The sequence below is a fragment of the Streptomyces coacervatus genome (assembly GCF_029223485.1).
GTDB classification, from domain to species: domain Bacteria; phylum Actinomycetota; class Actinomycetes; order Streptomycetales; family Streptomycetaceae; genus Streptomyces; species Streptomyces coacervatus.
The window spans coordinates 344923-401687 of sequence record NZ_JARHTP010000008.1 but is presented as its reverse complement, the minus strand read 5'-3'; the positions used below and the strand labels follow the sequence as shown (position 1 = coordinate 401687).

Genomic DNA, 56765 nt, shown 5'->3' with positions numbered 1-56765 from the left:
TCCTGGACTCCAGGAAGCCGTTCGACCTGGTCAGCGAGATCGCCGAGGAGATACCCACCCGGGTCATCTGCTGGATGCTCGGCATCCCTGAGCAGGACCGTGCCTACTTCCGTGACCTCACCCAGCGGTACATGTCGACCCAGTCGACACCCGAGGAGACCAGGTACGTGGTCGAGAGCCTGATCGCCTATCTGGACCGCCTCATCGACGCCAAGCGTGACCGGCCCGAGGACGACATGCTCAGCCGCCTCGTCCACGAGCACCTGCTCCCGGGCGACCTCGACCGCGAGGACCTCAACGCTACCGCGCGGCTGATGCTCGTCGCCGGCCACGAGAGCAGCGTGAGCATGATCAGCATGGGCACCCTGGCTCTTCTTCAAAACCCGGAAAGGTGGGATGCCCTCCGCGCCGACGCGAGTCAGCTGCCCGCCGCAGTCGAGGAGCTTCTGCGGTATCTGACCGTCGTACACCAGACCGCTGTACGCGTGACCGTGGAGGACGTCGAGATAGGCGGGGTGGTGATACCGGCGGGGCAGGGGGTGATCGCCCTGACCTCCTCCGCCGACCGCGACGGGGACTTCTTTGCCGACCCGGACACCATCGACTGGACTCGCGGAAGGCTCCGTCAGCACTTCGCGTTTGGCTACGGACCGCACCACTGTCTGGGGCACCTGCTGGCCAAGGTCGAGCTCCAGGTGGTCTTCGCCGCCCTGCTGCGCAGGATTCCGACCCTGAGCCTAGCCGTGCCCTTCGCTGACCTCGAGTTCAAGGACGACCAGTCGATCACCGGGGTCACCCGACTGCCCGTCACCTGGTGACCGGCTGAGCCCACCGCAAGACCAGCCCTTGCGCTCTGCAAGAGAGAAGAAACTCTGATGCCGGTCATCGCCCGCATGATTCCCTCACCAGTCGCAGTGATCGTTGAACACGGTGCACTGGACCGCCTCCCGGGCATCCTGTCCGACCATCGCATCTCGACGACGGGGCGGGTGGCTGTTGTCGCCAGTGCCGGATCCGGCGGGGTCCTGCGAGCGCGCGTCGCTCCCCTGCTGCCCGACGCGGACTGGTTCACCGTGCCAGACGGCACGTTGGCCTCAGCCGTACGCCTGAGCAGCGAGCTGAAGAGCGGGCGTTACGACGCACTCGTCGCGCTGGGGGGCGGCAAGGTCATAGACGCGGCCAAGTACGCCGCTGGGCGCATCGGTCTGGCGACCGTGGCCTGCGCCACCAACCTCGCACATGACGGCATCTGCTCACCGGTGTCCATCCTCGATGACGAGTCTGGCCGTCAGTCCGTCGGTGTGTCCTGTCCGATCGTCGCCGTCGTCGACCTGGACGTGATCCACGAGGCGCCGGCTCGCTTCGTGGCCTCCGGTGTGGGCGAAGTGCTCTCCAACCTGTCAGCGGTGGCCGACTGGGAGCTTTCGCACGTCCAGACCGGTGAGGAGATTGACGGGCTCGCCACGGCCATGGCCCGCAGCGCGGGGCACGCGATAATTCGGCACGTCGGCAACGTCCATCAGCCTGACTTCGCGGCACAGCTTGCTGAGTCCCTCATCATTTCGGGCATCTCCATGAACATCGCCGGCAGCACGAGGCCGTCCAGCGGTGCGTGCCACGAGATCTCCCATGCCCTCGACATCCTCTACCCTGCCCGTCGCGCCCAGCACGGAGAGCAGGTCGGTCTGGGGGCCGCATTCGCTTCCTATCTCAGGGGAGACAAAGAACTCGCGGGTGAACTCGCGCACACGCTGGTGCGTCACGGGCTACCCGCGACGGCAGCCCAAGCTGGTTTCTCCGCCGAGGAGTTCGCCCAAGCGGCCCACTACGCGCCGAGAACCCGTCCGGGTCGATTCACGATCCTCGAGCACGTCGACCTGAGTGAGGCGGACCTGGGGCTGGCCTACGGCGAGTACCTCGCGCACATCGACGTCTGAACGGTCCTGTCACCAACCCATTCACTCACCAAAGGAGAGCACATCGTGCAGCCCACTTACGTCCTCACCAACTCCGAGCGCGACGAACTGTTCGCCGCGCTTCAGACGGTCACCGAGAACCCGTATACGGATTACGGCGCCTTCTCCAAGGCGGTAACCGTCCTGCGCGAAGGCCCGCTGGTGCCCGCCGCCTTCGTTGACGCCTGTCACACCATCCGGGGCGAGCGGGAGAACGGCGTCTCGGACGCACACGCCCTGCGCAACTGCCCCTTGGACGGGGACATCCCTGTCCTGGACCACAACGACCCTCTCACCGACAAGTACGCGAAGAAGAAGACCTTCATCGGTGAGACGCTGATGGAGCTCTTCGCGCAGCTCACCAGCACCCCCCTGCTTGCCTACGCCTCCCGGTTCAACGGCGACTTCTTCACCGACGTGGTTGCCATCAACCGCTACAGCGGGAAGCAGACGGGCTTCAGCGACGGCGAACTCGTGTACCACAACGACAGGACGGCCCACCGCGTCCGCGCCGATTTCATCACCCTCCTCGGCATGCGCTGCCCGAGCGAGGAACTGGTGTACACGGGATTCATCGAAGGACGGGCTCTGCTGGCGCACCTGAGCGCGGAAGAGCAGCAGGCCCTGCGCAATCCCTGGTTCGTCACTCCGTTCGACGTCTTCTCCAAGGACAACAACAACAGCCTGACCGTCTCGGAGACGCACCCGATCCTGGAGAACGACCACAGCTTCCGCTACCTGGACAGCCACACCACCGTCGCGCCGCACAGCCCGGTGGCGGCGAAGGATGCGCTGCTCGCCCTCAAGAACGCGCTCGCACGCGCGGAGAAGAAGCGACACCGAATTCTCGTCGGTGACCTCTTCTCCTTCGCCAACCAGGACGGCCTACACAACCGCGAGAGGATCGACATACAGGACCCGCTGCGTGCCAAGAGCCGCTGGCTGCTGAAGACGTACGCGTTCCGTAACGAGACCAAGGCCCAGCCCCACGAGGGGACTTGGGTCAATGGAGTCCGCGGCCTCGTCGCCGACTAGAAAGCGCACCGGGACCGGCACTCGCGGACACCTTGCGGAGTGTCCGAACCCGTACCCGTACCCGCGCTGAGCACACACGCGAAGGAAACCTTCATGGGCCAGACCCTTGCCCAAAAAATCTGGGACGCGCACGTGGTGCGGTCCGTCGACGAGCACACCGACATTCTGTATGTCGACATGCAGCTGCTGCACGAGGTCAATACGCCGCAGGCCTTCGATGATCTGCGTGCGGCCGGCCGGACAGTGCGCCGGCCCGAACTCAATTTGGGGACCGAAGACCACAACACCCCCACCGTCGCCATCGACAAGACGATCCAGGACCCGGCGGGCCGGCGGCAGACCACCCTGATGCGCCGCAACTGCGAGCAGTTCGGTATTCCGCTGCACCGGCTCGGCGACTCCAGCCAAGGGATCGTCCACGTGATCGGCCCCGAACTCGGTCTGAGTCGGCCGGGCACGACCGTCGTCTGCTGTGACTCGCACACCACGACCCTGGGTGCGTTCGGCGCGCTGGCGTTCGGCATCGGCACAGCACAGGTCGAGCACGTCCTCGCCACGCAGACGCTCCTGGCACAGCGTCCCGGGAACATGCTTGTGACCATCACCGGCCGGCTTAACCCGGGCGTGACCGCCAAAGACCTCGTCTTGGCCCTCATCGCGCAGATCGGCACGGGCGGCGGGCAGGGGCACATCATCGAGTACCAGGGCGAGGCGCTACGCCACCTGTCCATGGAATCGCGGATGACCTTGTGCAACATGTCCGTCGAGGCGGGATCGAAGGCTGGGCTCATCGCCCCGGACGACGTGACGTTCGACTATCTGGCGGCCTGCCCCAACATGCTGACCGGCGCCGACTGGGATCACGAAGTCGCCTACTGGCGCACTCTGTGCTCCGACGACGACGCGGTCTTCGACCGGCACGTCACCATCGACGCCGGCTCCGTGGCCCCGCAGGTCACGTGGGGCACGAACCCGGCGCAGTGCGTCTCCTTGGACGGGCGCGTTCCCAGTCCCGCGGACTTCCACGACGCGGCCGACCGGATCGCGGCCGAGCGTGCTCTTGCCTACATGGACCTCACCCCCGGCACGGCCATGCGGGACATCTCCGTGGACACCGTATTCATCGGTTCCTGCACCAACGGGCGCATCGAAGACCTACGGTCCGCCGCAGAGGTACTGCGCGACAGGCAGGTCGACACCGGGGTGCACCTGCTCATAGTGCCCGGCTCGGCCCGGGTCCGTGCGCAAGCGGAGTCCGAGGGCCTGGACGAGGTCTTCCGCCGCGCGGGAGCAGACTTCCGGCCGGCAGCTGGCTGTTCGCTGTGCGCCGCGCTCAACGAGGACCGGCTGCGCCCGGGACAGCGTGCCGCTTCCACCAGCAACCGCAACTTCGAGGGACGCCAGGGGAAAGGGTCGCGCACCCATCTCGTGTCACCCGCCGTCGCGGCCGCCACCGCTGTCGCAGGACACCTCGCGCAGCCTGCCGATCTCTGAGCACCAGGAACGCCATGAACCCCTTCATCACGCACACCGGCACCGGCATGCCGTTGCGCCGCAGCAACATCGACACTGACCAGATCATCCCAGCACGCTACGTGCCGTACTTCAGCTGGCACGGCCACACCAACGCGCTCTTCGCTGACTGGCGCGACGATCCCTCCTTCGTCCTCAACCTCCCGCAATACCAGGGTGCGACCGTACTGGTCTCCGGCGCCGACTTCGGCACCGGATCCTCGCGCGAGTCCGCCGTCTGGGCCCTGCAGCGGGCAGGGTTCGCCGCGGTTATAGCCCCGCGATTTGGTGACATCTTCTCCGGCAACGCCCTGATGAGGGGTGTCGTCACGGCAACCGTTCCCGAGGACGTGGTCGAGTTCCTGTGGGAGAGGATCGAGCAGGACCCCTCCACTCCCATCACTGTCGACGTCCAGCGCCTGGAAGTGCGGTGTGCCGACATCACACAGCCCTTCGCTCTCACCCCCGGCGCCCGGCGCCGCCTGCTGTCCGGCCAGGACGCAGTGGCCGAGACCCTCAAGTATGCCGACGACATCAAGGCGTACGAACGTCTCCGGCGTCCCCTGCTTCCGGTGACCCACTCCAGGAGACCACAGTGACCCCGACCGACGTGCAGACACCGGTCGACCGTCGCTCGGTCACGCCGGGAACGGGACTGGCCGGCCATCCCAAGGGGGTGCTCCCTCTCGTCTTCGCGGAGGTGTGGGAGCGATTCAGCTGGAACGGGATGCGCGGCATCCTGGTCCTCTTCCTCGTCTCCTCCGCGCACGGCGGTCTCGGTGTGGCTCCAGCTACTGCCGTGGCGATCTACGGGATCTACAACTCCGTCGCATACATGCTGGCCGTGCCTGGCGGGTGGCTCGGAGGACGGGTGCTTGGCTCACGCCGGGCGGTCCTGCTGGGGGGAACCGTACTTGCTCTGGGGCACTTCTCCATGGCCGTCCCCTCTCTCCCCACCCTCTGTTGCGGCCTGCTCGCGGTAGCGGTCGGTACAGGCTTGATCAAGCCCAACATCGCGGCCATGGTCGGTGAGCTTTACGAGCAGCAAGGCATGGCGCACCGCAAGGACGCCGGCTTCACCACTCTGTACGTCGGAGTGAACATCGGGTCATTTGCCGCTCCGCTCGTGGTCGGCACCGCCGCCGAAAAGGTCAACTGGCACGTCGGGTTCGCTATCGCTGGCATCGGCATGCTCCTCTCCCTGCTCGTCCTAGTGCTCAGCCGGCGGACCCTGTCGAACATCGGCAGGACTCCGGCGCCCATGGACCCGCAGCAACGCAGCACCACGTTCCGGCGTGCGGGCATCTGGATCACGGCCGGAGCCGTCATCCTCGCCACAGACGTCGTGAGCGGAGCGTTCAGCATCGACCACGTCGTCAACGTGATGCCCATCCTCGGTGTCGGAATCCCCGTCCTGTACTTCTTCTCGATCCTCAGGAACGGCGAACTCGCCCGCGAGGACCGGCTGCGCATCAAGGCGTACATCTGGTTTTTCGGCGTCGCGGTTCTGTTCTGGATGATCTACGACCAGTCCGGCTCGCTGCTATCGCTTTTCGCCGACGGGAAGACCGACCGCAACCTCGGTGGCTGGGAGTTCCCGGCCAGCTGGTTCCAGTCCGTCAACCCCGCTCTCGTCATCTTGCTGGGTCCTGCTCTGGCCGCTCTCTGGGTGGCGGCAGCGCGCCGCTCCAGGGAACCGGGCACGGTGCCCAAGTTCAGCCTGGCTCTAGTACTGGTGGGCGCCTCCTTCGGTGTCATGGCGGTCGCCGGCTGGCTCGCGAAGGGAGACGGGGTGACGAAGGTCTCCGTGCTGTGGCTCCTGGCGGTCTACCTGCTGCAGACCATCGGCGAACTGTGCCTCGCGCCCGTCGGGCTCGCGCTGTCCACCGAGCTCGCGCCGGCAGCCTTCGTCAGCCAGCTCCTTGGTCTCTGGTACATGGCCGGGGCGACCGGGCACGCAATCGACGGTTGGGCCACACAGCTCAACGAGCCCATGGGAGACACCGCCTACTACAGCCTGTGGGCACTCGTCGCGCTCGTCACGGGGGTGTCCTTCTTGTTCTGCGCGCGACGTCTGACGGACCTCATGCGCGGCATTCGCTGACGGTACGGCGTCCCATGGTGACCCGCGTCACGCACGCCTCCTGTCGGCAATCCTTTCCTCCCGGCCAGACCGCTCCCTGCGGCAGAAGCGGCCGGCGCAGCCCGGCAACGGAACAACGACGCCTACGAACACCGGCACCCGGCGCGGTACGGCGAACAAGCCGGCCTCTCGTAAGTGGACGTTAAGTCCGATCTTCCTCGGTTCGTGATCGCTCGATCGTGGTACTGATCGCCACGTCGACCACGTGCTGGGCATGTCCATGTTGAGATGCGGGGCATGGAGCGAGTGCCGTACCCCAGCGACTTATCGGATGCGCAGTGGTCGTTGATCGAACCGATGATCACGGCGTGGAAGCAGGACCGGGTGACGCGGTCGGCGACCGGGGATCCCGGGTCCTGCGATCTGCGCGAGGTCGTGAACGCGATCTTCTATCAGAACCGGACGGGCTGCCAGTGGCGCTATCTGCCCCACGACTTCCCGGCCTGGTCGGCGGTGTTCTACTACTTCGGCCTGTGGCGTCAGGACGGGCTCGACCAGCGGATCCAGGAACTCCTGCGCTGCCAGGTGCGGGAGAGAGCCCGGCGATTAGAGGACCCGTCCCTCGTGATCCTCGACACCCAGTCCGTGCGCGCGGCCGCCGGTGTCCCGAAGACCACGACGGGACTGGACGCCAACAAGAAGGTGTCGGGCCGCAAGCGGGGCCTGGCCGTCGACGTTCTGGGACTGATCATCGGTGTCGTGGTGCTGGCCGCATCCGCCCACGACAACACCGCCGGCACCGCCCTGCTCGACCAAGCCGCCGAACGTTGCGGCAACCGTCTAGAGAAGGCTCTGGTGGACCAGGGCTTCAAGGACGAGCTCCTCATCCACGGCGCCCTGCTGGACATCGACGTCGAGGTCGTCCGCCGCAACCCCGAAGACCAGGGCAAAGGCTTCGTCCCACAGCCCAGGCGGTGGATCGTCGAGCAGGTCAACGGCACGCTGATGTTGCACCGCCGCCTGGCCCGCGAGTACGACCACCGCCCCGACACCTCCACCTCGCGCGTCTACTGGGCCTCCATCGCGAACATGGCCCGCCGCCTCACCGCCCCGAGTCCGGCCTGGCACGACACCCTCGGGCTGGCCGCGTGAACGTCATCGAGCTCTTGGCCGACCTCCAGGCCCAGCACGACAAGACGACGGCCCGGGCCGGTGAACTACGCGACCAGATCGAGCACTTGACCGCCGCCCTGACCGAGACCGAAGCGCGACTCGCGGACCTGGCCACCACCCGGAAGGTCGCCGCCGAACTCGCACCGGCTGGAGGCGAACCCGCACCGCCCGAGACGAACGACGAACACCGCTTATCAGGCCATCGTGAACGCCTTCAACCAGCACCCCGACCAGGAGTTCCGAGCCCGTGAGCTGCACGAACTCCTCGGCATGCCCACCGACACCGTCAAGGCTTCCTCGCCCAGCCTGGACGAGACCGCTACCAGAAACGGACTTAACGTCCACTCAGGCAGCGGTGTTGCAGTATCCGCGCGGCTTGCTGCCCAGGCGCGCGGATCACATTCACCACATTGAGCTCGGAGATGAAACTCGCATAGATCCAGGACACGAGTGGCCGGTTAAGCGGCCGCATGTCAGGATCGGACCGTGCCTGTTTTCCTGGACGCTGCCGAGAGTTCGGGGCGCCCTGCCGTGCCGCCTCCCAGGATGCGGCGGGTGGTGTTCGTCGCGGTGCTGAGCTCGGACGGGCGGCTTGCCCTGGTGGCAGACGACCTGTCTGGAGCTCTTCCCCGATGGGTCCTCCCTTCAGGATCCGTCCGAGCCACAGAAACCTACGGTGAGGCGGCAGTGCGCGTACTCCGCGATGTGGTCGGCGCGATGCCGGTGCGCGGGGGCGCTGTTGAAGGATGCCGTTGGGCTCAGGTGCCTGTGCCCGTAGGCCGGAGCCGTCGAGAGGCGCACGTTTTCATCTTTCGTCTCGCTGCGGCTGGTGATCCGCCGGAGCATCTGTCCTGGAGGGGAGCGACACGCTGGACGGGGCCTGAGCAGTGGCAGGAGTTGTGCACACGGTGCGATCTGCCAGATGTGGATGTGCTGTTGACGGGATACCTGGAGGGATGGATCCCGGACGGGCGGATCACGTTGGGGCCTTGAGTCCCGGCACCTCGACACCCGCTGTCACTCTGCCCTGGCGATCGTGGTGGCGGTCTCCTGCAGGGCCGTGGCAACCGCTGGCATGTCCTGTTCACGCAGACGTACGGCGGGTGCGTACACGGAGATCGCGGCGAGCGGTTCCCCGATGCGGTTGCGGATGGCCACGCCGACGCCGTGCAGGTCGTGCGCGCTTTCCTCGAGGTCTGCCGCCCATCCCCGGACCCTGATTTCCTCCAACTCCACCTCAAGCAGCGGCCACTCAGTGATGCTTCCTGCCGCCGTAGCAGGGAGCGCGGCCGGGAGTGTCGCGCGTACATCTGCCGGGTCGCGCAGTGCTAGCAGGGCCTTGCCCGCCGCTGTGACGTGGGCAGGGAGCTCCTGTCCGAGCGGAACGCTGACGCGCAGAACATGCCGGCACTCGACTCCGTCGAGTAGTCGGACGACGGCCGCATCCAGGGAGTACAGGCACACCGTCTCCTGTAGCTTCTCGGAGAGCTCCTCCAGGGGTCTGCGCGCCTGTCGTCGGACGTCCAGCTGGGCGATCGCGGCCAGTCCCATGCGTACTAGCTGCGGCCCGGCTGAGTATCCGCGCTGACCCGGATCGTGGCGCAGGAAACCTGTGCGTTGCAGGGTGACCAGGATGCGGTGTGCGGTGGAACGTGAGATGCCGAGTTCACGGGCAGTTGTGGTAACACCGATTTCCCCCCGGTCATAGGCGAGGACGAGAACATCGAGGGCCTTCGTCACCGAGGCCAGGGCCTCCGTCGCCGACAGATGATTGCCATCCACCATGAAGGAACCGTAGCGCTCAAACGCTCCCGGGGACCGGGAGCTTCGGCAGAATCGACACGTCAGAACTCTGCGGTGGTACGCCTCACGGACCAGGCGCGGCATCACACAGCTCTGGCGAGCCGTTTCTGCGACGAAAAGTCCGAGTCCTGCGACAACTCCGACTGGACTTGCCGCACTTGGGCGCGCTCCTGACCGTTTGTCGGCACCTCACAGGAACTGCGTGCGGGCCACAGTGTGCCGTCCCTACACTGACATCGGCCTTCCTTAGGAGTTCACCATGGCGGGACACCGGACAGACGCATCTGCGCTAGGCAAAGGTGTCTACCTTGGCCTGGCTCTCCATGCCGTGGAGGAACTGATCGCTTCGCTGCGCGGCGAGTTGGCCACGCTGGAAGCGGTGTACGCGATGATGTGCCAGGGCGTCGAATCCACCGCCATCGGTGAGGAGCGGCCGGCCGCTGGCAAGACCCCGGTAACCGCCCAACCCTCCGGGGAGGATCCGCCCGAAGATCCTGCCGCTGACGAGCATCTGTCGGCCGAAGATGCGAACCCGCGCTCTCCTACTCGGGCTCTGGGGCCGCCGCGCAATGGAAGCATGCGCGATGCGATCCTCACGCTCCTGTGTGCCGCCCAGGAGGCGATGTCGATCACCGATATCGCGGGGGCAGTACGCCCCGGAGCGGACGCAACGGTCCGCTCGTCCGTAGGCAAAACGCTCAACCGCATGAAGCAACTTGGCGAGGTGGAAAACGTAGCACCGGGAATGTTCCGGGCCGTGCTGTCAGCCCGGGCTGCTTGAGTCACCGGGCACGGCCGCCAACCGAACAAGCAGGCCTCCCTCGATTAACGGTCGAGGGAGGCCGCCGAAACGCACGATCGGACGCTTCTCCTACCAGGGTTCCGGTCCGTCGTGCACGTTCACCTTAGCGCTGCCACCGGTGGCGCTATGGGGAGTCTGCGCCATTCCGCGCTGAAGCGTGCCCGACTGGCCTCGAATAGGCAATTGAGGATCAGTCATGAACACATTGGGTCGCATTCGATCCGGGCCAGAGCGCCAGGCCCAGGGCGCGCTCCAGGCGGCAGATCGTCAGGACGTCCGGCCAGCTGGCCCCCGCCAGCAGATCACCGATGGTCTGTCTGCCGACGTCACTCTGGGCGGCCAGGGCACGCAGCGACAGTTGCGGCCGCTCACGCAGGGCGGCGGCGAGGCGTCGGGCAATCGTCTGGACCACCGCGGCGGCGGGCTCCCCGGCGATCCGGGCGTCCGGCCACTGGTCCGGATCGACGGCGTAGTTCCGTGGCGACGCCGTGCGCGCTCGGCCTCCAGTCATAAAGATGCGTTCCTCCAGATCGTGATCGACACTGACAGCCATGGCCGGTTAACCGGCCGCATGTCATGGGCCCTGCGGCTGGAGGTCACTGTGTCGAATCGCCTGCTGGCGTACGCGCCGAAGCCGGAGACGGTGCCGCCCACCCAGTGGCGCCGTATCGCGCCGGTCGTCCGCTCGCTGGGCTTTCTGGCCGTGGCGGCTGGGCCCTACGGCCCGGATGTGATCATGACGCCGCTCGCGCGCCTGGTCGCCTGGACCGAGGCCCAGGGCCTCCCGCTGGAGCCCTCGGTGGTCCTTGATCAGAGCACCGTCGAACGGTTCATCCTCGTCGGCTGTCGCGACATGGCCGCCAACAGCCGCCGGACCTGCAGCAGCCAGCTGCGCCGGGCTTCCGAAGCGCTCCTGCTGGATCAGCTCGGGCAGCATCCGCCGATCCGGCTGAAGGCGACCGCGACCCCGGTAGCCACCTACCCGCCGGCGGAGGTCGCTCACTGGCTGATCTGGGCGCAGAGCCTGCCCACCCCGGCCCAGCGGCGCAACGCCTGCCTGCTCTTCTGCCTCGGCGTCGGCTGCGGGCTGGCCGTCGAGGACCTTGTGCACGTTCAAGGGCGGGACATCCAGCCGGGTCCGACCGGGCGGGCGCTGGTCAAGGTGCACGGGCGCCGTCCGCGCACCGTCGTGTGCCGGTACGCCTACGAAGAACTGCTGCTGGCGGAAGCCGGGGACGTCCCGGCCGACGACTACGTGTTCCGGCCGGACTGGCAGAACCGCACCAGCAAGCACATCGCATCGGACTGGCTCGCGAAGTACCCGCGGATCATCGGCCGTTGTGACGGTGCCGTGCTGCAGACCCAGCGGCTGCGCACGACCTGGCTCGTCGATCTGCTGAATGCGGGGCTTCCGCTGCCGGTGATCCTCAAAGCATCGGGGCTCGCGACGCTGCACAGCCTCTCGCGCTACCTCGTCTTCCTCCACGAGGTGTCCGAAGAAGAGGTATTTGAGCTGTTGCGGGGAGCAGCTGCATGAGCAGGAAGAATCCCGAGAACAAACCCTGCCGACGCACCGGCCTCGCCTTACGCCCCGCACCGCAGGCTCCTGGCCGCAAACTCGACGACAGCGTCGTTTACCAGGTCTTCAACCTTGTGCGCAACAGCGGCGCACTGGAACGCCTCCCTTCGAACAGCCACAGGCCGGGCCCGAAGGGCTTCCCCTTCCGTACCGTGTTGATCGGTCTGATCCTGTCTCAGTACATGGGTAAGAGCGCAAACCTCGACGACGCGTGGGAAACGCTCTTTTTCGCGCTCAGGCCCGGAGCCAGAGCTCTGCTCGACGTCCCCGACATCGACCTGGACATCTCCGAGGACGCCACCCACGACCAGATCGACCACATCGCGCACCTGCAATACGCGACGTCGAAGCGTGTCTACCGGTCCTGGACGTCGATGACCAAACGTCTCGACCCGGCACCTCACGACCGCCGCAAACGCCTGACGCTCAGCGAAGCCAAGAAGATCCGGCGCCAGTGGAACTCGCGCGCCAACGCAGATACGGTGCGCAATCTGGAGGCTATCGCCCAGGATTTGATTCTCGCCCCGGTCATGGCCTCCTACCAACGGGGCGACTTCGCGCGCTGGCAAGGCCATATTGCGGTCGACGACACCCCGGTTCCGGTCTGGGGTAAAGAGCCGGACCACAACAGGAACCGGGCCTCGCTTGAGATCACTGCTGGGACGTACGTGAAGGGAGGAGCGCAGAAGCGGCGGGTACAGCCCAATGGCGGAGCAGCAGCCCCCACGAACACCGGCACTCGGCGCGGCACCGCCAACAAGCCCGTGCCTCGCAAGGCCACACCGGCGCAGGAGACTAAGGCCAAGGCGCAGGAGAAGCGTTTGTTTCGCTACGCCATGATGGCGGCCTTCCCCGGCCACGGGCACGGCGACCTCGCCGGCGCCTACCCTGCGGTCTGTCTCGGCATGATCCTCCGCACTCCCGGCACCGAACCAGGCCCGGCTGCCCTGCGTGCCATCCAGCCGGCCTACGACCGGGGCCTGGTGAAGGACCTCTTCTGTGCGGACCGGGGCATCTCCCAGGCCAAGGCCGGCAACCTGCATCTGCAACTGCTCAAGCTCGGCCTCAATGCGGTGAAGCACTACAACGACGACAAGGTCGACCACCAGAAAGACTTCCGAGGCATGAAGCTGGTCGGCGGCGAGTTCTACTGCCCGCTGATGCCCACCCCGCTCGTCACCGCGGGCACCACGTACATCAACAGTCGCACGGACGAGGACCGCGCCCACGCGCTCGACTTGATCCAGTCCCGCAAGAGCTACCAGACCAAGATCAAGGAGTACGGTCCCGCAGGCGATCAACGTCGGCAGTGCCCGGCCCTCGGACCGCACGCCACCGTCACCTGCTACCGCCGCCCCCAACCGCGCCCGTCCACCGTCGTCGACCTCGACGCCCCCACCGTCCGCACCCCGGCCGCCCTCCCCGCCATCCCCAAGCCCAAGCGGGAAACTGGCACCCACCCCGACATCTGCACAGCGAAGAGCATCACCGTCCCCGGCACCGTACATGCCAAGTGGCGGCAGACATACCCCCTGCTCACCCCGCAGTGGCAGGAAGCCTGGTCCGGACTGCGCAGCCAGAACGAAGGCGGCAACGGCAACCTCAAGAAGTCCGCCCTCGACAGCATCGACAACGCCCAACTGCGCCTGCCCCATGGACGCGTAGCGCAGACCCTGCTCAACGCCGTGATCATCTTCGTGGCGAACTTCCGAGCCATCAAACGGTTCCGCCGCGACCAGGGCATCCGGCCCCGCAAGCCTGGCACGCCGAGCACTGCAATCCGATCCGGCCAGCCCCTCGAGCCACCCCAGACGCAACCGAGTGCGACCGACCCGATCGAGCCTCCGCCACGCGAGTGACGCACCCCCGCAACACCCCGCTCCCCGAAAACCCCACATGCCTGTGCCGTGGCCACCAGCCGTCGCACAGGCACGTCCTGTTTCCGCAGGTGAGGGGCGCAGTACCCGGACCGCCACCGCACCAACCCCTCACCCAGCCGACCGTGCAGCCCGAAGGCCCCAGGAACGACGAAAAACCGGCGAGCCACGTGGCTCAACCGGTAATTCGTGAACGTCTCGGGACGATCTCGTGAACGTCCCGCTGGTGTCCGAGGGGGGACTTGAACCCCCACGCCCGATAAAGGGCACTAGCACCTCAAGCTAGCGCGTCTGCCATTCCGCCACCCGGACAAGGTGTCTGTCGAGCGGGGTTTCCCCCGCGGCGACGAAGGAAACATTACCAGGCTTTCGAGGGCTCCCTGGTCACCCCCCGTCCGGCGTGAACGGCGTGTGACGGGCCGGGTCCGGTCTTGGGGAGCGGCCGGGCGAGAGGGAGGATGAGGGGAACCACCAGCAGTGACAGCGGGAGGAAGCAGCGTGAGCGAGACGGACACGGCCAGGGGCGTCACCGGCGAGGACGAGGTCGTGGACCTCTGCCGCGAGCTGATCCAGATCGACACCAGCAACTACGGCGACCACTCGGGTCCGGGGGAGCGGAAGGCGGCCGAGTACGTCGCCGAGAAGCTTGCCGAGGTGGGTCTCGAATCGAAGATCTTCGAGTCGCACCCGGGCCGGGCCTCCACGGTGGCCCGGATCGAGGGCGAGGACCCGTCGCGGCCCGCGCTGCTCATCCACGGCCACCTGGACGTCGTACCGGCCAACGCCGACGACTGGACCCACCACCCCTTCTCGGGCGAGGTCACGGACGGGTGCGTGTGGGGGCGGGGCGCCGTCGATATGAAGGACATGGACGCGATGACCCTGGCGGTCGTCCGCGACCGGCTGCGCAGCGGGCGCAGGCCCCCGCGCGACATCGTCCTCGCCTTCCTCGCCGACGAGGAGGCAGGCGGTACGTACGGCGCCCGGCACCTCGTCGACAAGCACCCAGGCCTCTTCGAAGGAGTCACCGAGGCGATCAGCGAGGTCGGCGGCTTCTCCTTCACGGTCAACGAGCAGCGGCGGCTCTATCTGATCCAGACGGCCGAGAAGGGCATGCACTGGATGAAGCTCACCGTGGCCGGCACCGCCGGGCACGGGTCGATGATCCACCGGGACAACGCCATCACCGAGCTGTCCGAGGCCGTCGCGCGGCTCGGGCGGCACAAGTTCCCGGTACGGGTGACCAAGACCACGCGGGCCTTCCTCGACGAACTCGGCGACGCGCTCGGCACCGAGCTGGACCCGGAGGACATGGAGGGCACGCTCGCCCGGCTCGGCGGCATCGCCAAGCTCATCGGCGCGACCCTGAGCAACACCGCCAACCCCACGCAGCTGGGCGCCGGTTACAAGGTCAACGTCATCCCGGGCGAGGCCACGGCGCACGTCGATGGGCGCTTCCTGCCCGGGTTCGAGGAGGAGTTCCTCGCCGACCTGGACAAGATCCTCGGGCCCAAGGTGAAGCGCGAGGACGTGCACGCCGACAAGGCCGTCGAGACCACCTTCGACGGGGCCCTGGTGGATGCCATGCAGTCCGCGCTGGTGGCCGAGGACCCGGCCGCCAAGGCGATCCCGTACATGCTCTCCGGCGGCACGGACGCCAAGTCCTTCGACGAACTGGGCATCCGCGGCTTCGGCTTCGCACCGCTCAAGCTGCCCCCGGAGCTGGACTTCGCGGGCATGTTCCACGGTGTCGACGAGCGAGTTCCGGTAGACGGCCTGAAGTTCGGCGTGCGCGTGCTCGACCGCTTCATCGACGCGTCGTGACCTTCGTAATCGGCAGCGCGTACGGAACGGGCCCGAGAAGAGTGAATGCGACCATCAGCTCGTAGCTCCATTACTTCCTCCTCGTTACAGGTAATGCGATCAGCAACACGGGATCGCTTTTGCCAACAAGGAGGAATAATGCTCAAGAAGGTCGTAGCCGCTGCGGCTGCCACTGGTGGTCTGGTTCTCGCGGGTGCGGGCCTGGCCGTCGCCGACGCCGGTGCCCAGGGTGCCGCGGTGCACTCGCCGGGTATCGCTTCCGGCAACGTCGTTCAGGTGCCCGTGCACGTCCCCGTGAACGTCTGCGGCAACACGATCTCCGTGATCGGGCTGCTGAACCCCGCCTTCGGCAACACCTGCATCAACAAGTGACGTCGACCCGCTGAGGGTCGTTCACGCCCGTCGGCTCCGGAGCGCGTGCCATGTGCTCCGGAGCCGACCGGCCTTTTCGCGAATTTCCACGCGGGATTTCGCGAGATTCCAGGTCAGGAATGAAGGCAGGGAGAATTCAGCAATGCGACAGGTCACCCGCAAGGGCCTGATGACCGTGGCGGCGGCGACCGGCGTGCTCGCCGCGGCGGGCGGTTACGCCCACGCCGACTCGGGCGCGTACGGCTCCAGTTCGGACTCGCCCGGCGTACTGTCCGGCAACACGGTGCAGGCGCCGGTGCATGTGCCGGTGAACGTCTGCGGCAACACGGTCAACGTCGTCGGAATCCTCAACCCGGCGAGCGGCAACGAGTGCGCCAACAAGGGCGGCGGGCACGGCGGCTCCGGCGGCGGATCCCAGGCCGACGGGCACGCCAGTGACTCGCCCGGTATCGGCTCGGGCAACAACGTCCAGGCGCCGGTCGACGCACCGGTGAACGTCTGCGGCAACAGTGTCGACATCGTCGGCATCGGCAACGCCACCGAGGACAACGAGTGCGCCAACGGCGGCGGTTCGGGCGGCGGGCACACCACGCCTCCCGGGGGCGGCCACGGGACGCCGCCGCCCGGACAGCCAGGGCACCCGGGGCAGCCAGGACACCCGGGGCACCCCGGGCAGCCGGGACACCCCGGCAACCCCGGCACCCCCGGTCACCCGGGCACCCCCGGTCACCCGGGCACCCCCGGTCACCCCGGCACCCCGACCACTCCGCCCGGCGCGGGCGGCAAGACGCCTGGCGGCTCCTCGCACACCAACCACCCGGGCACCCAGACGGTCACCCAGCCCCAGGGCACCGCACAGCTCGCGCACACCGGCAGCGACCTGCCGATCGGCGTCGTGCTCCCGGTGGGCGCGGGGGCGCTGCTGGCGGGCGCGGTGATGTACCGCAAGGCGCGCGCCTCGGCCTGAACCGGCGCATGTCCACATGAAGCACCGCAAACTTCCCCTACGGTGCGCAGAACGGAGCGGGCCCCGTGCTGGCGGGGCCCGCTCCGTTTCCGTCGCCGTCGTCGCCTCAGCTCACCACGTGGCGCGCACCTGGCGGATGATCCGCCGGCGCAACCGCACCCTGCGGCTGCCGTCGCGCAGCAGGCTCAGACGGTCCAACTCCCAGTGTCCGTACTCGGCATGGTCCGTCAGCAGGCGTGTGGCGTCCTTGCGGGAAACCCCGCGCGGTACGTACACGTCGACAAATTCGTATTCCGGCATCGCATCTATTGTGCGGGCTGGGGCCCGGTACGGATAGCGTCTGCACTATGTCTGATGCTGCGCAGCCCACCGCTGCCGAGGTACGAGCCGCCGCCGAGGCGGTCAAGACCGCGCTCGACCGCCACCTGGCCGCGGTCGAACGCAGGTCCGGGGAGGATGACCAGGCCGTCTACGAGGCGTTCAACGAGCTGGCCGCGGCCGCCGAGACGTACGACGAGCTGCTCTACGACCGCTACGACGAGGTCACGCCCTTCGAGATCCCCGGTGCGGAGGACACACTGCCGCCGTACACGGGCCCCGAGGAGCCGAACGCGCTTAGTGTGCTGATCCGCCGCGACTACGCCGTGGCGGAGCCGCATCGGCTGCTGGCGCAGGCGCAGCGGGTGGAGGCGGCGGACTCCGAGGACGGCGCGGGCAACGGCGCGGAGGCCTCCGCGACGGTGCACGGAGCGCTGGGCATCCTGTTCGGCGAGTTCGAACCGGACGAGATCGCCTCGCGGCACAAGGAGTTCGGTCTGGAGGAGGGCGACTCCACGCTCTGGGTGACGGCCACGGACGAACCGGCCGAGCCGGGCGAGTGGCTGGAGGCGCCGTTCGAGCAGATCGATCCGCAGCGGGTGGTCTGCCGTTTCGACGTCAGCGCGGTCTTTGACGATGAGATCGACGACGGGCGTCTGGCCGGGGTGCACGACGACATCGAGGATGACCTCGACACGGATCTGGATGGTGACGAGGACTTGGAGCCACTGGACGCGGACCGCTAGCGCGGGGCTGGACCGCTTTTACGGCGGCGGGGTTCACGGATGATCTCCGTGAACGCCGCCGCCGTTCGGGTGCGTGGTTGGTGCGGTCGGTGTCTGGCTGCGGGTCGTTTGTGGCTGGTCGCGCAGTTCCCCGCGCCCCTAGGGGGGTGCCGTGCCCCCTCGGTCAGCCGGTTGCCGGTAGTTGTGTGCTGAGCAGTGTCGGCAGGCGAGTCGTGCGGGGCTTCGCCTGGACCTCGGCCACGGCTCGGGGGAGGGCCTGGTCCGCGCCGTGGACCACGGACAGGTGGCGGTCCGCCCTGCCGAACGCCGTGTAGACCCAGGGGCGGCTCAGGGACTGCGCCGCGTCGCCCGGCAGCACCACGACCACCGCGGGCCACCGGTTGCCCACTGCCTGGTGCGCGGTGAGCGCCCACCCGTGCCGCACCGACTGCTCCACCTGGTCCTTCGGTACGACGACGGGGGCGCCCGCGCAGGACAGATGCAGCCCGTCGGCGTCGGCCTTCACGACCGTGCCCGGTGTCGTGCGGCCCGGGGCGGGGGAGTAGGCGATCCGGTCGCCGGGGTCGAAGCCGCCGAAGCGGCCGGGGCCGGGGTTGAGGCGTTCCTTCAGTGCCGCGTTGAGCGTGCGTGTGCCCGCCGCGCCGCCGTGGCCCGGCGTGATCACCTGCGTCTGCTCGGCCGGAACACCGATCGCCCGTGGCACCGAGTCGGCGACGAGCTGCACGGTCCGGTGCACGGCCTCGCCCGCGTCCCGCACCGGGACGATCACCACCTCCTTGCCGGGGGCCTCGACCTGGTTGAGCTCCCCGATGCCGATACCGGAAACCAGCTCGCCCAGGGGACCGAGGTCCGGCCGCCGCGAGGCGATACGAGGACAGATCCGCGCCGCCAGCAGATCGGCGAACACCCGCCCGGGCCCGGCCGACCACAGCACCCCCGGGTCACCGGCCAGCACCAGCCGGGCACCGTCGGGCAGCGACTCGACGAGCAGGGCCCCCGTCTCGACGTCCAGTTGGGGCGCGTCGAGCACCACGAGCAGATCCAGGTCCAGGGCCCCGTCCGCGTCCCGTCCGGGCCCCTCGGCACCGGAGAGAAGCCCGGCGACGGTGGCGACGGAGGCGGCGCCGGACTCGGCGTCCGGCGCGGTGCCGCTTGTCCTGCCGCCGCCCGGCACGGATCCGCTCCCAGGGCCGCCCGGCGCAGCCCCGCCCGGCGCCCACAGCCCTGCGAAGCGGTCGCGGCCGGTGGGGCTGTGGGTGGCCGCCCAGGCGCGCAGGCCGAGGGCGGCTGCCGTCCGCAGCAGTGCCGCCGGTTCGGCCAGGGATGCCTCGCCGCCGGTGTGCAGCACCAGGCCGTGGCCCGCGGCCGCGCGCACCAGTTCGGCGGTGGAGTCCTGCGCGGAGGCGGCAGCGCGCTCCCAGGCCTCGGCCGAACCGTCCTCCTTCGGTACCGAGTTGATCAGGCGGGCCAGTCCGTCGGCGAGGCTCTCCTCCGCAAGCGCATACCGCTCCAGGCCGACCAGGATCCGGACCGGACGCTCGGCAGGCTCCTCGCCCTCCTCGGCCGCCTCCGGGGCAGGCGCGGTCGGGTCGAGGGCGTCCTGGAAGACCAGGGCCTCGCCCTCCGCGACGGCGCTCTGCACGGCCGCGTCGGCGTCGGGCACGCCCCGCTGGGCCAGCGCAGCGGTGAGCGCGGGCAGCTCCAGAGCCGTGTGCCCGGCGAGCGCCGCCTGCTCCAGCAGCCACCCCGTCAGCGCCCGGCCCCGCCGCTCGTCGTCCGGACCGCACTCCGCACCGAGCAGCGCCCGCGCGAAGCCGTCGGCCTGCTCGGGCCGCACGCCGCCCACGCGCAACAGCAGCCAGGGATCCGCCTGCAGAACGGCGTCCGCGCCCTCGCCGAGGGCGGCGGCGGCCTGCGCCGCGATCCCGTCCGGTGCGCCGCAGTCGGTCAGTACACGTCGTACCGCCTCGACGGCGTCCGGCGCGGGAGCAGCGGCCGCGGGCGCCGGCTGCGGACGCCGTACCGGCTCGGGGGCGGGGCGGCGAGGAGCGGGTGCGGACTCGCTGAACGCGGTGGCCACGGGCTTCTCGCCGCTCTCCACGGCACGGACGGCGGCCAGCAGATCGGCGGCCTTCCCGCTGAGCTTCGCTCCGCTCGCGATGGGCGCCGCCCGCTCGGCCTTGCGCCGCTCGATCCGCTCCCGCTCCAACCGCTGAGCCGCCAACTCGGCCTCGGCCTCGGACAGTTGGGAAGCAGATTCGTCTTCGCCGCCCGCGGCGGCGGCCGCGGCAGGCACGCCCGCGTCGTCGCCGCTTTCGCCCTCGGCCGTCTGGTCCGCCGACCCGGCGTCGCCGCCTTCTGCTGCCAAGGCCGCCCCAGCGCCGCTCTCGCTCTCCGCGGCATGACCGGCCCCGCCCGCCGTCTGACCGGCGCTGCCCTCCGCTTCGGCCGATGGGGCCGCGAGGTCCGGTTCGCCGCTCTGCTCCGCGGTGCCCGGCATCCCCGGCTCGGCGTTCTCTGCGTCCTCGGTGGGCTCGGGCTCCGTGCTCACAGCGTGCTCCAGTCGTGATCGGGATAGCGGTGCACGGGCGCCGACACGTCGTCGAGCGCCCGGCAGATCTCGTCAGGAAGACTAAGGGCCTCCACTGACAATGCCGCCGTGAGCTGGGACGAGTTGCGTGCGCCGACGATGGGAGCGGCCACGCCGGGCCGGTCGCGGATCCAGGCGAGGGCGACCTGGAGGGGCGTCACCGCGAGCCCGTCCGCCGCGGTCTGCACCGCGTCCACGATGCGGCTCGCCGTGTCGTCGAGGTACGGCTCGACGAAGGGCGCCAGGTGGTCCGAGGCGCCGCGCGAGTCGGGCGGCAGGGCCTCGCCCCGGTACTTGCCCGTCAGGACTCCCCGGCCCAGCGGCGAGGATGGCAGCAGGCCGATGCCCAGGTCCAGCGCGGCCGGCAGCACCTCGCGCTCGACGCCGCGCTGCAGCAGCGAGTACTCCATCTGCGTACTCGCCAGCCGGGTCCGCATCCCGGGGGCCGCCAGCTGCCATGTCGCGGCCTTGGCGAGCTGCCAGCCGCAGAAGTTGGAGATGCCGGCATAGCGCGCACGCCCGCTGCTGACCGCCAGGTCGAGGGCCTGGAGGGTCTCCTCGAGCGGGGTGTACGGGTCGAAGGCGTGGATGTGCCAGACGTCGACGTAGTCCGTGCCGAGGCGGGTCAGCGAGGCGTCCAGCGCGGAGAGCAGGTGCCCGCGCGAGCCGTCCACCCGGCGGTCCGGGTCCGGCACACTGCCCGCCTTGGTCGAGATCACCAGGTCCCGGCGCGGGACCAGGCCTTCTATGAGGCGTCCGAGCAGGTACTCGGCCTCTCCGTCGCCGTACACGTCCGCCGTGTCGATGAGGCTGCCGCCCGCTTCCCAGAACGTTTTCAAGAGGTCCGCGGCGTCGTGCTCGTCGGTGTCCCTGCCCCAGGTGAGCGTGCCGAGTCCGATGCGGGACACACGAAGGCCGGTACGGCCGAGATACCTCTGCTCCATGAACGCCGAGATTACTGGCCTGAACCTTCGGTGTGGGGGCCTGTGGACAACCAGTTTCCGCACGCTAGGGTCTCCCGAACAGGGACGTTACTGATCGGTAAGGGGATCGGCATGCAGCTCGGGATCAACCTCGGCTACTGGGGTGCCGGAATGGACGCGGACAACCTGGAGGTCGCGAAGGAGGCCGACCGACTCGGGTACTCCGTGTGCTGGGCCGCCGAGGCCTACGGGTCGGACGCGGCCACCGTGCTCAGCTGGGTCGCCGCCCAGACCGAGCGCATCGACGTCGGCTCGGCCATCTTCCAGATCCCGGCCCGCCAGCCCGCGATGACCGCGATGACCGCCGCCACCCTCGACTCGCTGTCCGGCGGCCGCTTCCGGCTCGGCCTCGGCGTCTCCGGCCCGCAGGTCTCCGAGGGCTGGTACGGCGTCAAGTTCGACAAACCGCTGGCACGCACGCGTGAGTACGTCGAGATCGTCCGCAAGGCGATGACGCGCGAGCGGCTGTCGTTCGAGGGCGAGCACTGGACGCTGCCGCTGCCCGGCGGCCCGGGCAAGCCGCTCAAGCTGACCGTGCACCCCGAGCGCGAGCACATCCCGCTGTACATCGCCGCGATCGGCCCGAAGAACCTCGAGCAGACCGGTGAGATCGCCGACGGCGCCCTGCTGATCTTCCCCTCCGCCGAGCACCTGGAGGAGACCACGATCAAATACCTGCGCGCCGGGCGCGAGAAGGCAGGCAAGACCCTCGACGGCTTCGACGTCTGCCCGACGCTCCCGCTCTCCGTGGGCGAGGACAAGGACGTGGCCACGCTCGCCGACGCCTTCCGCCCCTACACCGCGCTGTACGTCGGCGGCATGGGCAGCGCCAAGCAGAACTTCTACAACCAGCTCGCCCAGCGCATGGGATTCGAGGCGGCGGCCGCCGAGGTCCAGGAGAAGTACCTGTCCGGCGACAAGCAGGGCGCCGCGGCCGCGATCCCGCACGACCTGATCGACAAGACGGCGCTGCTCGGCTCCGTGGACCGCATCGCGGACCGGATGAAGGAGTACGCGGAGGCCGGAGTCACCACCCTGAGCCTCAACCCGGCCGGCTTCACCCTCGACGAGCGGATCGCCTCGCTCCGCGCGGGCACCGAGGCCCTGGAGCGCGCCGGACTGGCGTAACAAACACACCTGGGCGGGGGAGATTTTCTGCGGCCGTGGTGGGGGCTCGGGGGTCTTCCCCGCCACGGCCGTCACGGGGAACAACGCGCCCGGGCGCGTGCGGTTACGCCTGTGACCTGACCCCTTGGGTCCTCCTTTCGGCGGAGTTGTCCGACACAGCTGTTGCAGCACCTCTGGCGCCGCATTTGACTCGTTCTTTGCGGAGTCCGGCAGAGAGGTGTCCACGATGCTTTCGGCCAAGAGTCTTTTCCAGGAGATCCTCGACGACGACGAGTCGTTCGCCCTGTTCTGCTCCATCGCGGCCAGCGGGGAGTCCCAGGGCGGCTGGGAGAACGGGCGGATCGCCGCGCTCGTCCCCAGGAGCGAACGCGCACTCGCCCCCAAGATCACCCGGCACGGCGCCGACGAGGACAAGCACGGGCGGATCTTCAACGCCCTGATGAAGAAGCGCGGCCTCGAACCCGTCCCGGTACCGTCCGAGACCGACTACACGATGCTCCTGGAGAAGCACGGCATCGGCCTCGCCCACGAGAAGCTCAAGAGCGACGAACCGCTCACCGTGCAGGACATCGTCATCTATCTGTCCCACAGCCGGGTCACCGAGCAGCGCGCCTCCGAGCAGATGGACCTGCTGCGAAGGCACTTCGCCGACCACCCCGACATCGGCCGCGCGGTGCGGATGATCTCGGACGACGAGGACAACCACCTGGCCTACTGCCACGAGGAGTTGCTGCGCTTCGCGTACGCCGGGCACGGCCGGGCCATCCAGCGGACGCTGCGGGAGTGCGCTCTCGCGGAGATCCGGATCTACCGGGACGTCAGCCTCGCCGTCATGGACCACATGGGGCGCATCCTCGGCTGGCCGCGGGCCAAGTCGGCGGTGCTCGCCGCCGGTATTCACGCCGTCTACGCGTACGAGCGGTTCCTGGGCTGGCGGCGGATGGTGAGCCTGAAGACGCCGGAGCGCCGTGACGCACTGGGCGGATCCGCCACGACCGCACCCGAGTTCGCCTGAGCCGGGCAGGGCCTACAGCCAGCCGCGGCGCTTGAAGAGGCGGTACAGCAGCACCTCCAGGGCGGCCATCGCCAGGATCACCGCCGGGTACGACCCGTTCCAGTGCAGCTCGGGCATGTGGTCGAAGTTCATGCCGTAGATCCCCGCGATCATCGTGGGGACCGCCGCCATCGCCGCCCATGCGGAGATCTTCCGCATATCGTCGTTCTGCCGCACGCTCATCTGCGCGAGATGCGCCGAGAGCACGTCCGAGACCAGACGGTCAAGGCCCTCCACCGACTCGTTCACGCGCGTGAGGTGGTCGCTGACGTCACGGAAGAAGGGCTGCGCCTTCTCGTGCACGAAGGGCACCTGGGCGCTGAAGACGCCGCCGCCCGCGAGCCGGGCCAGCGGCTGCGCCAGCGGACCCGTGGACCGGCGGAACTCCAGGATCTGCCGCTTGAAGGCGTAGATCCGGGACGCCGTGTGCCGCGAGCCCCCGGCCGTCGGCGAGAACACCTCCGCCTCCAGCTCCGCCAGGTCCGTGCCCAGCTCGCCCGCCACCTCCACATAGTGGTCGACGACGGCGTCGGCGATCGAGTACAGCACCGCCGTAGGGCCGTGCCGGAGCATCTCGGGCTCCTCCTCCAGCCGGTGTCGCACGGCCGCGAGGGGCGCCTCCTCGCCGTGGCGCACGGTCACCACGAACGAGTCGCCGATGAAGACCATGACCTCGCCGGAGGTGACGATGTCGCTCTTCGCCTCGTACCCGACCGGCTTGAGGACCATGAACAGCGAGTCGTCGTACACCTCCAGCTTGGGCCGCTGATGCGCGTTCAAGGCGTCCTCGACGGCCAGCGGGTGCAGTCCGAACTCCTCCGAGACCCGGTCGAACTCCTTCTCCGTCGGCTCGTACAGTCCGATCCATACGAAGGCGTCACCCCCGCGACGGCACTGCGCCAGCGCGTGCGAGAAGTCCGCGGGCCCCTCCGTCCGTAGCCCGTCGCGGTAGATGGCGCAGTCGACGATCACGGAGCGTATTGTCCCGCCGTCCGCCCGTGGGCGCACCCCGGCGTGCGCCTACCCTTGGCCGCATGCCCACGCTGATCCTGGTCCGGCACGGACGTTCCACCGCCAACACCGAGGGAGTGCTCGCCGGCTGGACGCCCGGTGTCGCTCTCGACGAGCGCGGGGCCGCGCAGGCCGCCGCACTGCCCGGGCGGCTCGCCGGGCTGCCCATCTCCGAGGTCGTCACCAGCCCGCTGCAGCGCTGCCAGGAGACGCTCCAGCCGCTGCTGCAGGCCCGGCCCGCACTGACCGCGCACACCGACGAGCGGATCGGGGAGGCCCACTACGGCGACTGGTCCGGCCGCAAGCTCGCCGAGCTGGGGGACGAGCCGCTGATGGAGGTCGTGCAGGCGCACCCGTCGGCCGCCGCGTTCCCCGGCGGCGAATCGATGCGCGCGATGCAGACCCGCGCCGCCGAAGCCGTACGAGAATGGAACGCGCGCGTGGAGCGCGATCACGGCGCCGACGCCGTCTACCTCATGTGCTCGCACGGCGACATCATCAAGTCGCTCGTCGCGGACGCACTTGGACTTCATCTCGACCTGTTCCAGAGGATTTCCGTTGAACCGTGTTCCATCACCGCGATCCGTTACACACGTCTGAGGCCGTTCCTCGTACGGCTCGGTGACACCGGTGATTTCGCGTCACTGGCGCCGCGCGAGGAACCCCCGGCCGACGACGCCACGGTCGGGGGCGGTGCGGGCGCACCGTGATCGTCGGGCGCAGTAGGGTGAAGCGGTCGCAATAGCGCCGCACCCGTCCGCACCAGCAGTTCGTGCGGCCATCCGGTCCGATGCCGATCCAAGATTCCAGGAGACAGGACGTGTCCCGTCAGGTGTTCCTCTACGACCCCCCGGACCGCTTCGTGGCCGGTACGGTCGGTATGCCCGGACGCCGTACGTTCTTCCTCCAGGCCACCGCGGGCCCCCGCGTGACCAGTGTGGCCCTGGAGAAGACCCAGGTCGCCGCCCTTGCCGAGCGCATGGACGAACTGCTCGACGAGGTCGTACGGCGCAGTGGCGGCAGCGCCGCCGTCCCGGCCGTGGCCTCCACCGAGATCTCCGACTCCGACCCGCTGGACACCCCCGTCGAGGAGGAGTTCCGGGTCGGCACCATGGCCCTTGCCTGGGACGGCGAGGAGCAGCGCATGATCGTCGAGGCGCAGGCCCTCGTGGAGCTCGACGCCGACTCCGAGGAGGATCTCGCCGAGGCCGAGGAACGCCTGCTCCAGGACGAGGAGAACGGGCCCCCGATGCTGCGGGTCCGGCTGACCGGCGCGCAGGCCAGGGCCTTCGCCAAGCGCGCCCTCGACGTCGTCAACGCCGGGCGGCCGCCGTGCCCGCTGTGCAGCCTCCCGCTCGACCCGGAAGGACACGTATGTCCGCGCCAGAACGGATACCGCCGCGGAGCGTGACGACCGACGACCCGCTCGCCGACCTGCTCAGGGACGGCGAGCTCACCGTGCGCGGCCGTATCCGCGAGGCGTCCAACGCGGCGCTGTACTGCACGATCTCCCACGACGGCCGGGAGGCGGCCTGCATCTACAAGCCGGTCGCCGGTGAACGGCCCCTGTGGGACTTCCCCGACGGCAACCTCGCCCAGCGTGAGGTGGCCGCCTACGAGGTCTCCGAGGCGACCGGCTGGGGGCTCGTCCCGCCCACCGTGCTGCGGGAGGGGCCGTACGGCGAGGGAATGGTCCAGCTGTGGATCGAGGTGAGTCCCGAGGCCGAGCTGCTCGCCCTGGTGGACGGTGAGGAGCCGGAGCCGGGCTGGAAGGCGATCGGCTTCGCCGAGGTCGGCGACGGGAAGACGGCGCTGCTGGTGCACGCCGACGACGAGCGGCTGCGTCGGCTCGCCGTGCTCGACGCCGTGATCAACAACGCGGACCGCAAGGGCGGCCACCTGCTGCCGACGGCCGACGGCCGGCTGTACGCGATCGACCACGGGGTGACCTTCAACACCGAGAACAAGCTCAGGACGCTGCTGTGGGGGTGGGCGGGGGAACCGCTGGACCCGGAGGCGGTCGACGTCCTCAAGGCCCTCCAGGAGTCCCTGGCCGCGCAAGGAGCCCTGGCCACGCGGCTGTCCGCCCTGATCACCACCGCCGAACTCGACGCCACGCGCGCGCGTGTCGCCGTACTCCTGGAATCCGGCAAGCACCCGGAGCCGAGCGGGGAGTGGCCGGCCATTCCCTGGCCGCCTGTCTAGCAGCACACTGTGCGGGAGTGCACAAGACCGCCTTACCGGCCATCCGGCCCGGTCCGGTTCGTATACGGAAGTTCCGTCCGGTTAGGCTCATGACATGCATGCCTGGCCCGCTTCCGAGGTCCCCGCCCTGCCTGGTCAGGGCCGCGACCTGAGGATCCACGACACCGCGACCGGTGGTCTGGTCTCTCTCGACCCCGGTCCCGTCGCCCGTATCTACGTCTGCGGCATCACGCCGTACGACGCGACCCACATGGGTCACGCGGCGACCTACAACGCGTTCGACCTCGTTCAGCGCGTGTGGCTCGACACCAAGCGGCAGGTTCAGTACGTCCAGAACGTCACCGACGTGGACGACCCGCTGCTGGAGCGGGCGCACCGTGACGGCATCGACTGGGTCGCCCTCGCCGAGCAGGAGACCGCCCTGTTCCGCGAGGACATGACCGCCCTGCGGATGCTGCCCCCGCAGCACTACATAGGCGCCGTCGAGGCGATACCCGGGATCGTGCCGCTCGTCGAGCGGCTGCGGGACGCGGGCGCCGCCTACGAGCTCGACGGCGACGTCTACTTCTCCGTCGAGTCCGACCCCAACTTCGGCAAGGTCTCGGGTCTGGACGCCGCTGCCATGCGGCTGCTGTCCGCCGAGCGCGGCGGCGACCCGGACCGTCCGGGCAAGAAGAACCCGCTCGACCCGATGCTGTGGATGGCCGCCCGCGAGGGCGAACCCAGCTGGGACGGCGCATCGCTCGGCCCTGGCCGGCCCGGCTGGCACATCGAATGCGTCGCCATCGCCCTCGACCACCTCGGCATGGGCTTCGACGTCCAGGGCGGCGGCTCCGACCTCGCCTTCCCGCACCACGAGATGGGCGCCTCGCACGCCCAGGTGCTGACCGGCGAGTTCCCCATGGCCAAGGCGTACGTGCACGCCGGCATGGTCGCCCTCGACGGCGAGAAGATGTCCAAGTCCAAGGGCAATCTGGTCTTCGTGTCCAAGCTGCGGCGCGACGGGGTGGACCCGGCCGCGATCCGGCTGGCGCTGCTCGCCCACCACTACCGGTCCGACTGGGAGTGGACCGACCAGGTCCTCGAGGACGCCGTGGCCCGCCTCGGGCGCTGGCGCGCCGCCGTGTCCCGCCCCGACGGGCCGCCCGCCGAGGCGCTCGTCGAAGAGCTGCGCGAAGCCCTCGCGAACGACCTGGACGCCCCGGCCGCGCTCGCCGCGGTCGACCGCTGGGCGGTGCAGCAGGACGCCGAGGGCGGTACGGACATCGGCGCACCCGGTGTCGTATCGCGGGCCGTGGACGCTCTGCTGGGCGTGGCCCTGTAGTCACCACCGCACGGGCAAGGGGCGCTTCCTCGATGGAGGAAGCGCCCCTCGTGTCACTTGGCGCGGGTCGGACCCTATGGATCAGACCTGTGGATCAGACCTGTGGATCAGATCCTGCGCACCTGGATGCTGCGCAGGACCTGCGGTGACCCGGAGTCCCAGATGCCGACGACCTGGTGGCCGAACGCGAAGGCCTCCTGGACCTGGTCGTGGGTCTGGGCGTTCGGGTTGGCGAAGATCCTGAACTGGCCCTGGATGCGCAGCGCGATCAGGCTGGGCTGGCCCGGAAGCGGCTGGACGACGTCGATGTAGCCGTCCGCGATGCCGGCCTGCAGCACCTGCGCCTGGACCTGCTGCTGGGCGTGCTGCACGGCGACCTGCTGGATCTGGTGAAGCTGCTGCTGCACCTGCTGCTCGACCTGTTGCTGCTGCCCCATCGGCTGCTGGCCGAGCTGCTGGAGCAGGTGCTGGAAGGGCTGCTGCTGGCCGAGCTGCTGGAGCTGCTCCAGCGAGCCGGCCATACCCATGGGCTGCTGCAGGCCGTACGGCTGCTGGGCGTAGCCCTGCTGCTGCCCGAACGGCTGCTGCTGGTACTGCTGGTAGGGGGATGTGCTCGGGAACTGCTGGCCTTGCTGTTGTCCCAGGTGGCTCATCTGCGGGGTGGTGCTCATGCGGGTGTCACCTTCCCTTGATGGTTGGGATTTGTCAGCCCGTGACGACCAGGCCGACGATTTCGTCGTCCGAGAACCACACTCGGACGTCGGGCCGTCCCCCCGCGAAGGCGGAGTGCACCGCCTGGCGGACCTCAGGGGACGGGCGGTTCAGGTTCCGCCAGGCGCCGGCCACGAACAGCCTGAGCCTGGGCGGAAGTTCACGGGGGTACGGCAGCAGCTCGTCCCAGTACCGTTCGGCCTGGCCCGAGCCGACCGCCTGCGGCAGCAGATGGGTGACCGCCGCCTTGATGTCGGGCCGGTTGCCGATCCGCTGGGAAGCGGGCCGGCCCGGCGCGTCCTGCTGCGGGGAACCCGTGGCCCGCAGCACCGCGCGGGCACTCTCCGGAGACATCGGCTGCTGGGCTGCCGCCTTGAGCATCCCTTGCAGCGCGGCCAGCGCGCCGACCACCACCGGGGAGGCGGAGGAGGTTCCGGAGAACGTGTCCGTGTACCAGGCGATCTCCTCGGGCCCGCCCTGCAGATCGCCGGGCTTGTCCCAGAAGCCGCCGGTGGTCGTGACCTCGCGGCCCCAGCCCTGGGCGTCCAACCGGGCGCCGTAGTTGGAGAAGCCGAGCCTCGACCGGTCCGGGCCGTGGTCGCGGCCGTGCGTGCCGGGCGGCGGTGCGCCCGCGCCGACCACAACGGCACCGGAGGACTGGTTGGAGGGATTGAACGGGTTGCGCCACCACTCGGGGAATTCGTCCGGGCGGCGCTCGTACACCGCGTCGTCCAGCGACTCGGCGCCGTTGCCGGCGGCCTCGACGACCAGGACGCCCTTGGCGGTGGCGTACCGGATGGCCGCATAGTCGTCCGGCCACCACTCGATCGCGACATAGCCGCGCTGGTCGTCGCGGTCGGCGTAGTCGAACCGCGGTCCGGGGCGGTGCAGTTCGATCAGTACGACATCGCCCGGGCCGAGCCGGTCGGCCGCCGCATGGATCGCGGCCGCCGTGCCGATGCCCTGGAAGGACGCGGCCGCGGTCACCGCCTCGGGCACGATGCCGTTGACACCGTACTCGTTGCGGTCGCCGCCGATCACGCCGATCACGGCGGTGCCGTGGTTGCGCCAGGCGAGATCGGTCAGCGGGGTGCCGACCACGACGCCGGCCAGCTTGGCGGCCAGGTCCTCATGGCCCAACTGCCAGGCCCCCTCGACGTCGATGACCGTCACCCCCTGACCCGAACCACCGGGCCGCTGCCATGCCCAGTGGGCGTCTATCCCCTCGGGTGCGGGGCGCAGATAGCCCTGCCGGCTGCTGAAGTCGGGCGTGACGGGCGCGCCTTCCTTCAGCCGGCCGCTCTCCTCCGCCAACGACGCCGGTACGGCGCCGGGTTTGATGTACGCCGTCTCGACGCCCGGCAGCGCGGCGATCCGCGAGCGCAGCTCCTGGGCGCGGCTCTCGCCGCCGCGGACCCGGTAGAACATCGCGAGGTCGGGCACGTTGCCGTCGCCGGGGGCGGCGGACTGCTGCAGTCGTTCCTCGCTGCCGAACAGCGGCTCCAGGGCCAGCTGTTCATCGCTGAGGAACATGTTGAGAGCGGAGACGTCGGCTCCCGCGGCCGAGCGGACGCCCTCGGCCTGGGCGCGCAGCCGGGCCTCGGGACGGGCGACGACGATCAGTTCCCGCTCGGCTCCTCGATAGGTGAATCCCGCTCCGTCGGGCCCCGGCCCGGATGTTCCCGGTCCTTGCGCCGGTTGTCCCTGGTCGCTCATCGGTACCGCTCCCTTCGGTCCGTGCGGGTGCGCCATCGGTGCACAACCAACCACGCGATCGGCGAGGCGTCCACCCCGTCTTCACCAACTCGGTTTGAAAACAAGTTGAATTGGGTAGCGTGTGCAATCCGTCCTGAAACCGATGTCACGTAGCAAACCGGCCAAAGACTGCTGAGTTGTCAGTCATGGGATGGGGCGACAGAACGCAAGGAGGGCGGTGCGCAGGCTGCGCACCGCCCTCACCCGGTCGAACCGGCTATTCCTCCGACGACTCCTCGTCGTCGGTCCCCGCCTTGGGTGGCTTCGGCGGTTTCGTACGGCCGCTGGGGTTGTCCCGCAGGTACGACGTGCTGTCGCTGCCGTCCGCGGTGGCGTGCCCGCCGCTCGACGGACCTCCGCCGTCCCGGCGCCGCAGATACCGCTCGAACTCGCGGGCGATCGCCTCGCCCGACGCCTCCGGCAGCTCCGCGGTGTCCCGCGCCTCCTCCAGCGACTGGACGTACTCCGCGACCTCGCTGTCCTCGGCGGCCAGCTGGTCCACGCCCACCTGCCAGGCGCGCGCGTCCTCGGGCAGCTCGCCCAGCGGGATGCGCACGTCGATCAGGTCCTCCAGGCGGTTGAGCAGGGCCAGCGTCGCCTTCGGATTCGGCGGCTGCGACACGTAGTGCGGCACCGCCGCCCATAGCGAGACGGCGGGGACGCCCGCGTGCGTGCAGGCCTCCTGCAGCACCCCGACGATGCCCGTCGGCCCCTCGTACTTGGTCTCCTCCAGGTCCATGCGCTGCGCCAGGTCCGAGTCGGACGTGGTGCCGCTGATCGGGACCGGCCGGGTGTGCGGGGTGTCGCCCAGCAGGGCGCCCAGCACGACCACCAGCTCCACACCCAGCTCGTGCGCGAAGCCCAGCAGCTCGTTGCAGAACGAGCGCCACCGCATCGACGGTTCGATGCCTCGGACGAGTACCAGGTCGCGCGGCTTCTCGCCGCCGACCCGCACCACCGACAGCCTTGTCGTCGGCCACGTGATCTTGCGCACGCCGCCGTCCATCCACACCGTGGGGCGGTTCACCTGGAAGTCGTAGTAGTCCTCGGCGTCCAGCGCCGCGAACACCTCGCCCTTCCACTCCCTGTCCAGATGCGCGACCGCGGTGGAGGCGGCGTCGCCGGCATCGTTCCAGCCCTCGAACGCGGCCACCATGACCGGGTCGATCAGCTCGGGAACCCCCTCGAGCTCGATCACCCAGGCCTCCTTCCGACGTGCCCTCCGCTTGACCACCCAACCTTACGGCGTTCCGCGGGGGCGCCCGCAGCCCCCTTGCACGGGGGAGTGAACGGATCACTGCCCCGAACGCCGCCCCGGAACACCCCGCCCTGTGCGCCTCACAGCGTGGAGCGAAGCCACTGCTCCACGCTCGCGATGTGCACCGTCGCCCAGGACCGCGCGGCCTCCGCGTCCCGGTCGCGCAGGGCGGCCAGGATCGCCCGGTGCTCGTGCAGGGTGCGGCTGACGGCGTCCTCCTGGGTCAGGCCGCGCCAGATACGGGCCCGGGTGGTCGGCCCCGACAGGCCGTCCAGCAGCGAGCAGAGCACCGAGTTCCCGGAGCTCTGCACGATGCCCCGGTGGAAGTCGAGGTCACAGGCGACGAGCTCCTCCACCGACGGCGCCTGGCCGAGCTTCTCCAACTGGGCCGACAGCGCGTCCAGTTGCTGCTCGCTGATCCTGGCGGCGGCCATCGCGGTGGCGGCCGGCTCCAGGATGCGGCGCACCGCCAGGAACTCCAGCACCGTGTCGTCGCGGTGGAAGTCGACGACGAAGCTCAGCGCCTCCAGGAGCAGCTGGGGGTCGAGGCTGGTCACATACGTGCCGTCGCCCTGCCGCACGTCCAGGATCCGGATCAGCGACAGGGCGCGCACCGCCTCCCGCAGGGAGTTGCGGGACAGCCCGAGCTCGGCGGCCAGTTCGCTCTCCTTGGGCAACCGGTCGCCGGGGCGCAGTGCGCCGGAGACGATCATTCCCTTGATTTTTTCGATCGCCTCGTCGGTGACTGCCATGGCCGGCCTCCCTGTCGTTCAGACCTGTCGTTCAGACATCCGATGTCTCAGGCCATTATGGGGGTTCAGTGGGCTGAACGGGACGGTGAATGTTCAGCTCAGGGCGAGTATCTCCAGGTCGGCGACCACAGCGGCCTCGTCGAGGGTTTGCAGCACCCGCTCCCGCATCAGCACCCGCCCGTCGACCACGGTGTCCCGTACGTCCGCGGAGTGCGCGGCGTACGCGAGTGTCGACCACGGATCGTGCAGCGGCCGCAGATGCGCGGCGCCCAGGTCGAGCACGATCAGATCGGCCCGCTTGCCCGCCTCCAGCGAGCCCAGCTGCTCCCCGAGCCCCAGCGCCCGCGCGCCCTCGATCGTCGCCATGCGTACGGCCTGTTCGGCGCCGACCGCGGTGGGGTCGCCGCCCGCCTTGTGCACCAGGGCCGCCTGCCGCACCGCCCCCAGCATGTCCAGCGTGTTGGAGCTGACGGCGCCGTCCGTGCCGAGCCCGACGGTCACCCCGGCGCTCAGCAGCCGCGGCACTGGAGCGATGCCGCAGCCCAACTTGAGGTTCGAGACGGGGCAGTGCGCGACCGAGGTGCCGGTGCGGCTCAGCGCCGCGATCTCGGGCCCGGTGAGGTCGACGGCGTGCGCCAGCAGCACGTCGGGCCCCAGCACGCCGAGGGAGTCGAGCAGTTCGACCGGCCGCTTTCCGTGCCGCACCTCGACGGTGGCGACCTCGGTGGCGTTCTCGGCGGCATGGATGTGCAGCAGGGCCCCGAACTCCCGGGCCAGGGCAGCGATTTCGATGAGCCGGCCGGGGGAGAGGGTGTAGGTGGAGTGCGCGAAGAGGACGGGGCGGTGGCCGGGGCGTGCCGTGCCGCGGGCCTCCAGATCCCGGCGGGCCCAGTCCAGCCGGTCCTCGTGGGCGATGCCGTCGGCCGGGTCGGGCACGTCCATGAAGGTGGGGCCGCTGTGCAGCCGCCAGCCCGCCTCGCGGGCCGCCTGCTCTGCCGCCTCGTGGAACCAGTACATGTCGAGCGCGGAGGTGACTCCCGCCCGTATGCTCTCGGCGACCGCCAGCCGGACCGCCGCTGCCACGTTCTTCGGCGCCAGCAGCTCGGCCTCCCACTTGAGCACCCGCTCCAGGAAGCCCTGGAGAGTGACGTCGTCGGCGCGGCCGCGCAGCAGGGTCATCGCGAGGTGCGTGTGCGTGTTGACGAGGCCGGGCAGGACGAGACAGCCCGCGGCGTCAATGGACTCGGTGGCTGTGAACCGCGCATTCAGCTCCTCGGCCGTTCCGACGGCGACGATCTCGCCCTCATGGACGGCAACTGCCCCGTCCCGTACGACGGTTCCGGCCTCGTCGACGGTCAGTACGTCACCGCCGTGCACCAACAGGTCGACGCTCACGCCCGGAACTCCTCGGCCAGCAGCCGCAGCGCCTCCAGGGACACCACCGCGCCCCGCTCGACACCCGCCGCGACGACGTCCCGATGCGGGTTGTACCCGCCGGTGCTCTCCTCGTCGACGAGCTCGTCCGCATTCGCGCCGTCGACGACGAGCACCCCGCCGGCGACGAGCCCGCGCAGCGAGGCCGTCACCAGCAGCGCGGACAGCTCCATCTCGATGGCGGCGAGCCCGGCACCGTCGTAGGAGAAGAGCGGAATGAGTCCCGGCTGGAAGGCCGCCCGTGTCCACACGATCCCGCGGTGGTGCGGGACCCGGGCCTCGCGGGCCGCCCGCTGCAGTGCGAGGACGGCCTCGGGCGAGGAGACCGCCGGATACTCGGGCGGCAGCAGCTGGTGCGTGACGCCGTCGTCGCGTACGGCCGCCTCCGCGATGACGAGGTCGCCGTCGCCGATGCCCGGCTTCATCGCACCCGCCGTACCGAACCGCAGGAACACCCGCACGCCCGCTTCGGCGAGCTCCTGGAACAGCAGGATCGCGCCCGGCCCGCCCACCCCGTGCGAGGCGACGGCGACCGGCAGTCCCTTCCAACTCCCGCTGAACACACGGTATTCGCGGTGGTACGACACCTCTTCGGCACCGTCCAGCAACGCGGCGACGGCGGCCGCGCGCGCCGGGTCGCCGACGACTATCGCGTGCGCCGGCAGGCCTGTGCGCGGTATCCGGGTGACGGGCAGCAGGTCCTGCGTCATGAGGCGGCTCCGGGAGAGGGGCGGGTACGGCGACGGCGGGCCGTCGTGAGGAAGAGGGCGCCGAGCGTGACGACGTACGGCGCGGCGTCGGTCGCCTGCTGCGGCAGGCCGAGGCCCTGGAGACGGAAACCGGCCGCCTCGGCGAGGCCGAAGAGCAGTGCGGCGAGCAGCACGCCGACGGGGGCGGCACGCCCGAGCATGACCGCCACCACGGCGATCCAGCCGCGGCCGGCCGTCATGTTCTCGGAGAACAACGTGACGTTCCCCAGGGCGAGTTGGGCGCCGGCGAGACCGCACAGCACGCCCGAGACGAGCACCGCCGCGTACTTGTACTTCGCCGGGCTCACGCCGAGCGTCGCTGCCGCGTCCGGCGCTTCACCGACCCCGCGCAGCCTGAGGCCCCACACATGCCGGGACAGCAGCACCGCGGCCACCGCCACCGCCAGCCACGCCAGATACGCGAGCGGAGTGAAGCCGCCGACCAGCGGCAGCCCGGCAAGTGACGGGTCGTCGAAAGTGCCCTGCACACCGAAGACCGTACGGAGCAGGAAGCTCGTCAGGCCGACTGCCAGGAGGTTCATGGCGATTCCCAGCACCACCGCGTCCCCGCGCAGGGTCACGGCTCCGACGGCCAGGATCAGCGAGTACGCGGCCGCGGCGAGGGCCGCCGCCAGCACGCCCAGCCAGGGGCTGCCGGTGAACCAGCTGGTGGCCACCGAGGTGAAGCAGCCCAGCAGCATCATGCCTTCGAGGCCGATGTTGAACACGCCCGCCCGCTCGCAGATCGCTCCACCGAGCGCGGCCAGCAGGATCGGGGTCAGCGCGCGCAGCGCCGACATCAGGAGATCGGAGTCGAAGAACATCACACCGCCTCCTTGTGACGGTCGAACCACCGGCTGGGGAAGCGCAGCCGGGCCGCCAGGAACACGATCACCACGGCCTGCAGCACCTGGGTCAGCTCACGCGGCACCTCGGTCGTCCGCTCCATCGCGAGCCCGCCGACCTGGAGGACGGCGAAGAAGAACGACGCGATCACCGTGCCGAGCGGCGCCGCGAACGCGAGCAGCGCGGCCGTCAGCCCCGTCCAGGTGTAGCCGGGTGCGGTGAGCGAGCCGTCGACGAAGCGGTATGGGAAACTCAACACCCCCACGGCGCCGACCAGTCCGGCGAGCGCACCGGACACGGACATCAACTTCAGGGTCAGGCCCTGGCGTTCGACGCCCGCGTACGCGGCGAAGCGGGCGTTGAGACCTGTCATACGGATCTCGTACCCGAAGGCGGTGCGCCGGTCCGTGAACCAGTACGCCGCCGCCGCGAGCACGACGAGGACGAGGCCCACCGTCACCGTCGAGTCGCCGAACGCGGGCAGCGCCACCCCGTCCGGCAGCGCGCGGGTCTGCGGGAGGCTGGAGCCGGGGTCCTTGAGCGGGTAGCGCGCCAGGTAGGAGGCGAGAGACACCGCCGGATAGCTGAGGAGCAGGCTGCTGACCAGGAGCGGGACGCCGAGGTGGTTCTCGCAGAGGGCGGCCAGGACGGCGTACGCGGCACCGGCGGCCATGCCTGCGAGCAGCGCCAGCACGACGGTGAGGGGCGCCGGCAGCGGCGAGTACAGGCCGGTCACGGCAGCCGTGATGCCGCCGAGCACCATCTGCCCGTCGCCGCCGAGGTTGATCAGCCCGGCGCGCAACGGGATCGCCAGCGCGAGCGCCATGCCGAGCACGCTGGTGCCGGTGGACAGGGTGGAGCCGATGCCGTCGGCGCCGAGCGAGCCGGTGAGGACCGCGTCGTAGGCGGATACCGGGTCCGCGCCGGTGCCGACGAGGAAGAGTGCGCCGATGAGGACGCCGGCGAGGACGGAGAAGGTGATGGGGGAGCGGAGGGCTCCGAGTATGCGGTGGTTCATATCAGTCGACGGCCTCCACCGGGGCGGGCGCGCCCGCCATGGCCAGGCCCAGGATCCGTTCGTCGGCCTCGTCCTTGGTGTACGACGCCGTGACCCGGCCCTCGTACATCACCAGCACCCGGTCCGCGAGCCCCCGGATCTCGCTCAGCTCGGCCGAGACGAGCAGGACCGCGTGACCGGCGTCGCGGTAGGCGATCAGCTGGTCGTGGATGTTCTGGATGGCGCCGATGTCGACACCGCGCGTGGGCTGCTCGACGAGCAACAGCGGTGCGTCATGGGCGAGTTCGCGGCCGATCAGCAGTTTCTGCAGATTGCCGCCGGAGAGCGCGGAGGCGGGCACCTCGGGCGTGGACGCCTTGATGCCGAAGCGCTCGACGAGCCTGCGTGCGTGGGCGCGGACGGCCGCGGGCGGGAGCAGGCCGCGGGACGACAGGCTCGTACGGTGGTGGCCCATCGCGAGGTTGTCCGCGACGGACGCCGCAGGGGCCGTACCGACCGCGTGACGGTCCTCGGGGACGTACGCCAGCCCCTTCGCCCGGCGTTCGGTGGCCGACGCATGGGTGATGTCCTGGCTCTTCAGCGACACCCGCCCGGCCGTGACCGGCCGCAGCCCGGCCAGCGCCTCGACCAGTTCGCTCTGTCCGTTGCCGGCGACCCCCGCGATCCCGACGATCTCCCCTGCCCGCACGGCGAGTTCGACGTCGTGCACGGCGTCGGTGCTCAGACCGGAGACGTCGAGGACGACATCGCCCGGCGTGCCCGGCGCGTGGATGCGGTCCAGCTCGACCGCGCGGCCGGTCATCGCGGCGGCGATCTCCTCGGCGGATGTCTGGGCAGTGACCAGCCGGGCCACCACCCGGCCGTCCCGCAGGACGGTCACGTTGTCGCTGCCCGCCAGGACCTCGCGCAGCTTGTGCGTGACGAGGACGACCGAACGGCCTTGTGAGGCAAGGGACTTGAGCACCGCGAACAGGGCGTCCGCCTCGGCGGGCGTGAGCACGGCGGTCGGCTCGTCGAGGATGAGCGTACGGGCGCCGCGGTGCAGCAGCTTCAGGATCTCCACGCGCTGCCGCAGACCGACCGGCAGTTCACCGACCCGGGCGTCCGGATCGACCGCGAGGCCGTGTTCCTCGGCGAGTTCGCGCACCCGGCGGCGGGCCGCGGCCCGGTCGACCAGTCCGAAGCGGCGCGGTTCGGCGGCGTACACGACGTTCTCGGCGACCGTGAGCGAGTCGAACAGCTTGAAGCTCTGGTGGACCATGCCGAGCCCGGCGGCCATGGCGTCGGAGGGGCTGGCGAAGCTCACCTCACGCCCGTCGATGCGGATCGAGCCCGCGTCGGCGCGCTCCATGCCGTAGAGGACCGACATGAGCGTGGACTTGCCCGCGCCGTTCTCGCCCATCAGGGCGTGGATCTCGCCGCGGCGGACGGTCAGGTCGACGGAGTCGTTGGCGAGCGTGCCGGGGAACCGCTTGGTGATTCCCCGGAGCTCGACCGCGACGCCGTCGGTGTCAGCCTGCGGCGGGGTCATCGACCGTCAGCTTCCCGGACACGATCTGGTCGCGCAGCGCCTCGACCTGCTTCAGCACGTCCTTGTGGTCGGCGATCACGCACTTCGAGGCGTCGACGCCGGACTCCAGGCCGGTCAGGCTGATGCCGCCCTCCTTCAGGCCGTACGAGACGGTCGTGCCCGCCTTGCCGCCGAGGACCGCCTCGATGCCCTTCTCCACGGCTACGTCCGTGCGCTTGATCACGTTGTCGACGACCGTGCCGGGCGACGAGGGGCACTGGTTGACGTCGACGCCGTACGCGAACGCGCCCTTGGCCTTGGCGGCCTCGAAGACGCCGTAGTTGCCGGCCGCGGCCGCCGCCATGATCTGGTCGTAGCCCTTGGACAGCAGTGAGTTCGCCTGCTCCTTGGCGCGCGCCGAGTCGTCGAAGGGGGACTGGCCGCCGACGAAGCGGGTGGAGGTCTGCGTCTTGGCGGCGACCTTCTTGGCGCCGGCCGCGAACGGGTCGCTGTAGCGCCGGAACTGGGGCGTGTCGAGGACGTCGACCGCACCGACCTTGCCGGACCTGCTCAGCAGGCCGGCCTCGGCACCCGCCAGGAAGACGCCCTCGTGCTCGCGGAAGACCGCGCAACTGACGTTCTTGTACGTCTTCGTCGTGCACGCGTCGATCATCAGGAACTGCTGCTTCGGGTGCGCCTCGGCCTGCTGCGCCACCAGGTCGGCGAACTCGAAGCCGACCAGCACGATGACGTCCGGCTTCGCCTCCACGGCGGCCTGCACGTTCTGCTGCTGCGAGGCGGTGTCCGTCGACTCGTACACCTTCTGCGACCCGTCGTGCTGCTTGGCCGCGGCCTTGACACCGGTGACCGCGAGCTTCAGGAACTCGTTCTGCCCGACGGCATCTGGCGTGACCAGCGTGAAGGACTTGCCGCTGCCGCCGCTCGCACTGGCGGAGGCGTCGTTCTTCGCGGCGGCGTTGCACGCCGTGGCCGCGCTGACCAGGAGCGCGGTGGCGGCGGCGAGTTGGAGGGTACGGCGGGATCTGCGGTGCATCGGGGGACCTTCCGGGGATGCGGCAAGGAGCGCTCGACGGTGAGCGGGCAAGGGTGAGGGCGGGCGACGGGGCCAGGGCTGAGGTGGGGGCGGCTCAGCGGCTCGGGGTGCGACTCAGAGTCGACAGCCGTCGCCGGCGCACCGGCCGAAGTCGAGGAAACGGCGCCTGGTGAGCAGCACTCGTCCTCCCTCGTCTCGACTGGTGGGCTGCGGGTGGGTGGACTGTACACCGGACATTCGGACACCCGCGCGGCCGTCTCGAACTGTGGTTCTTCAAGGTCATGTACCGTGACGAGACCCCCCAGGAACTGCAGGAGTGTCCGCCATGTCCCATGAACTGCGCGCCGTCCACTGGACCGGAACCGGCCTCGCGCTGATCGACCAGACCCTGCTCCCGCACCGCACCGAGACGATGCATGTCCAGGATGTGGACACTCTCGTCGACGCGATCCAGCGCCTCGTGGTGCGCGGCGCGCCCGCGATCGGGGCGGCGGGCGCGTACGGCGTCGCGCTCGCGTTGCTGCAGGGGGAGCGGGAGGACTGGACCGACGGTGAGATCCTCCGGGCGATCTCCCGCATTCGTGAAGCCCGTCCCACGGCCGTCAACCTCATGGTCGGCGTCGACCGGGTCGCGGCACGCCTGCCCGAAGGCCTCGAAGCGGTGCTGGAGGAGGCCGCCGCCGTCCAGCGCGAGGATGTCGAGGGCAACCGCGCGATGGGTGCGTACGGCGCCGACTGGCTGCTCGAACAGGTCGGCGTGGAGCGGCCGTTGCGCATCCTCACGCACTGCAACACGGGCGCGCTGGCGACGGCCGGCTGGGGCACCGCTCTCGGCGTCGTCCGCGAACTGCACGCGCGCGGCCGCCTGGAGGTCGTCTACGCCGACGAGACGCGCCCCCTGCTGCAGGGATCCCGCCTGACCGCCTGGGAGTTGGTCCAGGAGGGCATCCCGCACTACGTCCAGGCCGACGGCGCGGCGGCGGGCACCATCCTGCGCGGCGAGGTCGACGCTGCGATCGTCGGCGCGGACCGCATCGCAGCGAACGGCGACACCGCCAACAAGGTCGGCACCGTGGGCGTCGCCCTGGCCTGCGCGGATGCGGGGATCCCGTTCCTGGTGGCGGCGCCCACCACCACGGTCGACCTGGCCACCAAGACCGGCGACGACATCCACATCGAACTCCGCGGCGAGGCCGAGGTGTTGGAGTGGGGCGGGGTACGGGCGGCGCCCGCCGAGTCGCGCGGCCACAACCCGGCGTTCGACGTCACGCCCGGGCGGCTGGTCACGGGGCTGGTCACCGAGCGCGGGGTGCTGGAAGTGGCGTCCGGTCAACTGCCCGCCGATTACCTGAAGTAGGCCGGCGACCCGTCCATTTGAGCCGCCGACGCGGCCTTCCGGGATCAGCGGCTCACGGCGGTCTCCCGCTCGACCCGCGACAGCTCCCCGCCGATCCGCACGAGCAGCGCCGGGCAGCCGTTGATCTGCGCCGGCTCGACCGACCCCGTGGCGCCGATCCCGGGCAGTCCGGCCGCCAGCAGGTCCGCCACCCGGCCGGCTCCCACGAGCGGCTCCAACAGGGCCTCCCACGACGCCACCGCCTACGCGCATCGCCGGGCGGAGCTGATGCTCGTGACCACCACCTTGGGTCCGCAGCAGGTCGTCGAGGCCGCCCGCCCTGCTCTGGAAGCGATCTGGGCGAGGCTCGCACCGCACGTCAGCAGCGCGCCCTCAGCAGATCTTCTGACGGAGAGACAGAGAGACAGAAGAGGCGGCCCCACACCTGCGGTGGGGCCGCCTTGAACGTCACCCTGATGTGCCGTCAGCGCGGCGACAGCTCCAACTCCAGCAGCCACTCCACGACTTCCGTGTGGTGCCGGGCCTGACGCGGATCCGCGCCCCACACGTACAGCCCGTGACCGGCGACCACGACGGCCGGCATCCGGGGATTGCGAGCCGCCTCCAGCCGGTCCCCGAGGACCGTCATGTCCTGGCTGTTGGCGATGACGGGCAGCGTCACCTCGACGTCATGGGCCGGCTGCCCGACCCCCTTCAGCATCTCCAGATCCCTGAACACGATGCCGCCCGGCTCCCGCCGCCCCATGGCGACGGACGCGACCGTGTGCACGTGCACCACGGCACCGGCACCGGTCAGCGCGGCCACGCGCGCGTGCAACTCGGCCTCCGCGGACGGCCTGCCCCCGTTCACGGCGGCCCCCTTGCCGTCCACCAGCACCACATCCGCAGGCGTCAGTTCGCCCTTGTCGTGACCGCTGGCGGTGACCGCGAGCCGCAGCGGATCGCGGGACAGGACCACGGACAGGTTCCCGGACGTGCCGCGCATCCAGCCGAAGGACGCGAAACGCGCGGACTCGGCGGCGAGATGCGCCCCCGCCTCCTCCAGGTCGAGTGCGGTGATGTCGGCGCTCACGTGGTGCTCCTTGAAACGGTGATCTCGTCGAACGTCCCCGCCTGCGCGTGGTCGCCGACACCCTGCTCGTAGTACGGCTCCCCGGGCCGCCGGATCCCGACCGCCTGCCAGCCCGCCGCACGGGCCGCGTCCAGCTCGCCGGGCCGGTCGGAGAGGAAGAGGAGACGCTCCGGCGCGAAGCCGGTCGCCTCGGCGATACGGCCGTACGACTCCGGTTCCTGCTTGGCCCCCGCGTTCTCCGTGTCGTACAACCCCGAGACCAGCGGCAGCAGATCGCCCTCCGGGCTCGATGCGAACCACGCGCGCTGCGCCGCCACCGACCCGGACGAGTAGACGTACAGCCGTACGCCCGCCGCGTGCCACGCCCGCAGCGCCGGTACGACGTCGTCGTAGAAGTGCGAGACGAGGTCGCCGCGCGCGAAGCCCTCCGACCAGATGACGCCCTGGAGGGTCTTCAGCGGTGTCGCCTTGCGGTCCTCATCCAGCCAGGCGTTGAGAGCCTTCTCGATGCGGACGTCGTCTGCGTCGGGTTCGCCGATCTCCTCCCGCACCTGCGCGACCGCCCGCGCCACGTCCGGGTCGTCGCTCCGCTCCGAGAGCAGGGCGCCGAAACGGGAACGGGAGTACGGGTACAGGACGTCGACGACAAAACCCGTGGCGCTCGTGGTGCCCTCGATGTCGAGGACCACGGCGTCCACGTCGTAGTGCAAGGTCACACCGCACCCTTGTCCGCCGCGTAGCCGGCCGCGATCGTGTCGTAGTCCGGGAACCGCGAGGCAATGGTCGACCCGGTGAAGTTCCCGATCCAGCCGTCCTCCTCGTGGAAGAACCGGATCGCGGTGAACGACGGCTTCGTGCCCATGTCGAACCAGTGCGTGGTGCCGCGCGGCACGCCCAGCAGGTCGCCCTTCTCGCAGAAGACTGCGTGGACTTCACCGCTCACATGCAGATAGAAGATGCCGGATCCGGAGACGAAGAAGCGGACCTCGTCATCGTCGTCGTGGGTGTGCTCCTGCAGGAACTTCGCGCGCGCGGCCTTCGCCTTCGCCGGGAACTCCGGGTCGTCACTGGGGTGCAGGCCCAGTACGTCGACCGTGGTGAAGCCCTCCTCGGCGTTCAGCTTGTCGATCTCCGGGCCGTAGGCGGCGAAGACAGTCTCACTGTCGGCGTCGAAGGGGACGTCCTCGCGGATCGGCCACTGCTCGTAGCGCACCCCCAGCGGCTTCAGCGCCTCGGCGATCTCGGCGGGGTCCGCGGTGCGGCGCACGAGGGTCTGGGGGCCGGACTCGGACCAGGTCGTCAACAGGGTCATGGCTGCAACTCCAGGAGGCTGGAAGGGATGTCCGAATACCGAGACAAGCACCGGACGGACGAGGAGGGAAGGGTGGGGCCTCACTGTGCCGGGTCGGGTGCCGGTCCCGTGATCGTAACTCCGGGGAACGCCGTCACCAGGTGTGACGTAGTCGTTGTCTCAGTAATTGAGAAACCGCTTACATGGCTTTGACGTGTGGCTGAAATCGTTCTCATGATCTATGCATGAAGACGCTGCTGCTCGTACGGCGGCTGTACGTGGACTTGCTCCGGTCGACCACAGCCAGCTGTCGCTGACCTCATCCGGAGCCCCGACGCGCCCTGTCCGGGCGCGAGTTCGCCACCCTCTGCGTGCGTTGGCGCATTTCCAGCCCTGCTCCGGTTCAAGTACCCCCGCTTCCCCTTTGCGTCAGCCCTTGCACCTGGAGCCCCTCATGTCCCGTACCCGCGTCCCCCTTGCCGTGCTCTCGCTGGCCTCCGTCTCCGCGCTCCTCCTCGCGGGCTGCTCGCAGTCCACGGACGCCTCGAAGAACACCGGCGACACCGCAGCCTCGGCCTCCGCCGCCACCGGCAAGAAGCCCGCCCCCTTCAGCAAGGGCACGGTCAAGGTGGCCCTGGTCCGACAGAGCGGCGCCGGCGACTACTTCGAGCAGTGGGGCAACGGCGCCAAGGCGCAGGCCAAGGCCCTCGGCATCGACCTCACCACGTACGACGCCCAGGCCGACAACGCCAAGCAGGCCACCGACCTGTCCTCGGCGATCAACTCCGGCGCGCAGGCGATCATCATCGACCACGGCTTCCCGGCGACCATCCAGCCGGAGATCGACAAGGCCGTGCAGAAGGGCATCAAGGTCGTCGTCTACGACGTCGAGACCAAGACCAAGGGCGTCGTCTCCACCGAGCAGGACGACGCGAGCATGGCCCAGGCCGTGCTCGACGTGATGGCCAAGTCGGTCGGCAGGAACGCCAAGGTCGGTTACGCCAACGTGGCCGGTTACGCCGCCCTCGACAAGCGCAACACCGTCTGGAAGAAGACGGCCGACGCGCAGGGCTGGCAGCAGGAGTTCAAGGTCGGCAAGGTCACCGACTCCACGGCCACCGACAACGTTCCCCTGGTCTCCGCCGCGCTCACCCAGCACTCCGACGTGACCGGCATCTTCGCCCCCTACGACGAACTCGCCAAGGGCACCGTCCTCGCCGTGCAGAACAAGAAGCTGCAGGGCAAGGTGAAGGTGTTCGGCGCGGACGTCTCCAACGCCGACATCCAGAACATGACCGCGGCGGGCAGCCCCTGGGTCGCCACGGCGGGCACCGACCCGTCCGCGGTCGGCGCCGCAGTCGTCCGTACGACCGCCCTGGAGCTGGCCGGACAGCTGAACGAGGACACCGTCTCCTTCCCGGCCGTCGCCATCACCCAGGACTTCCTGCGCAAGAACAAGATCGAGAACATGGACCAGCTGCGCACGGCTCTGCCGGCGCTGAACCTCTCCAAGGTCAGCACCGCGGACTGGATCTCCAATGTCGCCCACTGAGCCTGTTGCCGGAACTCCCGCTGAGGAGGCGGCTGTTGAGGAGGTCGCCGCCGTCAGCCTGCGGGACGTCAGCATGGCCTTCGGCGGCAGGACGGTGCTCGCCTCCGTCTCCCTCGACATCGCACCGGGCAGCGTGGTCGCGCTGCTCGGCGCGAACGGCGCCGGCAAGTCCACGCTGATCAAGATCCTGTCGGGCGTGCACACCGACCATGGCGGGGAGGTGCGGGTCGCAGGGGAGCCCGCGGCTCTCCCATCGCCCCTTGCCGCCCGCCAGCTGGGCATCCAGACGGTGCACCAGCGCATCGGCGAGGGCATCGTGCCCGGCCTCACGGTCGCCGAGAACCTGGTCTTCGAGGAGCTCGCGCAAAAGCGCGGCAACCCGTTCCTGAACGGCAGCCGGATCCTGGCCCGCGCCCGCGAGATCCAGTCGGCCCTCGGCCTCGACTGGAGTGACGTCCTCTTGAAGAAGGACGTCACCGAACTCGGCATCTCCGACCGCCAGTTGCTGATCCTGGCCCGCACCCTGGCCACCCGCCCCCGTCTGCTGATCCTCGACGAGCCGACCTCGGCACTCTCCGCCGCCGAGGCGGAGCGGCTGTTCGCGCTCGTCGAGAGGATGCGGGACGACGGCATCGCGGTCCTCTACGTCTCCCACCGCCTCGGCGAGATCGACGCGCTCGCCGACCGTCTGGTCGTACTGCGAGACGGCCGTCTCACCGAGGATCAGGCCAAGCCCTTCGACTGGGACGCCGCCCTGCGCGCCATGCTGCTCGGACGGCCGGCCCGGCAGGCCCAGGAGGCGACCACGGCACGCCCGGTCGCGGAAGGCGCTTCGGGGGACGTCGTCCTGTCCCTGCAAGGAGTACGCCTCTTCGAGGGACGGGCCCCCTTCGATCTCGACCTCCGCACCGGCGAAGTCACCGGCGTCGTAGGCCTGTTGGGCGCGGGAAAGACCGAGCTGGCCCGCGGTCTGTTCGGCGCCGAGCCCTTCACCACGGGCGCCGTCGAGCTGGACGGCAGGGCGTACGAGCCGCGCCGCCCCGCCGACGCCATCCGCGCCGGCGTCCACCTGGTCCCGGAGGACCGGCACGCCGACGCGCTGGTGCCCGGCTGGTCGCTGGCGCAGAACATCTCGCTGCCGTTCCTGAAGTCCCTGTCCAGAGCGGGGCTGGTGAACCGCTCCCGCGAGGACGCCCTCGGCCGCGACATCATCGACGCCCTCGGTGTCGTCACCCGCGACGAGCACAGCACCGTCGAGGAACTGTCCGGCGGCAACCAGCAGAAGATCGTCGTCGGCCGCTGGCTCGCCCAGACACCCCGCGTCCTCATCCTGGACGAGCCGTTCCGAGGCGTGGACATCGGGGCCCGCCGTGACATCGGCCGCCGGGCCCGCGCCCTGGCCGCGGAGGGCTCGGCCGTCCTCGTCCTGTCCGCCGACGTCGACGAGATCCTCGAGATCGCCGACCGGGTCGTCGTACTCGCCGCCGGGGAGATCCACCTCGACGCATACGGCGAGGACGCGGAACGCGACCGCGTCATCCAGACCATCGCCGTGTCTGTCTGACTCTCTCCACCACCGAGTCTCTCCGACACCGGCCGCCCAAGGAAGCAGCCCCCATGACCACCCAGCAGAGCACCGAGGTCCCGGTGAAGGCGGCGCTCCCGCCCGCCGCCGGCACCGCCGTGCGCGTCCAGAACGCCGTCATCAAGTACGGCTTCATCTTCGTCACGGTCGCGCTGTTCCTCTACTTCGCCCTGAGCGAGGGCTCCTTCCGAGAGTCGGCAACCCTCCTCGACACACTGAGATACGTCTCCGTGGCGGCGATCCTCGGCCTGGGCGTCACGCTCACCATGGCCGTCGGCGGAATGGACATGTCGGTCGGCGCGGTCGCCGGCCTCGGCGTCTCGGTCGCCGCCCAGACGATGGTGATCCACAACCAGATCGGCCCGGTCGCCATCATCGCGGTGCTCGCGGCAGGCGCCCTGGCAGGCCTGCTCAACGCACTCCTCATCGTCGTACTCAAGATCCCCGACATGCTGGCCACCCTCGGCACCATGTTCGTGATCCAGGGCGGCAAACTCATCCTGGTCGACGGCCAGTCCATCACCCCGGGCATGACGATGTCCGACGGCTCCACCGCGCCCGGCAAGTTCACCGCGGACTTCCTGAAGATCGACCGCGGCACGGTCCTGGGCATCCCCGTCTCCGTCCTGATCTTCGGCGGCCTGACGGTCGCCGCCTGGGTCTTCCTGGCCCGCACCCGCTGGGGCCGGATCCTCTATGCCATCGGAGCCAACCCCGAGGCCTCCCGCCTGGCCGGCATCCGCGTCGGCGCCTACCGGGCCCTCGCCTACGTCATCTCCGGCGTCCTCGCCTCGGTCGGCGGCCTGATCCTGGCGTCCCGCATCGGCCAGGGCGACGTCTCGGCCGGCACCTCCCAGCTGCTGGAGGCGGTGGCGGTGGCCCTGGTCGGCACGTCCGTCCTCGGCCGAGGCCGCCCCAATGTCTGGGGCACGGCCCTCGGCGCCGTCCTGATCGGCATCATCACCACCGGCCTGACCATCAAGGGCCTGCCCTACTACACACAGGACGTCGTCGAGGGCGCGGTGCTCATCCTCGCCCTGGTCTTCAGCTTCACGTTGTCCAAGCGCCGTACCGCATAAGGAAGTTCGAGGCATTCGTACGATGGGCTACCGCATCCTGGAGACCGACGACATCCCCGCCTACCTGCACGAGCGGGGCCACTGGCAGAACCTGGCGGACATCAGCGTCCGCGAGGTGTCGGACGGCAACATGAACCGCGTCTTCCTCGCCTCCTCCGCCGACGGCAACCGCAGCCTCGCCGTCAAGCAGGCCCTGCCCTGGGTCCGCGTCGCCGGCCCGTCGTGGCCGATGAACCCGGACCGCGCCGACGCGGAGGCCCGTGCCTACGAACAGATCGCCAAGGTCGCCCCGGACAAGATCCCGGCGATCCACGGCTACGACCCCGAGAACTTCGCCCTCGTCATGGAGGACATGTCCGACCTGGAGGTCCTGCGCACACTCCTCAACGAGGGCGCGGCATACGGCCCCCACACCTCCGCCCGCATCGGCGAACTCGTCGCCCGGCTCTCCTTCGCAACAAGCGACTTCGGCATGGCGTCGGCAGACCGCAAGGCGCTGATCGCGGCCTCGGTCAGCCCGGAACTCTGCAAGATCACGGAAGACGTCGTCCTCTCCGAGCCCTACATCGAGCACGAACACAACCACTGGCACGAGGGCCTGGACGACCTGGCGGCAGCCTTCCGCGCCGACGCCCGCCTGCGCACGGAGGTCGCCGACCTCCGCCATGCCTTCATGACCAGCGCCCAGGCCCTCCTCCACGGCGACCTGCACACCGGCAGCATCATGGTCGGCACCCGCGAAGGCACCCCGGTCGTCCGGGTCTTCGACCCCGAGTTCTCCTTCACCGGCCCGATCGGCTTCGACCTCGGCCTCTACTGGGCCAACACTCTGGTCTCGGAGGAACGGGCACGCGCGCTGGGAACCTTGAGCGACCATGAGGACCAACTCAGGCTCTCCTGGGAGGCGTTCGAGTCGGAATTCCGCCGCCTGTGGCCGACCCGCGTCGACACCTTCTTCGACGACGCGTACCTGGACCGCTTCCTGCGCCGCGTCTGGACGGAGTCGCTGGGCTACGCGGGCACAGAAATCATCCGCAGAATCATCGGCTTCGCCCACCTGACAGACCTGACGACGCTGCCGGACCCGGTCCCGGCGTCACGGCGAGCACTGCTGCTGGGGCGCCAACTGATCGTTCATCGCGATGAGTTGACTGACGTAGCAGCTGTAAGGGCGGTCGTGCAGCCGCCTTCATAGGGGCGCGGGGAACTGCGCGACCAGCCCCCACACACCCGCAGACGATATACAAACGAAGGGGCGGCTCCATCGGCGAGGAGCCGCCCCTAAGCCGTAGTACCGCCTACTTCTCGTCGAGCAGACCCTGCACCTTGCCGCGGACCTCATCCGTCGCCAGACCACGAATCGTCAGCGTCGTACGCCGCCGCAGCACATCGTCCGCCGTCTCGGCCCACTCGTGGTCCCGGGCGTACACGACCTGCGCCCAGATCTCCGGCGCATCCGGATGCACCCGCTCACCCAGCTGCGGGTTCTCATTGGCCAGACGCGCAATGTCAAAGGCCAGCGAACCGTAATGCGTGGCCAAGTGCTTGGCCGTGTCCGCAGCCATGCGCGGCCCCGGCGCCGGGTTGTCGACCAGCAGCCGGTGCGCAACGGCCCGGGGGTTGGCAACTCCCGGCAACGGGAGCTTCTTCGGCAGCGAGGCGATCGGCTCGAAGTCGTCACCCAGCGGAGCGCCCGGCAGCGCCTCCAGCTTCTGCATCACCGTACGGCCGATGTGCCGGAAGGTCGTCCACTTGCCGCCCGCGACGGAGAGCATCCCGCCCCGGCCTTCGGTGACGACGGTCTCGCGCTTGGCCTTCGCCGTGTCGCCGGGGCCGCCCGGCAGCACCCGCAGACCCGCGAAGGAGTACGTGATCAGGTCACGGCTGAGCTGCTGGTCCCGGACCGAGAACGCGGCCTCGTCCAGGATCTGGGATATGTCCTTCTCGGTGACCGCGACATCCGCCGGGTCGCCCTCGAACTCCTCGTCGGTCGTGCCGAGCAGCAGCATGTCCTCCCAGGGGAGGGCGAAGGTGATGCGGTACTTGTCGATGGGGGTGGCGAGCGCGGCCTTCCAGGGGGAGGTCCGCTTCAGGACGAGATGCGCGCCCTTCGACAGCCGGATCGACGGAGCGGCATTCGGGTCCTCCATGCGGCGCAGGTGGTCGACCCACGGGCCGGTCGCGTTCAGGACCAGACGGGCGTTGACGCCGAACTCGTCGCCGGAGGTGCGGTCGCGCAGGTCGGCGCCGGTCACCCGGCCCTTGGTGAACCGCAGCCCGGTCACCTCGGCATGGTTGAGGACGACCGCGCCCGCCTCGACGGCCGCACGGACCGTCATCAGCGCCATGCGCGCGTCGTTCATCTGGTCGTCGCCGTAGACGGCGACGGCCTTGAGGTTCTCGGTGCGCAGCTCGGGCACGTCCTGCGCCGCCTTGGCGGGGGACAGGAGGTGGCCGACGCCGTCACCGAACGCGGAGAGCGCGGAGTAGGCGAAGACGCCCGCCCCGAGCTTCGCAGCGCCGTGCGGCCCGCCCTTGTACACGGGGAGGTAGAACGTGAGCGGGTTCGCCAGGTGGGGGGCCACCTGACGGGACACCGCACGGCGCTCGAAGTGGTTCTCCGCCACCAGCTTCACCGCGCCGGTCTGTAGATAGCGCAGACCGCCGTGGAGCAGCTTGGAGGAGGCGGAAGAGGTGGCGCCGGCGAAGTCGCCGGCGTCGACCAGCGCCACCCTGAGGCCGGACTGCGCGGCATGCCAGGCGGTGGAGATGCCCAGGATGCCGCCGCCGATCACAAGAAGGTCGTACGACGCCTTGGCGAGCTGCTCCCGGGTCTCGGCCCGGCTCGGGTTCGAGCCGGAGGCCGGGCGCGTACCGAGGGCAGGCACGGACTGCAGGGTGGACTGACTGGTCATTTCGGGTTCTTACTCCTCATCAGAGCGTTCGAGGGCCTTTTCGGAGCCCTCGTCAGCTCTCTTCGTCCTCGAGCCAGCCCATCGTCCGCTCGACGGCCTTGAGCCAGCTCTTGTACTCACGGTCGCGGGTGTCCGCGTCCATGCGGGGGGTCCACTCGGCGGCCCGCCGCCAGTTGGCGCGCAGGTCGTCGGTGCTGGTCCAGAAGCCGACGGCGAGACCGGCGGCGTAAGCGGCACCGAGGCAGGTGGTCTCGGCGACCATCGGGCGCACCACGGGGGCGTCCAGGAAGTCCGAGAGGGTCTGCATCAGCAGGTTGTTGGAGGTCATGCCGCCGTCGACCTTGAGGGCCGCGAGCTCGACGCCCGAGTCCTTGGTCATGGCGTCCGTGATCTCACGGGTCTGCCAGGCGGTGGCCTCCAGGACGGCGCGCGCGAGGTGCGCCTTGGTGACGTACCGGGTCAGACCGGCGATCACACCGCGGGCGTCGGAGCGCCAGTACGGGGCGAACAGACCGGAGAAGGCCGGCACGAAGTAGGCGCCGCCGTTGTCCTCGACCGAGAGCGCGAGCGTCTCGATCTCGGCGGCGGTGGAGATCAGGCCCATCTGGTCGCGCATCCACTGCACCAGCGAACCGGTGACGGCGATCGAGCCCTCCAGCGCGTACACCGGAGCCTGGTCGCCGATGCGGTAGCCGACCGTGGTCAGCAGTCCGCTGTACGAGTTGATGATCTTCTCGCCGGTGTTCAGCAGCATGAAGGTGCCGGTGCCGTACGTCGACTTGGCCTCGCCCTCCGCGAAACAGGTCTGGCCGAACAGGGCCGCCTGCTGGTCGCCGAGCGCGGAGGCGACCGGGATACCGCCGAGCAGGTCGCCGAGCTTGCCGCCGGTGACCTCGCCGTAGACCTCGGCGGAGGAGCGGATCTCGGGGAGCATCGACAGCGGGACGCCGATGGACTCCGCGATCTTCTCGTCCCACTCCAGCGTGTGCAGGTTCATCAGCATGGTGCGGGAGGCGTTGGTGACGTCGGTGTAGTGCTTGCCGCCGTCGACACCACCGGTCAGGTTCCAGATGACCCAGGTGTCCATGGTGCCGAAGAGGATGTCGCCCGCCTCGGCGCGCTCGCGCAGACCCTCCACGTTGTCGAGCAGCCAGCGGGCCTTGGGGCCGGCGAAGTACGAGGCCAGCGGAAGGCCGGTCTCACGGCGGAAGCGGTCCTGGCCGACATTGCGCCCGAGCTCCTTGCACAGGGCGTCGGTGCGGGTGTCCTGCCAGACGATGGCGTTGTGGACGGGCTCACCGGTGTTCTTGTCCCAGAGCAGCGTGGTCTCGCGCTGGTTGGTGATGCCGATGGCCTTGATGTCGTCACGGGTGATGCCGGCCTTCTGGATGGCTCCGGCGACGACTTCCTGGACGTTGGTCCAGATCTCGTTGGCGTTGTGCTCGACCCAGCCCGGCTTCGGGAAGATCTGCTCGTGCTCCTTCTGGTCGACGGAGACGATACGTCCGTCGCGGTCGAAGACGATGCAGCGGCTGGAGGTGGTGCCCTGGTCGATGGCGGCGATGAAGGGGCCGGCGGTGTGCGCGTCGGTCACTGTGTGCTCCTGAAGTTCCTTGGAGGGAGGGCTGTCTGTACGGCGCGGTGCTGTTTAAGTGCGGTGCAGCCTGAGTGCTCTGAAGGCCTGGTGCTCTTAAGCAAAAGCGACGTTGTAGATGCCTGCAGCGATCGCGCCGCCGATCAGCGGACCGACCACCGGGATCCAGGCGTAGCCCCAGTCGGAACCACCCTTGTTGGGCAGGGGCAGCAGGGCGTGTGCGATGCGCGGGCCGAGGTCGCGCGCCGGGTTGATGGCGTAGCCGGTCGGACCGCCGAGGGACAGACCGATCCCGACGACCACCAGCGCGGTGATCAGCGCGCCCAGGGTGCCGAGACCCTTGCCGCTGTCGTTCAGGCCCTGCGTGAGGACGGCCAGCACCAGCACGATCGTGCCGATGATCTCCGTCGCGAGGTTCTGCCAGACGACCCGGATCTCCGGACCGGTGGAGAAGATGCCCAGGACCGGGCCGGCGCCCTTCTCCTGGGCCTCGACCGCCTTGGCGGCCGTGGCCTGCGCACCCGGACCGCCGACGATCTCCTTGTCGGTGAGGTGCGCGTGGAACTGGCCGTAGTAGGCGACCCAGACCAGGGTCGCGCCGATCGCGGCGCCGAGGAACTGTCCGGCCCAGTAGACCGGGACGTTGCTCCAGTCGCCGCTCTTGATCGCGAGTGCGAGCGTCACGGCCGGGTTCAGGTGGGCGCCGGAGAGCGGCGCCGAGGTGTAGACCGCCGTGAGTACCGCGAAGCCCCACCCGAAGGTGATGGCCAGCCAGCCGGCCTCACGGGCCTTGGAGGCCTTCAGCGTCACGGCGGCGCAGACGCCGCCGCCGAGCAGGATGAGTATGGCGGTACCGATGGTCTCGCCGATGAAGATGTCGGAGCTGGACACCCGCGACTCCTTTGTCCTTCGTCCAGGGGACCGAACCCCGGGTCCCTCCGGGAGTTCGAGCTGCCCTCGGGGGTGAGAGCGATGCCGGCCCTTGGCGTTGTCACACTCTAGCGCGTATTGCCGGTAGGTGTTCGACAATGCCGACCGATGGACGGGAGTCTTGCTCCGGCGTTACGTGTGCGTCAAGAGCCTGTGTCGCCGAAAGTGCGATCGTTACTGATTGCCTTGCAGGGCGCTGTGAGCTGTCGATCTTGCAGGTCAGATGCGTCGGATGCGTACGGCCGGGTGCTGCATCATTCCGGGGGGCAACCCCCGGACCCCCGGCAGAAGAGCAGGTCAGCAGGGGTGGCCGATGCGGTCGTCGCGAGGCGAACCTGCAGTAACGAGCAGCACGGTGCGTACCGACCGGGCGGTTCGGCCCGTCGTGTCCGGGTACGACCGAGGCCGGAACGTCGTCCGACGTCCCGGCCTCCTCCTGCGTCCCGCTATGCCCCTCAGAACCGCCCGGCGCCCAGGTCCCGCGACACCGCACGGGCGCAGTCCCGTACCGCGGCGATCAGCTCGGGCTGCAGCTCGCCGTCCCGGCACAGCCGCTCCACGGCGCCCGTGATGCCGACCGCGCCCACCGGCATCCGCCGCCGGTCATGGATGGGCGCGGCGACGGACGCGACGCCCTCCCAGGTCTCCTCGACGTCGGCCGCGTAGCCACGCGCGCGTGAGATGTCGAGGATGTGCTCGAAGTCCTCCAGCTCGCACACGGTGCGGTCGGTGAAGGGCTTGCGGTCGGCCTCGATGGCCTCGCTGTGCGCGACCGGGTCGTAGGCCGACAGGACCTTGCCCAGGGCCGTGGAGTGCAGGGGCTGCATGGCCCCTATCTCCAGCACCTGCCGGCTGTCGTCGGGCCGGAAGACGTGATGCACGATCAGTACGCCCTGCTGGTGCAGGACGCCGAGATACACGCTCTCCCCGCTGGAGCGGGCCAGGTCGTCCGTCCATACCAGGGCGCGCGCCCGCAGCTCGTGCACATCGAGATAGGTGGTCCCCAGGCGCAACAGTTCGGCGCCCAGCTGATAGCGCCCGGAGGCGTCGTCCTGCTCGACGAAGCCCTCCTGCTGGAGGGTGCGCAGAATCCCGTGGGCGGTGCCCTTGGCGAGGCCCAGTGACGAGGCGATGTCCGAGAGGCCGAGCCGTCGCTCGCCGCCCGCGAGCAGTCGCAGCATCGCGGCCGCCCGTTCGAGCGACTGGATGTTCCGTGCCATCCCCGTGCTGCCTCCGTCCCCTCGACCGCCGACGTAACGTCGTCGTTGCCGCCGTTCGGCAATGTCGAACACTACCGGTCGATGCCGACCTCCCGCCAATGGTTCGGTCCGCATCCGTCGGGTTCTGTTGTGCCACTCGTATCCCGCGAGTGAACTGCCCGTCATCCTCGTCCGCCCCGTGGACGCCCCTGACCATCCCCGGCCGACCCCGGTTACCCTGGCGAGGTGCGCCCATTGCGGAGAGTTCCGCGAACCGCGCAAAAGCCGACAGCCGTCGCATCCAAGGGAGCCCCTTTCATGGCCTCGTCGCCACTGACCCCTTCCGCCGACAGCCGGACCCGTGTGTCCGCGCTCCGTGAGGCACTCGCCACCCGGGTGGTGGTCGCCGACGGAGCCATGGGCACCATGCTCCAGGCGCAGGACCCCACCCTGGACGACTTCCAGCAGCTGGAGGGCTGCAACGAGGTCCTCAACGTGACCCGCCCCGACATCGTCCGCTCGGTGCACTCCGAGTACTTCGACGCGGGCGTGGACTGCGTGGAGACCAACACCTTCGGCGCGAACCTCACCGCTCTGGGCGAGTACGACATCCCCGAGCGCGTCGCCGAGCTGTCCGAGGCCGGTGCCCGCATCGCCCGCGAGACGGCGGACGAGTTCGCCGCACGCGACGGCCGGCAGCGCTGGGTGCTGGGTTCGATGGGCCCCGGCACCAAGCTGCCCACCCTCGGCCACACCACCTTCAACGCCATCCGTGACGCCTACCAGCAGAACGCCGAGGGCCTGCTCGCCGGCGGGGCGGACGCGCTGCTCGTCGAGACCACGCAGGACCTGCTGCAGACCAAGGCCTCCGTCCTGGCTGCCCGCCGGGCGATGGACGTGGCCGGGTACCAGGTCCCGCTGATCGTGTCGGTGACGGTGGAGACGACCGGCACCATGCTGCTCGGCTCGGAGATCGGTGCCGCGCTCACCGCGCTGGAGCCGCTGGGCATCGACATGATCGGTCTGAACTGCGCGACCGGCCCGTCCGAGATGAGCGAGCACCTGCGCTACCTGGCCCGCCACTCGCGCATCCAGTTGTCCTGCATGCCCAATGCGGGCCTCCCGGTCCTGGGCAAGGACGGCGCCCACTACCCGCTCACGGCGCCGGAGCTCGCCGACGCCCAGGAGACCTTCGTACGCGAATACGGCCTCTCCCTCATCGGCGGCTGCTGCGGCACCACCCCCGAGCATCTGCGCCAGGTCGTCGAGCGGGTCCGCGAGCTCGCCCCGACCGAGCGCAACCCGCAGCCCGAGCCGGGCGCCGCCTCCCTCTACCAGACCGTCCCGTTCCGCCAGGACACCTCGTACCTGGCCATCGGCGAGCGCACCAACGCCAACGGCTCGAAGAAGTTCCGCGAGGCGATGCTGGCCGCCCGCTGGGACGACTGCGTGGAGATGGCCCGCGACCAGATCCGCGAGGGCGCCCACATGCTGGACCTCTGCGTGGACTACGTCGGCCGCGACGGCGTCGCCGACATGGAGGAGCTGGCCGGCCGCTTCGCCACCGCCTCCACCCTGCCGATCGTGCTGGACTCCACCGAAGTGGACGTCATCCAGGCCGGGTTGGAGAAGCTCGGCGGCCGTGCGGTCATCAACTCCGTCAACTACGAGGACGGCGACGGCCCGGAGTCCCGTTTCGCGAAGGTCACCAGGCTGGCGCAGGAGCATGGCGCCGCGCTGATCGCGCTGACCATCGACGAGGAGGGCCAGGCCCGCACCCCCGAGAAGAAGGTCGAGATCGCCGAGCGGCTCATCGACGACCTCACCAACAACTGGGGCATCCACGAGTCGGACATCCTCATCGACACCCTGACCTTCACCATCTGCACCGGCCAGGAGGAGTCGCGGGGGGACGGCATCGCCACCATCGAGGCGATCCGCGAACTCAAGCGCCGCCACCCGGACGTGCAGACCACGCTGGGCCTGTCCAACATCTCCTTCGGCCTGAACCCGGCCGCCCGCATCCTGCTCAACTCCGTCTTCCTGGACGAGTGCGTCAAGGCGGGACTGGACTCGGCGATCGTCCACGCGTCGAAGATCCTGCCGATCGCCCGCTTCACCGAGGAAGAGGTGAAGACGGCCCTCGACCTCGTCTACGACCGCCGCGCCGAGGGCTACGACCCCCTGCAGAAGCTGATGGCCCTGTTCGAGGGCGCCACCGCGAAGTCCCTGAAGGCCGGCAAGGCCGAGGAGCTGGCCGCCCTCCCGCTGGAGGAGCGCCTCAAGCGCCGCATCATCGACGGCGAGAAGAACGGCCTGGAGGCCGACCTCGCCGACGCCCTCACGACCCGCCCCGCCCTCGACATCGTCAACGAGACGCTCCTGGACGGCATGAAGGTCGTCGGCGAGCTGTTCGGCTCCGGCCAGATGCAGCTGCCGTTCGTGCTCCAGTCCGCCGAGGTCATGAAGACGGCGGTGGCGTATCTCGAACCGCACATGGAGAAGTCCGACGCGGAGGGCAAGGGCACCATCGTCCTCGCCACCGTCCGCGGCGACGTCCATGACATCGGCAAGAACCTCGTCGACATCATCCTGTCCAACAACGGCTACAACGTGGTCAACCTGGGCATCAAGCAGCCCGTCTCCGCGATCCTCGAAGCGGCCGAGGAGCACCGCGCGGACGTCATCGGCATGTCCGGTCTCCTGGTCAAATCGACCGTGATCATGAAGGAGAACCTGGAGGAGCTCAACCAGCGCAAGCTG

Annotated in this window: 51 protein-coding genes and 1 tRNA gene (2 of these 52 only partly in view); 27 read left to right on the top strand and 25 right to left on the bottom strand. The window is 69.6% G+C overall.

Going from position 1 to position 56765, the window contains the following annotated elements; genetic code table 11:
- From P2Q00_RS22160 to P2Q00_RS22125, 8 genes are all read left to right on the top strand, one after another.
- Positions 1 to 818, top strand: the 3' portion of a protein-coding gene (locus P2Q00_RS22160; protein WP_275774366.1) for a cytochrome P450. It extends 256 nt beyond the left edge of the window; only the last 818 of its 1074 coding nucleotides appear in the window; its start codon lies off the left edge, out of view; the stop codon is at positions 816 to 818.
- 57 nt (positions 819 to 875) lie between these two features.
- Entirely contained in the window at positions 876 to 1937 is a 1062-nt protein-coding gene (locus P2Q00_RS22155; protein ID WP_275774365.1) for an iron-containing alcohol dehydrogenase family protein, read from the top strand.
- Positions 1938 to 1982: 45 nt separating this feature from the next.
- Complete coding sequence (locus tag P2Q00_RS22150) at positions 1983 to 2990, top strand: TauD/TfdA family dioxygenase (RefSeq protein WP_275774364.1); 1008 nt, start codon at positions 1983 to 1985, stop codon at positions 2988 to 2990.
- A 93-nt stretch (positions 2991 to 3083) separates the two neighbouring features.
- The gene (gene leuC / locus P2Q00_RS22145; protein WP_275774363.1) at positions 3084 to 4484 is read left to right on the top strand and encodes a 3-isopropylmalate dehydratase large subunit; all 1401 of its coding nucleotides are present in this window, start codon (positions 3084 to 3086) and stop codon (positions 4482 to 4484) included.
- Between the two features lie 14 nt (positions 4485 to 4498).
- Complete coding sequence (gene leuD, locus P2Q00_RS22140; RefSeq protein WP_275774362.1) at positions 4499 to 5101, top strand: 3-isopropylmalate dehydratase small subunit; 603 nt, start codon at positions 4499 to 4501, stop codon at positions 5099 to 5101.
- Positions 5098 to 6606: a peptide MFS transporter gene (locus P2Q00_RS22135; protein ID WP_275774361.1), complete on the top strand. Its 1509-nt coding sequence runs from the start codon at positions 5098 to 5100 to the stop codon at positions 6604 to 6606. Before leuD ends, P2Q00_RS22135 begins: the two co-directional genes overlap by 4 nt.
- A gap of 276 nt (positions 6607 to 6882) precedes the next feature.
- Complete coding sequence (locus P2Q00_RS22130; protein ID WP_275774360.1) at positions 6883 to 7737, top strand: IS5 family transposase; 855 nt, start codon at positions 6883 to 6885, stop codon at positions 7735 to 7737.
- Positions 7734 to 8009 (top strand): hypothetical protein, encoded by a 276-nt coding sequence (locus tag P2Q00_RS22125; protein ID WP_275774358.1) that lies wholly within the window; start codon positions 7734 to 7736, stop codon positions 8007 to 8009. The genes P2Q00_RS22130 and P2Q00_RS22125 overlap by 4 nt, the downstream gene beginning before the upstream one ends.
- Positions 8010 to 8775: 766 nt before the next feature.
- On the opposite strand, the gene P2Q00_RS22120 is transcribed toward P2Q00_RS22125, so the two are convergent.
- Entirely contained in the window at positions 8776 to 9543 is a 768-nt protein-coding gene (locus P2Q00_RS22120) for an IclR family transcriptional regulator (RefSeq protein ID WP_275774357.1), read from the bottom strand.
- A gap of 346 nt (positions 9544 to 9889) precedes the next feature.
- Here P2Q00_RS22120 and P2Q00_RS22115 point away from each other — a divergent pair, with 346 nt between their 5' ends.
- Positions 9890 to 10342, top strand: coding sequence for a hypothetical protein (locus P2Q00_RS22115; protein ID WP_275774356.1), 453 nt, complete (start codon positions 9890 to 9892; stop codon positions 10340 to 10342).
- Positions 10343 to 10553: 211 nt separating this feature from the next.
- Here the strand turns inward: P2Q00_RS22115 and P2Q00_RS22110 are convergent, their stop codons facing one another.
- Positions 10554 to 10874: a helix-turn-helix domain-containing protein gene (locus tag P2Q00_RS22110; protein ID WP_275774355.1), complete on the bottom strand. Its 321-nt coding sequence runs from the start codon at positions 10872 to 10874 to the stop codon at positions 10554 to 10556.
- Positions 10875 to 10964: 90 nt separating this feature from the next.
- Here P2Q00_RS22110 and P2Q00_RS22105 point away from each other — a divergent pair, with 90 nt between their 5' ends.
- Together P2Q00_RS22105 and P2Q00_RS22100 are read left to right on the top strand one after the other, a co-directional pair.
- Positions 10965 to 11900 carry a site-specific integrase gene (locus tag P2Q00_RS22105; protein ID WP_275774354.1) on the top strand — a complete coding sequence of 312 codons (936 nt, stop codon included), beginning with the start codon at positions 10965 to 10967 and terminating at the stop codon, positions 11898 to 11900.
- Positions 11897 to 13801 (top strand): hypothetical protein, encoded by a 1905-nt coding sequence (locus P2Q00_RS22100; protein ID WP_275774353.1) that lies wholly within the window; start codon positions 11897 to 11899, stop codon positions 13799 to 13801. The genes P2Q00_RS22105 and P2Q00_RS22100 overlap by 4 nt, the downstream gene beginning before the upstream one ends.
- 242 nt (positions 13802 to 14043) lie before the next feature.
- Here the strand turns inward: P2Q00_RS22100 and P2Q00_RS22095 are convergent.
- Positions 14044 to 14131: transfer RNA gene (locus tag P2Q00_RS22095), tRNA-Leu, on the bottom strand.
- A 186-nt stretch (positions 14132 to 14317) separates the two neighbouring features.
- Between P2Q00_RS22095 and P2Q00_RS22090 the strand changes: the two genes are divergently transcribed.
- The 3 genes from P2Q00_RS22090 (at position 14318) to P2Q00_RS22080 (ending at position 16982) form a co-directional block, all read left to right on the top strand.
- On the top strand, positions 14318 to 15643 hold the full coding sequence (locus tag P2Q00_RS22090; RefSeq protein ID WP_275774352.1) for a M20/M25/M40 family metallo-hydrolase: 1326 nt from the start codon (positions 14318 to 14320) through the stop codon (positions 15641 to 15643).
- Between the two features lie 138 nt (positions 15644 to 15781).
- The gene (gene chpH / locus P2Q00_RS22085) at positions 15782 to 16015 is read left to right on the top strand and encodes a chaplin ChpH (RefSeq protein ID WP_030947654.1); all 234 of its coding nucleotides are present in this window, start codon (positions 15782 to 15784) and stop codon (positions 16013 to 16015) included.
- A gap of 142 nt (positions 16016 to 16157) precedes the next feature.
- Positions 16158 to 16982 carry a chaplin gene (locus P2Q00_RS22080; protein WP_275774350.1) on the top strand — a complete coding sequence of 275 codons (825 nt, stop codon included), beginning with the start codon at positions 16158 to 16160 and terminating at the stop codon, positions 16980 to 16982.
- A 111-nt stretch (positions 16983 to 17093) separates the two neighbouring features.
- Here P2Q00_RS22080 and P2Q00_RS22075 read toward each other — a convergent pair whose 3' ends face one another.
- On the bottom strand, positions 17094 to 17282 hold the full coding sequence (locus tag P2Q00_RS22075) for a DUF5703 family protein (RefSeq protein ID WP_005485166.1): 189 nt from the start codon (positions 17280 to 17282) through the stop codon (positions 17094 to 17096).
- A 47-nt stretch (positions 17283 to 17329) separates the two neighbouring features.
- On the opposite strand from P2Q00_RS22075, the gene P2Q00_RS22070 reads away from it, so the two are divergent.
- Positions 17330 to 18046 (top strand): hypothetical protein, encoded by a 717-nt coding sequence (locus tag P2Q00_RS22070; RefSeq protein ID WP_275774349.1) that lies wholly within the window; start codon positions 17330 to 17332, stop codon positions 18044 to 18046.
- 163 nt (positions 18047 to 18209) lie between these two features.
- On the opposite strand, the gene P2Q00_RS22065 is transcribed toward P2Q00_RS22070, so the two are convergent.
- Both P2Q00_RS22065 and P2Q00_RS22060 read right to left on the bottom strand, forming a co-directional pair.
- Positions 18210 to 20597, bottom strand: coding sequence for a helix-hairpin-helix domain-containing protein (locus P2Q00_RS22065; RefSeq protein ID WP_425579505.1), 2388 nt, complete (start codon positions 20595 to 20597; stop codon positions 18210 to 18212).
- The gene (locus P2Q00_RS22060) at positions 20594 to 21580 is read right to left on the bottom strand and encodes an aldo/keto reductase (RefSeq protein ID WP_275774348.1); all 987 of its coding nucleotides are present in this window, start codon (positions 21578 to 21580) and stop codon (positions 20594 to 20596) included. Before P2Q00_RS22060 ends, P2Q00_RS22065 begins: the two co-directional genes overlap by 4 nt.
- 111 nt (positions 21581 to 21691) lie before the next feature.
- On the opposite strand from P2Q00_RS22060, the gene P2Q00_RS22055 reads away from it, so the two are divergent.
- Both P2Q00_RS22055 and P2Q00_RS22050 read left to right on the top strand, forming a co-directional pair.
- On the top strand, positions 21692 to 22747 hold the full coding sequence (locus P2Q00_RS22055) for an LLM class F420-dependent oxidoreductase (protein WP_275774347.1): 1056 nt from the start codon (positions 21692 to 21694) through the stop codon (positions 22745 to 22747).
- Between the two features lie 226 nt (positions 22748 to 22973).
- A complete protein-coding gene (locus P2Q00_RS22050; RefSeq protein WP_275774346.1) occupies positions 22974 to 23762 on the top strand; it encodes a ferritin-like domain-containing protein in 789 nt (262 codons plus the stop codon).
- A 12-nt stretch (positions 23763 to 23774) separates the two neighbouring features.
- Here the strand turns inward: P2Q00_RS22050 and corA are convergent, their stop codons facing one another.
- On the bottom strand, positions 23775 to 24773 hold the full coding sequence (corA, locus tag P2Q00_RS22045) for a magnesium/cobalt transporter CorA (protein ID WP_275774345.1): 999 nt from the start codon (positions 24771 to 24773) through the stop codon (positions 23775 to 23777).
- Between the two features lie 62 nt (positions 24774 to 24835).
- Between corA and P2Q00_RS22040 the strand changes: the two genes are divergently transcribed.
- The 4 genes from P2Q00_RS22040 to mshC all read left to right on the top strand — a co-directional run bounded on the left by P2Q00_RS22040 (position 24836) and on the right by mshC (position 28341).
- Positions 24836 to 25522, top strand: coding sequence for a histidine phosphatase family protein (locus tag P2Q00_RS22040; RefSeq protein ID WP_275774344.1), 687 nt, complete (start codon positions 24836 to 24838; stop codon positions 25520 to 25522).
- 110 nt (positions 25523 to 25632) lie between these two features.
- Positions 25633 to 26223 (top strand): DUF3090 domain-containing protein, encoded by a 591-nt coding sequence (locus tag P2Q00_RS22035; protein ID WP_275774343.1) that lies wholly within the window; start codon positions 25633 to 25635, stop codon positions 26221 to 26223.
- A complete protein-coding gene (locus P2Q00_RS22030; RefSeq protein WP_275774342.1) occupies positions 26187 to 27017 on the top strand; it encodes an SCO1664 family protein in 831 nt (276 codons plus the stop codon). The genes P2Q00_RS22035 and P2Q00_RS22030 overlap by 37 nt, the downstream gene beginning before the upstream one ends.
- Positions 27018 to 27111: 94 nt before the next feature.
- The gene (gene mshC / locus P2Q00_RS22025; protein ID WP_275774341.1) at positions 27112 to 28341 is read left to right on the top strand and encodes a cysteine--1-D-myo-inosityl 2-amino-2-deoxy-alpha-D-glucopyranoside ligase; all 1230 of its coding nucleotides are present in this window, start codon (positions 27112 to 27114) and stop codon (positions 28339 to 28341) included.
- A gap of 107 nt (positions 28342 to 28448) precedes the next feature.
- Here mshC and P2Q00_RS22020 read toward each other — a convergent pair whose 3' ends face one another.
- The 10 genes from P2Q00_RS22020 to P2Q00_RS21975 form a co-directional block, all read right to left on the bottom strand.
- Positions 28449 to 29012 (bottom strand): hypothetical protein, encoded by a 564-nt coding sequence (locus P2Q00_RS22020; protein WP_275774340.1) that lies wholly within the window; start codon positions 29010 to 29012, stop codon positions 28449 to 28451.
- A 34-nt stretch (positions 29013 to 29046) separates the two neighbouring features.
- Positions 29047 to 30768, bottom strand: a complete 1722-nt coding sequence (locus P2Q00_RS22015; RefSeq protein WP_275774339.1) for a S8 family peptidase — start codon at positions 30766 to 30768, stop codon at positions 29047 to 29049.
- 256 nt (positions 30769 to 31024) lie between these two features.
- Positions 31025 to 32005, bottom strand: a complete 981-nt coding sequence (locus P2Q00_RS22010) for a PAC2 family protein (protein ID WP_275774338.1) — start codon at positions 32003 to 32005, stop codon at positions 31025 to 31027.
- Between the two features lie 140 nt (positions 32006 to 32145).
- The gene (locus P2Q00_RS22005; protein WP_275774337.1) at positions 32146 to 32817 is read right to left on the bottom strand and encodes a FadR/GntR family transcriptional regulator; all 672 of its coding nucleotides are present in this window, start codon (positions 32815 to 32817) and stop codon (positions 32146 to 32148) included.
- Between the two features lie 93 nt (positions 32818 to 32910).
- Positions 32911 to 34212: an amidohydrolase gene (locus tag P2Q00_RS22000; RefSeq protein ID WP_275774336.1), complete on the bottom strand. Its 1302-nt coding sequence runs from the start codon at positions 34210 to 34212 to the stop codon at positions 32911 to 32913.
- Complete coding sequence (locus P2Q00_RS21995) at positions 34209 to 34961, bottom strand: nucleoside phosphorylase (protein ID WP_275774335.1); 753 nt, start codon at positions 34959 to 34961, stop codon at positions 34209 to 34211. The genes P2Q00_RS22000 and P2Q00_RS21995 overlap by 4 nt, the downstream gene beginning before the upstream one ends.
- Positions 34958 to 35824 carry an ABC transporter permease gene (locus P2Q00_RS21990; protein ID WP_275774334.1) on the bottom strand — a complete coding sequence of 289 codons (867 nt, stop codon included), beginning with the start codon at positions 35822 to 35824 and terminating at the stop codon, positions 34958 to 34960. The genes P2Q00_RS21995 and P2Q00_RS21990 overlap by 4 nt, the downstream gene beginning before the upstream one ends.
- Complete coding sequence (locus tag P2Q00_RS21985; protein WP_275774333.1) at positions 35824 to 36864, bottom strand: ABC transporter permease; 1041 nt, start codon at positions 36862 to 36864, stop codon at positions 35824 to 35826. The genes P2Q00_RS21990 and P2Q00_RS21985 overlap by 1 nt, the downstream gene beginning before the upstream one ends.
- Position 36865: 1 nt before the next feature.
- Positions 36866 to 38395, bottom strand: a complete 1530-nt coding sequence (locus P2Q00_RS21980; RefSeq protein WP_275774332.1) for an ABC transporter ATP-binding protein — start codon at positions 38393 to 38395, stop codon at positions 36866 to 36868.
- Positions 38376 to 39428, bottom strand: coding sequence for a BMP family ABC transporter substrate-binding protein (locus P2Q00_RS21975; protein ID WP_275774331.1), 1053 nt, complete (start codon positions 39426 to 39428; stop codon positions 38376 to 38378). Before P2Q00_RS21975 ends, P2Q00_RS21980 begins: the two co-directional genes overlap by 20 nt.
- A 325-nt stretch (positions 39429 to 39753) precedes the next feature.
- On the opposite strand from P2Q00_RS21975, the gene mtnA reads away from it, so the two are divergent.
- Positions 39754 to 40785 (top strand): S-methyl-5-thioribose-1-phosphate isomerase, encoded by a 1032-nt coding sequence (gene mtnA / locus P2Q00_RS21970; protein ID WP_275774330.1) that lies wholly within the window; start codon positions 39754 to 39756, stop codon positions 40783 to 40785.
- Between the two features lie 44 nt (positions 40786 to 40829).
- Here mtnA and P2Q00_RS21965 read toward each other — a convergent pair whose 3' ends face one another.
- The 4 genes from P2Q00_RS21965 to P2Q00_RS21950 form a co-directional block, all read right to left on the bottom strand.
- Positions 40830 to 41003 carry a hypothetical protein gene (locus tag P2Q00_RS21965; protein WP_275774329.1) on the bottom strand — a complete coding sequence of 58 codons (174 nt, stop codon included), beginning with the start codon at positions 41001 to 41003 and terminating at the stop codon, positions 40830 to 40832.
- A 245-nt stretch (positions 41004 to 41248) separates the two neighbouring features.
- Positions 41249 to 41857, bottom strand: a complete 609-nt coding sequence (gene mtnB / locus P2Q00_RS21960) for a methylthioribulose 1-phosphate dehydratase (RefSeq protein WP_275774328.1) — start codon at positions 41855 to 41857, stop codon at positions 41249 to 41251.
- Positions 41854 to 42573: an acireductone synthase gene (gene mtnC, locus P2Q00_RS21955; RefSeq protein WP_275774327.1), complete on the bottom strand. Its 720-nt coding sequence runs from the start codon at positions 42571 to 42573 to the stop codon at positions 41854 to 41856. Before mtnC ends, mtnB begins: the two co-directional genes overlap by 4 nt.
- Positions 42570 to 43169 (bottom strand): 1,2-dihydroxy-3-keto-5-methylthiopentene dioxygenase, encoded by a 600-nt coding sequence (locus tag P2Q00_RS21950; RefSeq protein WP_275774326.1) that lies wholly within the window; start codon positions 43167 to 43169, stop codon positions 42570 to 42572. Before P2Q00_RS21950 ends, mtnC begins: the two co-directional genes overlap by 4 nt.
- 433 nt (positions 43170 to 43602) lie before the next feature.
- Here P2Q00_RS21950 and P2Q00_RS21945 point away from each other — a divergent pair, with 433 nt between their 5' ends.
- Genes P2Q00_RS21945 through mtnK form a run of 4 tightly spaced genes read left to right on the top strand, consistent with a single transcriptional unit; the run spans position 43603 to position 48559 of the window.
- Positions 43603 to 44700 carry a substrate-binding domain-containing protein gene (locus P2Q00_RS21945; protein ID WP_275774325.1) on the top strand — a complete coding sequence of 366 codons (1098 nt, stop codon included), beginning with the start codon at positions 43603 to 43605 and terminating at the stop codon, positions 44698 to 44700.
- Positions 44687 to 46264 carry a sugar ABC transporter ATP-binding protein gene (locus P2Q00_RS21940; protein WP_275774324.1) on the top strand — a complete coding sequence of 526 codons (1578 nt, stop codon included), beginning with the start codon at positions 44687 to 44689 and terminating at the stop codon, positions 46262 to 46264. The genes P2Q00_RS21945 and P2Q00_RS21940 overlap by 14 nt, the downstream gene beginning before the upstream one ends.
- 53 nt (positions 46265 to 46317) lie before the next feature.
- A complete protein-coding gene (locus P2Q00_RS21935) occupies positions 46318 to 47364 on the top strand; it encodes an ABC transporter permease (protein ID WP_275774323.1) in 1047 nt (348 codons plus the stop codon).
- Positions 47365 to 47386: 22 nt separating this feature from the next.
- Positions 47387 to 48559, top strand: coding sequence for an S-methyl-5-thioribose kinase (mtnK, locus tag P2Q00_RS21930; protein ID WP_275774322.1), 1173 nt, complete (start codon positions 47387 to 47389; stop codon positions 48557 to 48559).
- 103 nt (positions 48560 to 48662) lie between these two features.
- On the opposite strand, the gene P2Q00_RS21925 is transcribed toward mtnK, so the two are convergent.
- The 4 genes from P2Q00_RS21925 to P2Q00_RS21910 all read right to left on the bottom strand — a co-directional run bounded on the left by P2Q00_RS21925 (position 48663) and on the right by P2Q00_RS21910 (position 54023).
- Positions 48663 to 50279, bottom strand: coding sequence for a glycerol-3-phosphate dehydrogenase/oxidase (locus P2Q00_RS21925; protein WP_275774321.1), 1617 nt, complete (start codon positions 50277 to 50279; stop codon positions 48663 to 48665).
- Positions 50280 to 50331: 52 nt separating this feature from the next.
- Positions 50332 to 51873: a glycerol kinase GlpK gene (gene glpK / locus P2Q00_RS21920; RefSeq protein ID WP_275774320.1), complete on the bottom strand. Its 1542-nt coding sequence runs from the start codon at positions 51871 to 51873 to the stop codon at positions 50332 to 50334.
- Positions 51874 to 51969: 96 nt separating this feature from the next.
- On the bottom strand, positions 51970 to 52764 hold the full coding sequence (locus P2Q00_RS21915) for an MIP/aquaporin family protein (RefSeq protein WP_275774319.1): 795 nt from the start codon (positions 52762 to 52764) through the stop codon (positions 51970 to 51972).
- Between the two features lie 494 nt (positions 52765 to 53258).
- The gene (locus tag P2Q00_RS21910; protein ID WP_275774318.1) at positions 53259 to 54023 is read right to left on the bottom strand and encodes an IclR family transcriptional regulator; all 765 of its coding nucleotides are present in this window, start codon (positions 54021 to 54023) and stop codon (positions 53259 to 53261) included.
- 297 nt (positions 54024 to 54320) lie between these two features.
- On the opposite strand from P2Q00_RS21910, the gene metH reads away from it, so the two are divergent.
- On the top strand, positions 54321 to 56765 hold the 5' portion of the coding sequence (gene metH, locus P2Q00_RS21905; protein WP_275774317.1) for a methionine synthase. 1071 nt of this gene lie beyond the right edge of the window; 2445 of the gene's 3516 nt are visible here — the first part of the coding sequence; it begins with the start codon at positions 54321 to 54323; its stop codon lies beyond the right edge, outside the window.

What these genes read in the sequence shown, in the direction of transcription:
- P2Q00_RS21985 (WP_275774333.1), bottom strand. Translation starts at nt 36,864, where the DNA reads ATGAACCACCGCATACTCGGAGCCCTCCGCTCCCCCATCACCTTCTCC.
- mtnA (WP_275774330.1), top strand. Translation starts at nt 39,754, where the DNA reads ATGTCCCATGAACTGCGCGCCGTCCACTGGACCGGAACCGGCCTCGCG.
- P2Q00_RS22080 (WP_275774350.1), top strand. Translation starts at nt 16,158, where the DNA reads ATGCGACAGGTCACCCGCAAGGGCCTGATGACCGTGGCGGCGGCGACC.
- P2Q00_RS21980 (WP_275774332.1), bottom strand. Translation starts at nt 38,395, where the DNA reads ATGACCCCGCCGCAGGCTGACACCGACGGCGTCGCGGTCGAGCTCCGG.
- P2Q00_RS22070 (WP_275774349.1), top strand. Translation starts at nt 17,330, where the DNA reads ATGTCTGATGCTGCGCAGCCCACCGCTGCCGAGGTACGAGCCGCCGCC.
- P2Q00_RS22060 (WP_275774348.1), bottom strand. Translation starts at nt 21,580, where the DNA reads ATGGAGCAGAGGTATCTCGGCCGTACCGGCCTTCGTGTGTCCCGCATC.
- P2Q00_RS22020 (WP_275774340.1), bottom strand. Translation starts at nt 29,012, where the DNA reads ATGAGCACCACCCCGCAGATGAGCCACCTGGGACAACAGCAAGGCCAG.
- leuD (WP_275774362.1), top strand. Translation starts at nt 4,499, where the DNA reads ATGAACCCCTTCATCACGCACACCGGCACCGGCATGCCGTTGCGCCGC.
- P2Q00_RS21940 (WP_275774324.1), top strand. Translation starts at nt 44,687, where the DNA reads ATGTCGCCCACTGAGCCTGTTGCCGGAACTCCCGCTGAGGAGGCGGCT.
- P2Q00_RS21925 (WP_275774321.1), bottom strand. Translation starts at nt 50,279, where the DNA reads ATGACCAGTCAGTCCACCCTGCAGTCCGTGCCTGCCCTCGGTACGCGC.
- P2Q00_RS21910 (WP_275774318.1), bottom strand. Translation starts at nt 54,023, where the DNA reads ATGGCACGGAACATCCAGTCGCTCGAACGGGCGGCCGCGATGCTGCGA.
- P2Q00_RS21950 (WP_275774326.1), bottom strand. Translation starts at nt 43,169, where the DNA reads ATGACCCTGTTGACGACCTGGTCCGAGTCCGGCCCCCAGACCCTCGTG.
- P2Q00_RS21990 (WP_275774334.1), bottom strand. Translation starts at nt 35,824, where the DNA reads ATGTTCTTCGACTCCGATCTCCTGATGTCGGCGCTGCGCGCGCTGACC.
- P2Q00_RS22015 (WP_275774339.1), bottom strand. Translation starts at nt 30,768, where the DNA reads ATGAGCGACCAGGGACAACCGGCGCAAGGACCGGGAACATCCGGGCCG.
- P2Q00_RS21945 (WP_275774325.1), top strand. Translation starts at nt 43,603, where the DNA reads ATGTCCCGTACCCGCGTCCCCCTTGCCGTGCTCTCGCTGGCCTCCGTC.
- mshC (WP_275774341.1), top strand. Translation starts at nt 27,112, where the DNA reads ATGCATGCCTGGCCCGCTTCCGAGGTCCCCGCCCTGCCTGGTCAGGGC.
- P2Q00_RS22110 (WP_275774355.1), bottom strand. Translation starts at nt 10,874, where the DNA reads ATGACTGGAGGCCGAGCGCGCACGGCGTCGCCACGGAACTACGCCGTC.
- P2Q00_RS22155 (WP_275774365.1), top strand. Translation starts at nt 876, where the DNA reads ATGCCGGTCATCGCCCGCATGATTCCCTCACCAGTCGCAGTGATCGTT.
- P2Q00_RS22055 (WP_275774347.1), top strand. Translation starts at nt 21,692, where the DNA reads ATGCAGCTCGGGATCAACCTCGGCTACTGGGGTGCCGGAATGGACGCG.
- P2Q00_RS21935 (WP_275774323.1), top strand. Translation starts at nt 46,318, where the DNA reads ATGACCACCCAGCAGAGCACCGAGGTCCCGGTGAAGGCGGCGCTCCCG.
- P2Q00_RS21995 (WP_275774335.1), bottom strand. Translation starts at nt 34,961, where the DNA reads ATGACGCAGGACCTGCTGCCCGTCACCCGGATACCGCGCACAGGCCTG.
- P2Q00_RS22120 (WP_275774357.1), bottom strand. Translation starts at nt 9,543, where the DNA reads ATGGTGGATGGCAATCATCTGTCGGCGACGGAGGCCCTGGCCTCGGTG.
- P2Q00_RS22040 (WP_275774344.1), top strand. Translation starts at nt 24,836, where the DNA reads ATGCCCACGCTGATCCTGGTCCGGCACGGACGTTCCACCGCCAACACC.
- P2Q00_RS22050 (WP_275774346.1), top strand. Translation starts at nt 22,974, where the DNA reads ATGCTTTCGGCCAAGAGTCTTTTCCAGGAGATCCTCGACGACGACGAG.
- chpH (WP_030947654.1), top strand. Translation starts at nt 15,782, where the DNA reads ATGCTCAAGAAGGTCGTAGCCGCTGCGGCTGCCACTGGTGGTCTGGTT.
- P2Q00_RS21975 (WP_275774331.1), bottom strand. Translation starts at nt 39,428, where the DNA reads ATGCACCGCAGATCCCGCCGTACCCTCCAACTCGCCGCCGCCACCGCG.
- mtnK (WP_275774322.1), top strand. Translation starts at nt 47,387, where the DNA reads ATGGGCTACCGCATCCTGGAGACCGACGACATCCCCGCCTACCTGCAC.
- P2Q00_RS22130 (WP_275774360.1), top strand. Translation starts at nt 6,883, where the DNA reads ATGGAGCGAGTGCCGTACCCCAGCGACTTATCGGATGCGCAGTGGTCG.
- leuC (WP_275774363.1), top strand. Translation starts at nt 3,084, where the DNA reads ATGGGCCAGACCCTTGCCCAAAAAATCTGGGACGCGCACGTGGTGCGG.
- P2Q00_RS22030 (WP_275774342.1), top strand. Translation starts at nt 26,187, where the DNA reads ATGTCCGCGCCAGAACGGATACCGCCGCGGAGCGTGACGACCGACGAC.
- P2Q00_RS22075 (WP_005485166.1), bottom strand. Translation starts at nt 17,282, where the DNA reads ATGCCGGAATACGAATTTGTCGACGTGTACGTACCGCGCGGGGTTTCC.
- P2Q00_RS22100 (WP_275774353.1), top strand. Translation starts at nt 11,897, where the DNA reads ATGAGCAGGAAGAATCCCGAGAACAAACCCTGCCGACGCACCGGCCTC.
- P2Q00_RS22005 (WP_275774337.1), bottom strand. Translation starts at nt 32,817, where the DNA reads ATGGCAGTCACCGACGAGGCGATCGAAAAAATCAAGGGAATGATCGTC.